Annotated in this window: 50 protein-coding genes, 1 tRNA gene and 2 pseudogenes (1 of these 53 cut by a window edge); 31 read left to right on the plus strand and 22 right to left on the minus strand. The window is 51.2% G+C overall.

Features of this window, described 5'->3' with window-relative positions:
- The 4 genes from uof to ybfF form a co-directional block, all read right to left on the minus strand.
- On the minus strand, positions 1-35 hold the beginning of the coding sequence (gene uof / locus WC5_RS0122345) for a fur leader peptide (RefSeq protein WP_001406816.1). The gene continues 52 nt to the left of window position 1, outside the view; only the first 35 of its 87 coding nucleotides appear in the window; its start codon is at positions 33-35; the stop codon falls past the left edge of the window.
- A gap of 209 nt (positions 36-244) precedes the next feature.
- Positions 245-775 carry a flavodoxin FldA gene (gene fldA, locus WC5_RS08810; RefSeq protein ID WP_001018618.1) on the minus strand — a complete coding sequence of 177 codons (531 nt, stop codon included), beginning with the start codon at positions 773-775 and terminating at the stop codon, positions 245-247.
- 139 nt (positions 776-914) lie between these two features.
- Entirely contained in the window at positions 915-1,208 is a 294-nt protein-coding gene (gene ybfE / locus WC5_RS08805; protein WP_024165168.1) for a LexA regulated protein, read from the minus strand.
- Positions 1,209-1,347: 139 nt separating this feature from the next.
- A complete protein-coding gene (gene ybfF, locus WC5_RS08800; RefSeq protein WP_000773259.1) occupies positions 1,348-2,112 on the minus strand; it encodes an esterase in 765 nt (254 codons plus the stop codon).
- A gap of 184 nt (positions 2,113-2,296) precedes the next feature.
- Between ybfF and seqA the strand changes: the two genes are divergently transcribed.
- Both seqA and pgm read left to right on the plus strand, forming a co-directional pair.
- Positions 2,297-2,842 (plus strand): replication initiation negative regulator SeqA, encoded by a 546-nt coding sequence (seqA, locus tag WC5_RS08795; RefSeq protein ID WP_001515978.1) that lies wholly within the window; start codon positions 2,297-2,299, stop codon positions 2,840-2,842.
- Positions 2,843-2,870: 28 nt separating this feature from the next.
- Positions 2,871-4,511: a phosphoglucomutase (alpha-D-glucose-1,6-bisphosphate-dependent) gene (gene pgm, locus WC5_RS08790; RefSeq protein ID WP_010352927.1), complete on the plus strand. Its 1,641-nt coding sequence runs from the start codon at positions 2,871-2,873 to the stop codon at positions 4,509-4,511.
- A gap of 222 nt (positions 4,512-4,733) precedes the next feature.
- Here the strand turns inward: pgm and potE are convergent, their stop codons facing one another.
- From potE to kdpF, 10 genes and pseudogenes are all read right to left on the minus strand, one after another.
- Entirely contained in the window at positions 4,734-6,053 is a 1,320-nt protein-coding gene (gene potE, locus WC5_RS08785) for a putrescine-ornithine antiporter (protein ID WP_000075810.1), read from the minus strand.
- Positions 6,050-8,248: an ornithine decarboxylase SpeF gene (speF, locus tag WC5_RS08780; protein ID WP_001292417.1), complete on the minus strand. Its 2,199-nt coding sequence runs from the start codon at positions 8,246-8,248 to the stop codon at positions 6,050-6,052. Before speF ends, potE begins: the two co-directional genes overlap by 4 nt.
- Positions 8,249-8,551: 303 nt before the next feature.
- Positions 8,552-8,656, minus strand: a complete 105-nt coding sequence (speFL, locus tag WC5_RS25320; protein ID WP_107164369.1) for a leader peptide SpeFL — start codon at positions 8,654-8,656, stop codon at positions 8,552-8,554.
- Positions 8,623-8,742 (minus strand): annotated as a pseudogene (locus tag WC5_RS26170) (TonB-dependent receptor). Before WC5_RS26170 ends, speFL begins: the two are co-directional and overlap by 34 nt.
- Before the next feature lie 187 nt (positions 8,743-8,929).
- The gene (gene kdpE / locus WC5_RS08775) at positions 8,930-9,607 is read right to left on the minus strand and encodes a two-component system response regulator KdpE (protein WP_000186091.1); all 678 of its coding nucleotides are present in this window, start codon (positions 9,605-9,607) and stop codon (positions 8,930-8,932) included.
- Positions 9,604-12,288: a two-component system sensor histidine kinase KdpD gene (gene kdpD, locus WC5_RS08770; RefSeq protein ID WP_010352923.1), complete on the minus strand. Its 2,685-nt coding sequence runs from the start codon at positions 12,286-12,288 to the stop codon at positions 9,604-9,606. The genes kdpE and kdpD overlap by 4 nt, the downstream gene beginning before the upstream one ends.
- The gene (kdpC, locus tag WC5_RS08765) at positions 12,281-12,853 is read right to left on the minus strand and encodes a K(+)-transporting ATPase subunit C (protein WP_010352921.1); all 573 of its coding nucleotides are present in this window, start codon (positions 12,851-12,853) and stop codon (positions 12,281-12,283) included. Before kdpC ends, kdpD begins: the two co-directional genes overlap by 8 nt.
- 8 nt (positions 12,854-12,861) lie before the next feature.
- Positions 12,862-14,910, minus strand: a complete 2,049-nt coding sequence (kdpB, locus tag WC5_RS08760) for a potassium-transporting ATPase subunit KdpB (RefSeq protein ID WP_016231631.1) — start codon at positions 14,908-14,910, stop codon at positions 12,862-12,864.
- Positions 14,911-14,932: 22 nt separating this feature from the next.
- Positions 14,933-16,606, minus strand: a complete 1,674-nt coding sequence (gene kdpA, locus WC5_RS08755; RefSeq protein WP_000741174.1) for a potassium-transporting ATPase subunit KdpA — start codon at positions 16,604-16,606, stop codon at positions 14,933-14,935.
- The gene (gene kdpF, locus WC5_RS0122360) at positions 16,606-16,695 is read right to left on the minus strand and encodes a K(+)-transporting ATPase subunit F (protein WP_001272653.1); all 90 of its coding nucleotides are present in this window, start codon (positions 16,693-16,695) and stop codon (positions 16,606-16,608) included. Before kdpF ends, kdpA begins: the two co-directional genes overlap by 1 nt.
- Before the next feature lie 312 nt (positions 16,696-17,007).
- Here kdpF and WC5_RS08750 point away from each other — a divergent pair, with 312 nt between their 5' ends.
- The 3 genes from WC5_RS08750 to phrB all read left to right on the plus strand — a co-directional run bounded on the left by WC5_RS08750 (position 17,008) and on the right by phrB (position 19,237).
- Positions 17,008-17,214, plus strand: coding sequence for a YbfA family protein (locus tag WC5_RS08750; protein ID WP_000424926.1), 207 nt, complete (start codon positions 17,008-17,010; stop codon positions 17,212-17,214).
- A 101-nt stretch (positions 17,215-17,315) separates the two neighbouring features.
- The gene (locus tag WC5_RS08745; RefSeq protein ID WP_001075791.1) at positions 17,316-17,825 is read left to right on the plus strand and encodes a YbgA family protein; all 510 of its coding nucleotides are present in this window, start codon (positions 17,316-17,318) and stop codon (positions 17,823-17,825) included.
- The gene (gene phrB, locus WC5_RS08740; RefSeq protein ID WP_000207135.1) at positions 17,822-19,237 is read left to right on the plus strand and encodes a deoxyribodipyrimidine photo-lyase; all 1,416 of its coding nucleotides are present in this window, start codon (positions 17,822-17,824) and stop codon (positions 19,235-19,237) included. The genes WC5_RS08745 and phrB overlap by 4 nt, the downstream gene beginning before the upstream one ends.
- Before the next feature lie 48 nt (positions 19,238-19,285).
- On the opposite strand, the gene dtpD is transcribed toward phrB, so the two are convergent.
- Positions 19,286-20,767 (minus strand): dipeptide permease DtpD, encoded by a 1,482-nt coding sequence (dtpD, locus tag WC5_RS08735; RefSeq protein ID WP_001032671.1) that lies wholly within the window; start codon positions 20,765-20,767, stop codon positions 19,286-19,288.
- Positions 20,768-21,037: 270 nt separating this feature from the next.
- Here dtpD and ybgI point away from each other — a divergent pair, with 270 nt between their 5' ends.
- Genes ybgI through nei form a run of 5 tightly spaced genes read left to right on the plus strand, consistent with a single transcriptional unit; the run spans position 21,038 to position 24,937 of the window.
- Positions 21,038-21,781, plus strand: coding sequence for a radiation resistance protein YbgI (ybgI, locus tag WC5_RS08730; RefSeq protein WP_000798868.1), 744 nt, complete (start codon positions 21,038-21,040; stop codon positions 21,779-21,781).
- Positions 21,782-21,803: 22 nt separating this feature from the next.
- Positions 21,804-22,460, plus strand: coding sequence for a 5-oxoprolinase subunit PxpB (gene pxpB, locus WC5_RS08725; protein ID WP_016231632.1), 657 nt, complete (start codon positions 21,804-21,806; stop codon positions 22,458-22,460).
- Positions 22,454-23,386: a 5-oxoprolinase subunit PxpC gene (pxpC, locus tag WC5_RS08720; RefSeq protein WP_016231633.1), complete on the plus strand. Its 933-nt coding sequence runs from the start codon at positions 22,454-22,456 to the stop codon at positions 23,384-23,386. The genes pxpB and pxpC overlap by 7 nt, the downstream gene beginning before the upstream one ends.
- Entirely contained in the window at positions 23,376-24,110 is a 735-nt protein-coding gene (gene pxpA / locus WC5_RS08715) for a 5-oxoprolinase subunit PxpA (protein WP_016231634.1), read from the plus strand. Before pxpC ends, pxpA begins: the two co-directional genes overlap by 11 nt.
- A gap of 35 nt (positions 24,111-24,145) precedes the next feature.
- On the plus strand, positions 24,146-24,937 hold the full coding sequence (gene nei / locus WC5_RS08710) for an endonuclease VIII (RefSeq protein ID WP_001113993.1): 792 nt from the start codon (positions 24,146-24,148) through the stop codon (positions 24,935-24,937).
- Here the strand turns inward: nei and WC5_RS08705 are convergent.
- The 7 genes from WC5_RS08705 to WC5_RS25330 all read right to left on the minus strand — a co-directional run bounded on the left by WC5_RS08705 (position 24,934) and on the right by WC5_RS25330 (position 32,993).
- Positions 24,934-25,980 (minus strand): AbrB family transcriptional regulator, encoded by a 1,047-nt coding sequence (locus tag WC5_RS08705; RefSeq protein WP_001144721.1) that lies wholly within the window; start codon positions 25,978-25,980, stop codon positions 24,934-24,936. The genes nei and WC5_RS08705 overlap by 4 nt on opposite strands.
- 151 nt (positions 25,981-26,131) lie before the next feature.
- Positions 26,132-27,193, minus strand: coding sequence for a fimbrial protein (locus WC5_RS08700; protein WP_000102196.1), 1,062 nt, complete (start codon positions 27,191-27,193; stop codon positions 26,132-26,134).
- Positions 27,190-27,921 (minus strand): fimbrial biogenesis chaperone, encoded by a 732-nt coding sequence (locus tag WC5_RS08695; protein WP_016231635.1) that lies wholly within the window; start codon positions 27,919-27,921, stop codon positions 27,190-27,192. Before WC5_RS08695 ends, WC5_RS08700 begins: the two co-directional genes overlap by 4 nt.
- 14 nt (positions 27,922-27,935) lie before the next feature.
- Positions 27,936-30,395 carry a fimbria/pilus outer membrane usher protein gene (locus WC5_RS08690; RefSeq protein WP_181245244.1) on the minus strand — a complete coding sequence of 820 codons (2,460 nt, stop codon included), beginning with the start codon at positions 30,393-30,395 and terminating at the stop codon, positions 27,936-27,938.
- 50 nt (positions 30,396-30,445) lie between these two features.
- Positions 30,446-31,012 carry a fimbrial protein gene (locus tag WC5_RS08685; protein WP_000472428.1) on the minus strand — a complete coding sequence of 189 codons (567 nt, stop codon included), beginning with the start codon at positions 31,010-31,012 and terminating at the stop codon, positions 30,446-30,448.
- Between the two features lie 384 nt (positions 31,013-31,396).
- Positions 31,397-32,680, minus strand: coding sequence for a citrate synthase (locus WC5_RS08680; RefSeq protein ID WP_000785827.1), 1,284 nt, complete (start codon positions 32,678-32,680; stop codon positions 31,397-31,399).
- 205 nt (positions 32,681-32,885) lie between these two features.
- Entirely contained in the window at positions 32,886-32,993 is a 108-nt protein-coding gene (locus WC5_RS25330; RefSeq protein WP_122983127.1) for a hypothetical protein, read from the minus strand.
- Between the two features lie 380 nt (positions 32,994-33,373).
- Here WC5_RS25330 and sdhC point away from each other — a divergent pair, with 380 nt between their 5' ends.
- The 21 genes and pseudogenes from sdhC to WC5_RS08580 all read left to right on the plus strand — a co-directional run bounded on the left by sdhC (position 33,374) and on the right by WC5_RS08580 (position 54,606).
- Positions 33,374-33,778, plus strand: a complete 405-nt coding sequence (sdhC, locus tag WC5_RS08675) for a succinate dehydrogenase cytochrome b556 subunit (RefSeq protein ID WP_000263351.1) — start codon at positions 33,374-33,376, stop codon at positions 33,776-33,778.
- Positions 33,772-34,119: a succinate dehydrogenase membrane anchor subunit gene (gene sdhD, locus WC5_RS08670; RefSeq protein WP_000254365.1), complete on the plus strand. Its 348-nt coding sequence runs from the start codon at positions 33,772-33,774 to the stop codon at positions 34,117-34,119. The genes sdhC and sdhD overlap by 7 nt, the downstream gene beginning before the upstream one ends.
- Positions 34,119-35,885 carry a succinate dehydrogenase flavoprotein subunit gene (gene sdhA, locus WC5_RS08665; protein ID WP_000775532.1) on the plus strand — a complete coding sequence of 589 codons (1,767 nt, stop codon included), beginning with the start codon at positions 34,119-34,121 and terminating at the stop codon, positions 35,883-35,885. Before sdhD ends, sdhA begins: the two co-directional genes overlap by 1 nt.
- 15 nt (positions 35,886-35,900) lie before the next feature.
- Positions 35,901-36,617 carry a succinate dehydrogenase iron-sulfur subunit SdhB gene (sdhB, locus tag WC5_RS08660; RefSeq protein ID WP_001235265.1) on the plus strand — a complete coding sequence of 239 codons (717 nt, stop codon included), beginning with the start codon at positions 35,901-35,903 and terminating at the stop codon, positions 36,615-36,617.
- Between the two features lie 258 nt (positions 36,618-36,875).
- Positions 36,876-39,677, plus strand: coding sequence for a 2-oxoglutarate dehydrogenase E1 component (sucA, locus tag WC5_RS08655; protein ID WP_001181469.1), 2,802 nt, complete (start codon positions 36,876-36,878; stop codon positions 39,675-39,677).
- A 14-nt stretch (positions 39,678-39,691) separates the two neighbouring features.
- Positions 39,692-40,906: a 2-oxoglutarate dehydrogenase complex dihydrolipoyllysine-residue succinyltransferase gene (gene odhB, locus WC5_RS08650; protein WP_000099844.1), complete on the plus strand. Its 1,215-nt coding sequence runs from the start codon at positions 39,692-39,694 to the stop codon at positions 40,904-40,906.
- 184 nt (positions 40,907-41,090) lie between these two features.
- On the plus strand, positions 41,091-42,257 hold the full coding sequence (gene sucC / locus WC5_RS08645) for an ADP-forming succinate--CoA ligase subunit beta (RefSeq protein WP_001048608.1): 1,167 nt from the start codon (positions 41,091-41,093) through the stop codon (positions 42,255-42,257).
- Complete coding sequence (gene sucD / locus WC5_RS08640; RefSeq protein ID WP_000025458.1) at positions 42,257-43,126, plus strand: succinate--CoA ligase subunit alpha; 870 nt, start codon at positions 42,257-42,259, stop codon at positions 43,124-43,126. The genes sucC and sucD overlap by 1 nt, the downstream gene beginning before the upstream one ends.
- A 219-nt stretch (positions 43,127-43,345) precedes the next feature.
- Positions 43,346-43,950 (plus strand): annotated as a pseudogene (locus WC5_RS0122375) (tetratricopeptide repeat protein); the annotation flags it as partial.
- Positions 43,951-45,431: 1,481 nt separating this feature from the next.
- Positions 45,432-47,000: a cytochrome ubiquinol oxidase subunit I gene (gene cydA / locus WC5_RS08635; RefSeq protein WP_010345240.1), complete on the plus strand. Its 1,569-nt coding sequence runs from the start codon at positions 45,432-45,434 to the stop codon at positions 46,998-47,000.
- Positions 47,001-47,015: 15 nt separating this feature from the next.
- Positions 47,016-48,155: a cytochrome d ubiquinol oxidase subunit II gene (gene cydB, locus WC5_RS08630; protein WP_000568269.1), complete on the plus strand. Its 1,140-nt coding sequence runs from the start codon at positions 47,016-47,018 to the stop codon at positions 48,153-48,155.
- 14 nt (positions 48,156-48,169) lie between these two features.
- A complete protein-coding gene (cydX, locus tag WC5_RS08625) occupies positions 48,170-48,283 on the plus strand; it encodes a cytochrome bd-I oxidase subunit CydX (protein WP_000270283.1) in 114 nt (37 codons plus the stop codon).
- A complete protein-coding gene (ybgE, locus tag WC5_RS08620) occupies positions 48,283-48,576 on the plus strand; it encodes a cyd operon protein YbgE (RefSeq protein WP_000034606.1) in 294 nt (97 codons plus the stop codon). The genes cydX and ybgE overlap by 1 nt, the downstream gene beginning before the upstream one ends.
- Positions 48,577-48,725: 149 nt before the next feature.
- Positions 48,726-49,130 carry a tol-pal system-associated acyl-CoA thioesterase gene (gene ybgC / locus WC5_RS08615; RefSeq protein WP_001098384.1) on the plus strand — a complete coding sequence of 135 codons (405 nt, stop codon included), beginning with the start codon at positions 48,726-48,728 and terminating at the stop codon, positions 49,128-49,130.
- Positions 49,127-49,819 (plus strand): Tol-Pal system protein TolQ, encoded by a 693-nt coding sequence (gene tolQ, locus WC5_RS08610; RefSeq protein ID WP_000131314.1) that lies wholly within the window; start codon positions 49,127-49,129, stop codon positions 49,817-49,819. Before ybgC ends, tolQ begins: the two co-directional genes overlap by 4 nt.
- A 3-nt stretch (positions 49,820-49,822) precedes the next feature.
- A complete protein-coding gene (gene tolR, locus WC5_RS08605; protein ID WP_000124988.1) occupies positions 49,823-50,251 on the plus strand; it encodes a colicin uptake protein TolR in 429 nt (142 codons plus the stop codon).
- 64 nt (positions 50,252-50,315) lie between these two features.
- Positions 50,316-51,584: a cell envelope integrity protein TolA gene (tolA, locus tag WC5_RS08600; RefSeq protein ID WP_000030697.1), complete on the plus strand. Its 1,269-nt coding sequence runs from the start codon at positions 50,316-50,318 to the stop codon at positions 51,582-51,584.
- 132 nt (positions 51,585-51,716) lie between these two features.
- Positions 51,717-53,009, plus strand: coding sequence for a Tol-Pal system beta propeller repeat protein TolB (gene tolB, locus WC5_RS08595; RefSeq protein ID WP_010352214.1), 1,293 nt, complete (start codon positions 51,717-51,719; stop codon positions 53,007-53,009).
- 34 nt (positions 53,010-53,043) lie between these two features.
- Complete coding sequence (gene pal / locus WC5_RS08590; RefSeq protein WP_010352216.1) at positions 53,044-53,565, plus strand: peptidoglycan-associated lipoprotein Pal; 522 nt, start codon at positions 53,044-53,046, stop codon at positions 53,563-53,565.
- A 9-nt stretch (positions 53,566-53,574) separates the two neighbouring features.
- Positions 53,575-54,366: a cell division protein CpoB gene (cpoB, locus tag WC5_RS08585; RefSeq protein WP_000097569.1), complete on the plus strand. Its 792-nt coding sequence runs from the start codon at positions 53,575-53,577 to the stop codon at positions 54,364-54,366.
- A 164-nt stretch (positions 54,367-54,530) separates the two neighbouring features.
- Positions 54,531-54,606 (plus strand) — tRNA-Lys (locus WC5_RS08580).
- Positions 54,607-54,608: the final 2 nt, after the last annotated feature.

The following is a 54,608-nucleotide window of genomic DNA, read 5'->3' on the forward strand; positions in this document are numbered from 1 at the left end:
GTGACAGAATTTGCTCTTGAGATAATGCGTATCATTATAGAATTGCCACGCCTAAATGAAAACCACAAGTCCCTGGCAAATATTGTTAATAAAAACGTGGCTTAGCTTACATTTACATCGGCAAGGCCACTTCAATACTGGAACATTGTACAGGTACTACGGCAAAAGTTACAAATTTGTAGCAATTATTTTGATTGGCGTTATCTATTAATACGGCGTAGACATTAGCCTACACCGCATCACATCAGGCATTGAGAATTTCGTCGAGATGCAACTCTTCAGAAATCTGTTTAACCCATTTTTCTACACGTTCAGCGGTCAGTTCCGGCTGACGGTCTTCGTCAATAGCCAGGCCGACAAAATGGTCGTCATCTGCCAGACCTTTTGACGCTTCGAAATGGTAGCCCGCAGTTGGCCAGTGACCCACGATAGTCGCGCCGCGCGGTTCGATGATGTCACGGATAGTGCCTAATGCATCACAGAAATATTCGGCGTAATCTTCCTGGTCGCCACAGCCAAACAGGGCAACCAGTTTACCATTGAAATCAATCTCTTCGAGAGTCGGGAAGAAGTCGTCCCAGTCACACTGCGCTTCGCCGTAATACCAGGTTGGGATACCCAGCAGCAGAATGTCATAAGCTTCCAGATCTTCTTTGCTGCTTTTTGCAATGTCATGGACATCGGCAACGTCTTTACCAAGCTGTTTTTGAATCATTTTTGCGATATTTTCGGTATTACCGGTGTCGCTGCCGAAAAAGATGCCAGTGATAGCCATGAGTGAAATAACCTCTTGAAACTTATTGAAATGGGGGTGGCAAATTGCCCACGGATAAAGGCAATCATAGCAGAACAGGCAGTCTTGCGGAATCAGCAAACGGGCAGGACTGCACACTGTGCTACATGAAAGTGGAAATTTAAACGATGCCCTGACTACGCAGTGCCGCCAACTGCTGCATCAAAATCTCTTCGATCAGTTCGCTACGGCTCATATTGCGCGACTCTGCCAGCTCATTCAGCGCCTCGACAGCTTCCGCGTTCAGCTTCAATTCGACACGCTTAAGACCACGTACTTTGTCGCGTTTTAGCTGGTTGCGTTTATTAATACGCAGCTGTTCATCGCGCGAAAGCGGATTGGTTTTCGGTCGTCCCGGTCGACGCTCGTGCGCGAACAGATCTAATGTCGTACGGTCCGTTTGTTCTTTGGCCATGATCTTGGTGACTTCGGGGGAAACAATCAGCCGGGCGTCTGCCCGGATGGATAGCGCGCCATAATACATCAGCGCGATGAGTCACGCCAACGCCCACGCGCGGAAAGCGACGCAGACGCTGGGTTTTTAATCAGTTGCGTTAATCATTGAGATAGCGACGGATGGCGCGCAGTACCGCATCAGGTTTTTCTGCGTGTACCCAGTGACCCGCACCCGCAATCACATGCGCCCGAGCCTGCGGGAATTGCGCCAGTAAATCATCACGATATTGTTCAGTGACATACGGTGAATTACCGCCGGGGATAAACAGGGCAGGGTGATCCCATGCCGGAATTTTCGTCCAGCCAACAATATGCGGATACTGATCCCACAACACTGGCACGTTAAAACGCCATTCACCATCAACGTAAGATTTCAGCAGAAACTGAATCACTCCTTCTTCATTCAGATGCTGGCGCATCACCGCTGCTGCCTGCTGTCGCGTTTGCGCGTTGGATTTACTGACGGCGTTGATGGCTGCGAAAATCTCATCATGACGACGAACGTGATAATCGACGGGGGCAATATCGATAGCCACCAGTTTATCAATGCGATCGGGTGCCAGTGCGGTTAGCGCCATAACGGCTTTACCGCCCATCGAGTGACCGATAAACGTCGCTTTTTCGATCTGCTGTGCATCCAGCGTATCCAACAGGTCTTGCGCCATTGCTGGATAATTCATCACAGGATCGCGCGGTGAAAGTCCGTGGTTACGCATATCTACCTGGATGATATCGTGGTCGCTCACCAGGTCGCGCGCCAGCACGCCGAGGTTGTCGAGACTACCAAACAAACCGTGGACGAGGACGATGGGAGAATTATTATGCTGGTTTTGTGCAGATTGCGCGCGGATATTCAATTTCATGGCAAAGTTCTTTTTTTCGCGAAGTCGGGTTAGGGTATTATGTTGACCATTGTGCCACAGGGCTGCAACAAATAAGGTTTAATCCGAGTTTTTCTGCAAGCCAGGCTTGACGCTATCCGCTGCCGGGATTTATTCATATACTCCTGGCGACTTGTATTCAGCTAAGACACCGCACTGGATTAAGATGAAAACGATTGAAGTTGATGATGAACTCTACAGCTATATTGCCAGCCACACTAAGCATATCGGCGAGAGCGCATCCGACATTTTACGGCGCATGTTGAAATTTTCCGCCGCATCACAGCCTGCTGCTCCGGTGACGAAAGAGGTTCGCATTGCGTCGCCTGCTATCGTCGAAGCGAAGCCGATCAAAACGATTAAAGACAAAGTACGCGCAATGCGTGAACTTCTGCTTTCCGATGAATACGCAGAGCAGAAGCGCGCGGTCAACCGCTTTATGCTGCTGTTGTCTACACTATATTCTCTTGACGCCCAGGCGTTTGCCGAGGCAACGGAATCGTTGCACGGTCGCACGCGCGTTTACTTTGCGGCAGATGAACAAACGCTGCTGAAAAATGGTAATCAGACCAAGCCGAAACATGTGCCAGGCACGCCGTATTGGGTGATCACCAACACTAACACTGGCCGTAAATGCAGCATGATTGAACATATCATGCAGTCGATGCAATTCCCGGCGGAATTGATTGAGAAGGTTTGCGGGACAATTTAAAACAACGTTGCAGATAAAGGACAAAGCAATGGCAATCCACAATCGTGCAGGTCAACCTGCACAACAGAGTGATTTGATTAACGTCGCCCAACTGACGGCGCAATATTATGTACTGAAACCAGAAGCAGGGAATGCGGAGCACGCGGTGAAATTCGGTACTTCCGGTCACCGTGGCAGTGCAGCGCGCCACAGCTTTAACGAGCCGCACATTCTGGCGATCGCTCAGGCAATTGCTGAAGAACGTGCGAAAAACGGCATCACTGGCCCTTGCTATGTGGGTAAAGATACTCACGCCCTGTCCGAACCTGCGTTCATTTCCGTACTGGAAGTGCTGGCAGCGAACGGTGTAGACGTTATTGTGCAGGAAAACAATGGCTTCACCCCGACGCCTGCCGTTTCCAATGCCATTCTGGTTCACAACAAAAAAGGTGGCTCGCTGGCAGATGGTATCGTGATTACGCCGTCCCATAACCCGCCGGAAGATGGTGGTATCAAATACAACCCGCCAAATGGTGGCCCGGCTGATACCAACGTCACCAAAGTGGTGGAAGACAGAGCCAACGCACTGCTGGCCGATGGCCTGAAAGGCGTGAAGCGTATCTCCCTCGACGAAGCGATGGCATCCGGTCATGTGAAAGAGCAGGATCTGGTGCAGCCGTTTGTGGAAGGTCTGGCTGATATCGTTGATATGGCGGCGATTCAGAAAGCTGGCCTGACGCTGGGTGTTGATCCGCTGGGCGGTTCTGGTATCGAATACTGGAAGCGCATTGGCGAATATTACAACCTCAACCTGACCATCGTTAACGATCAGGTCGATCAAACCTTCCGCTTTATGCACCTCGATAAAGACGGCGCGATCCGTATGGACTGCTCCTCTGAGTGTGCGATGGCGGGCCTGCTGGCACTGCGTGATAAGTTCGACCTGGCGTTTGCTAACGACCCGGATTATGACCGTCACGGCATCGTCACTCCGGCTGGTTTGATGAATCCGAACCATTACCTGGCAGTGGCGATCAACTACCTGTTCCAGCATCGTCCGCAGTGGGGCAAAGATGTTGCCGTGGGTAAAACGCTGGTTTCTTCTGCGATGATCGACCGCGTGGTCAACGATTTGGGTCGCAAGCTGGTGGAAGTACCGGTAGGCTTCAAATGGTTTGTTGATGGTCTGTTCGACGGCAGCTTCGGCTTTGGCGGCGAAGAGAGCGCAGGGGCTTCCTTCCTGCGTTTCGACGGCACGCCGTGGTCAACCGATAAAGACGGTATCATCATGTGTCTGCTGGCTGCGGAAATTACCGCAGTCACCGGTAAGAACCCGCAGGAACACTACAACGAACTGGCGAAACGCTTTGGTGCGCCGAGCTACAACCGTTTGCAGGCAGCTGCGACTTCCGCGCAAAAAGCGGCGCTGTCTAAGCTGTCTCCGGAAATGGTGAGCGCCAGCACCCTGGCAGGTGACCCGATCACCGCGCGTCTGACCGCAGCGCCTGGCAACGGTGCTTCTATTGGCGGTCTGAAAGTGATGACTGACAACGGATGGTTCGCCGCGCGCCCGTCAGGCACGGAAGACGCATACAAGATCTACTGCGAAAGCTTCCTTGGTGAAGAACATCGCAAGCAGATCGAGAAAGAAGCAGTTGAGATTGTTAGCGAAGTTCTGAAAAACGCGTAAACACATTAAATAAGAAAAAGGGCGGTCGGAAGATCGCCCTTTTTACTTATGACTGCCTGATGCGCTACGCTTATCAGGCCTGCAAGGATAGTGCAATATATTGAATTTGCGCGATTTTGTGGGCTGGGTAAGGCGCTTGCGCCGCCTCCGGCATGAACAACGAGCACTTTGTTAATAATCCCAAAGGGCGATCATTCGATCGCCCTTTTTTACTTCGCTTTATTAACCGTGTTTATTTTTCAGTTCAAAGCGGGGTGATACCAGACCATACAGTGTCCAGCCGAGGAAGGTCACGATGGAGCCATACAGCATGGCCTCTTCCCCAGACGAGTACAGTGCATAGAAGCTGTACATTGCACCAATAAAGGCAACAAAGTTAGCCACTTTCGCTTTAGCAGCCGGAACATTAGCTGCTTTCTGAATGATCACCAGTGCCGCCATCGACAGAATATACGGGATGATATTGGTCACCACGGCCAGGTTAACCAACACGTTGAACTGGCTGTTCAGCGACGGGCTAATGGTCATCAGCGATAACCCACTCTGGATAATCACAATGGTCAACATTCCCTGAACCGGTGCATCCACTTTGGTTACACGAGAGAAAATTTTCGGGAAGTACCCTTCATCGGCAGAAGATTTAAACACCTGGGCAATGGTGAACTGCCAGCCGAGCAATGAACCGCAGCAGGACATCACCATCAACGCCATAATCACTTTACCGACTTCCGGTGTGAACATCTGCGCGAAGGCCAGACCAAACGGTGCCGTTGAATTTGCCAGCTCCATATTTGGCACAATTCCGGCAATCACGTTAGTAGAGACGATATAAATTACTGCCGCACCCAATGTACCGCCAAGAACAGCAATTGGCACGTTACGTTCCGGGTTTTCTACCACTTCAGCGTTCGCACAGGCCGATTCCAGACCGAGAAAAGCCCACAATGTCATGGCAATGGAAGAACCAACCGCGCTAAAGAAGGGCGCATGATGCGGGTTCCAGGAGTCAGCGTAAAGCGTCGGGCTGAACCAGAACCAGCCGATAATGCACAGGCCAATTACCGGAATAATGACACCCCACACGGTAATGCTACTGATCTGCCCGGTAATGCGTGCACCACCAAAGTTAGCCACGGTACATACCCACAGCACAGCAATAGTGGCAAGACCAATCTGAACAGGCGAAAGGGTTGTGTCAAACAACTCAGTACCGTAGCCAACGGCAGAAATAGCGATGGCGACATTGGCAATCAGCAGTGACACACCGTAGGTATAGTTCGCCATGAAGTTACCGGATTTACCGAAGGCATATTCGGCATAACCCCCCATACCACCTGATTTACGGCTATACATACCGCATTTTGCAAAGGCCCAGGCCAGCGCCATTGATCCTACAGCCGTCACTAGCCAGGAGATAATCGAGATCGTCCCGACTTCGGCTAGTTTGGTCGGCAGCATAATGATGCCGGAACCCATCATGTTGACCATCGTCAGTATGGTTAACTGCACGACGCCCATTTTATTCGCTTTAGCCTGACTCATAATTTTTCTCCCTTCAGCAGGGCGCTTTGTGCTTTGCTTGATTTGATGACATAGCACCAGACCTGTTTGCGACCGTCATGTTCTTCGATATAGACACCCTGTAATTCCGGCGCAAAACCTGGCAGCAGGTTAATGCCTTCTTCCAGGGCAATGAAGTAACGCAGAACTGCACCGCCCCAGACTTCACCCGGAACAACACACAGCACGCCCGGAGGATAAGGCAGGGCACCTTCGGCTGCGATACGCCCTTCTGCATCCGGCAGACGAACCAGTTCCACCTCACCGCGTAAGTAGGCGTAGTTAGCTTCTTGTGGGTTCATGCTGACGCGAGGGAAGTGTTCCTTACGGAACATCTCTTTTTGCAGTTGTTTCACGTTATGACGGGCATACAGGTCGTGCATTTCTTGGCACAACTGACGCAGGGTATAACCGGCGTAACGGGCTTCATGCTGTTTGTAAATGGAAGGCAGTACGTCCGCCAGAGGCGCATCATCTTCCAGCAGTTTTTCGAAACGTACTAGCAGGGCGACAAGCTGCTGTAGTTTGGCCATATCTTCTGCCGGAGTCAGCAGGAATAAAATGGAGTTAAGGTCGCATTTTTCTGGAACGACACCATTTTCACGCAGGAAGTTAGCGAGAATGGTTGCAGGAACACCGAATGCCTCATATTCGCCGTTACGTGCATCAATGCCTGGGGTAGTCAGTAGCAGCTTGCACGGATCGACAAAATATTGGTTTTCTGCGTAGCCTTCAAAAGAGTGCCAGTGTTCTCCTGGTACAAACTGGAAGAAACGCAGGTCATTGGCAATTTCAGCGGTGGGATATGACTGCCATGGCTTGCCATCCACCAGTTCAGGAACGAACGGACGAATATGCTGACAGTTTTCAAGGATCAGTTTGCGGGCATCAATGCCATTCGCCACGCAGTCCATCCACATATTGCGACCGCTTACGCCTTCATGCATTTTAGCGTTGACGTCCAGTGCCGCGAACAGCGGATAGAACGGACTTGTGGAGGCATGCATCATAAAGGCATTGTTCATGCGTTTATGCGGTACATAACGCGGTTGTCCTTTGATATGGCGGTCTTTTTTATGAATTTGTGAAGTCTGGGAAAAACCCGCCTGCTGTTTATGGACTGACTGCGTAACCAGAATGCCCGGATCGTTTTCATTAAGCTCCAGCAGCAGCGGCGAACAGTCAGCCATCATCGGGATAAACTGCTCGTAGCCGACCCATGCGGAGTCAAACAGAATGTAGTCACACAGATGACCAATTTTATCCACTACCTGACGGGCGTTATAAATTGTACCGTCGTAGGTGCCTAACTGAATAACCGCGAGGCGGAACGGACGCGCCTCTTTTGCCCGCTGCGGTGCGACTTCTGCAATCAGTTCGCGCAGGTAATTTTCTTCGAAGCAGTGCGCATCAATGCCACCGATAAAGCCATACGGGTTGCGTGCTGTTTCCAGATAAACCGGTGTTGCACCAGCTTGTAGCAACGCCCCGTGGTGATTAGATTTATGGTTATTGCGGTCAAACAGCACCAGATCGCCCGGTGTCAGCAGTGCGTTTAATACCACTTTGTTTGAAGAGGAGGTGCCGTTTAAAACGAAGTAGGTTTTATCGGCATTAAACACTTTTGCTGCGTGTTGTTGTGCGATACACGGTGCGCCTTCATGAATCAGCAGGTCACCCATTGCCACGTCGGCGTTGCACAAGTCAGAACGGAAAAGAGTTTCACCAAAATACTCTACAAACTGGTTACCTGCCGGATGGCGACGGAAAAATTCGCCGCCCTGATGACCGGGGCAATCAAATGCGCTGTTACCCTGATTGACATAATCGACCAGTGCGCGGAAGAAAGGTGGGCGTAACTGGGTTTCATAATGGCTGGCAGCGGTTTCTAACTGGCGACCGTAAAACGTTTTCCGCGCTTCGCAATGTTCGAAGACACCCGAAATACGTGACAGGTATTTTGCTGGCACATGATCTTCATTTTCCGTGGCAATAAATACAGGAATGCCATAGCCAGTAGCGTCTATTTCATCGAGTTTTCCACGTTCAACATCATCGACCGATAAAACAATGGCAGCAACGTTAATATAATTACTTTCGTCAATGTTCACGCATACACGATGAGTGGAAAAGTAATTCTGGCAAGAACGACTAACGGCAATTTTTAATTCTGACATTTTTCATCTCTTTATTTCAGGTAATAGCAGGTCCTCAATTTCTCAAAAGAGAAATTGATAACGCCGGAAAAAAGCAAAACATCACCCCTGATAAATAAATCAGTAGTTTGCTTTTTGTAGATGCAATAACCCGACCAGCCCGGTAACTGGCAATACTCTACCTGTCCAGATTGCGACGTAGCGATCTGAATTAATAAGGGTATAAAAGGGTTAGCAATGTATGAGCACCAGAGATACAGGTATTAACCTGTGATGCTTAAAGACAGGGAGACCTGTATTTTGAGGTGCCCTTTAGTCAGAAGACTAGCGGGCATTAAAGAAATGAAAGTCAAAGCTATTGCGATGGGAAAACTTCATAATATGAGTTGTTCGCCTTATATGGGGCATTGCACGGTTATTATTTTCCATTTTCCTTTACCTTTTTCTGTATCAGTTGAAGGTAAAATTATTCTATCCAGGAAATGTCTCTAATCTATGAAGAAGATCAAAAAAATGGTCAAACTAAAAGTTGTTAATCATAAAGTATGGATGGTGCAAAACAGAATATTGCTTTGTTTTTTTGATTTTGTAATTTAATTGTTTGTGTTTTGTTAGCGCATTAATCCTGCTGAATAATAATGTTTCAGCAGGGCTAATTTTAAAATAATAATTCTTTTAAAAGTGCAAAAAATGAATAAATATTCAAAGCATAAACCGATACCCAATACCGGTTTCAGTAATGAAATGGCGGGGGCGGGCGGGATCCTGTTCCAGTTTTTGTCGCAGATGTCCCATATAAATACGCAAATAATGACTGTGTTCGACCGCGTTTGGCCCCCACACCTGGTTAAGGAGTTGGCGCTGGGTGAGCACTTTTCCCGCATTATTGAGCAACACTGCCAGCAGGCGAAACTCAATCGGGGTGAGATGCACCTCTTCCTCACCGCGATGGATCACACGAGCCGCTAAATCGACGGTAACATCAGAAAACTTCACTACCGGATCGGGTGCGGCGGTAGCTGAGTGGCGGCGTAAAGCGACGCGCAGACGCGCCTGCAATTCGCCAATGCCAAACGGTTTACTCAGGTAATCATCAGCTCCGGCATCCAGCGCGGCGATTTTGTCGCTCTCTTCACTACGTGCGGAAAGCACAATCACCGGCACTACGCTCCACTGGCGCAGGTCGCGGATAAACTCAATTCCATCGCCATCGGGCAGACCGAGATCGAGAATAATCAAATCCGGCTTGCGGGTTGCCGCTTCCAGCAAGCCGCGTTGCAGCGTTTCGGCCTCAAAGACACGCATACCGTCGCCCTCCAGCGCCGTGCGCAGAAAGCGACGAATAGCCTGTTCATCTTCAACAATCAGAACGTTTGTCACATATCCTCATGAAATTCTTCAAGTTCAGGGGCAGTTTGCTGGGGAAGTGTAACACGAAAACAGGCACCACCTTCCGGTCGGTTGAACGCGGTAATGGTGCCTCCGTGTACATCCACAATCGCCCGACAAATTGCCAACCCAAGCCCGACACCCGGCACCGCCGACTCTTTATTCCCGCGAGCAAACTTATCAAATATCGTCTGCTCCTGGCCTGGCGGAAGACCGGGGCCGTTGTCCCAGACATCCAGTTGTAGATTTTCGCCCTCAACGTGGGCATCGATACCAATTTCAGCCTGCGCACCCGCATATTTCACCGCGTTCTCCAGCAGATTAATCAGCACCCGTTCAAAGAGTGGCCCGTCAACGTGGATTAAGGTCAGCGGTTCTGGCAGAGAAAGATTGATGGGAGACGATAAACCCGGTTCCAGCATTTGCAGCGCGCTGCCGACCACTTCTTCCAGCGTTAACCACTCTTTCTTCAAATTAAAGCCGCCGGACTGAATTCGCGCCATATCCAGTAGATTATTCACCAGTCGGGTAGTGTTCAGCACATGCTGACGAATCTCGCTGGCCTGGCGGGCGTGGGGCGATCCTTCGCTTGCCAGATCGAGCGTTAATATTTCTGCCTGACCGAACAGCACCGTGAGCGGAGTGCGTAAATCATGCGAAAGCGCCGCCAGCAGGGCGTTGCGGATCTGTTCACGTTCGCTTGCCATCCGCGCCTGTTCTTCGCTGGCGGTCAGCGTCAGGCGCTCAAACGCATTGGCGACTAACAGCGTAAACGTCTCCAGCAGGCGCTGCTGTTCCGGGATCATCAACTGACGCAGATTCCCCGGTTCCACCACCACCAGTCCGTAGGTTTTCTCGCCGCTTTTTAACGGCAAAATCTGGTACGGTACACCGGGTAACGTGTCGGTGCCCGCACCCGCAGGCAGGCCTTTATCAAAACTCCACTGCGCGATAGCATCGTCCCACGGCGTCATTCCTTGCGGATGTGTTAACGGCTGCAATTTACCGTTGTCATCGGGTAACAGCACCTGACTGCGGGCATGAAACGTGGAGGCAATAAATTGTTCGCTGGTGGCGGCGATGTCCTGCGGACTGCGGCCCACTGCCAGAGCTTTCGACATTTCATATAAGTGCCGTGTGCGTTGCTCGCGGTAACGGGCTACCCGCGCCTGATAACGCACACCCGCAGTAAGGTTCCCGATCACCAGTCCGACGGTTAACATCACCGCGAAGGTCAGCAGATATTGCACATCAGAGACGGCGAGCGTGCCGCGTGGGGCGATAAAAAAGAGATCGAAACTCACCACATTAATGACGGTGGCGACCACTGAAGGCCAGCGGCCATAAAACAGCGCCACCACCACCACGCCAAGCAGATACAGCATCACCAGGTTGGCGGCATCAAACGCCATCAGCCACTGCATGGCAATTAAGGTGATAACGGCGCATAACGCGGCGGCAACCACGCATCCCTGAATCTGTACCCGCCACTTGTCTTTAAAAGAGCGGCTATCCGGCGCGTTATTAAGTGTGCGGGCAGGCGGTTCATCAAGCGCGACCAGCACCTGATCGAGATCGGGGGCGATGCGCGCCAGCCGATCAGCAAACGTTTCCCGACGCCACCAGCGGCGCGAGGCCGGACGACCGAGAATAATCTTGCCGAGATTATGTTCACGGGCATAACGTACTACCGCTTTTTCTTCTGCCGGATCAGAAAGTGTTGCCGTCTCTGCGCCCAGCTCCTGCGCCAGACGTAAGGCGCTGAGAATTGCCCGACGTTTTTTCTCGGGTAAGCGGTGCAGGGCAGGGGTTTCAACATACACCGCGTGCCAGACGCTCCCCAGCCGTGACGCCAGCCGCGCCGCTGCGCGGACCAGTTTTTCGCTGCCCGTGTTATGCCCGATGCATAAAAGGATCGCGTCGCGCGTGTGCCACACTTTCTCTGCGCCAGGATGCCCCCGCCAGGCGCGCATTTGCTCATCAACGCGATCGGCAGTGCGGCGCAGTGCCAGTTCGCGCAGGGCGATCAGATTGCCTTTGCGGAAAAAATGTTCAATGGCGCGCTCCGCCTGCCCGGCAATGTAGACTTTGCCTTCTTTCAGCCGCTGGCGCAGATCGTCCGGGGGCAAGTCCACCAGCACCACGTCGTCGGCGGCATCGAAAAAAGGATCGGGCACGGTTTCCCGTACCTGAATTCCGGTGACGCCGCTGACCACATCATTCAGACTTTCCAGATGCTGAACGTTGACGGTTGTGAAAACATCAATGCCAGCTTCCAGCAGTTCTTCGATATCCTGCCAGCGTTTAGGATGACGAGAACCTGGCGCATTACTGTGCGCCAGTTCGTCCATTAAGATCAGCGCCGGACGGCGGGCGAGGGCGGCATCGAGATCAAACTCGCTGATATGCCGCCCACGGTACGCCTGGCGTTTCAGCGGCAGAACAGCCAGACCTTCCAGCATGGCGGCGGTATCTTTCCGCCCGTGGGTTTCTACCACGCCAACCACAATATCCAGCCCTTGCGCCCGCAGTCGCTGGGCTTCTGCCAGCATCGCCCAGGTCTTCCCGACGCCTGCGCAGGCACCGAAGAAAACTTTCAGCTTTCCCCGATGCGGCGCGGCAGTTTGTTCCAGCAGACGGTCGGGATCGGGACGTAAGGGTTCGTTATTCATCAAGCTTATCCAGCGCCAGATTGAGTTCGACAATATTGACGACCGGCTGGCCGATATATTTCACCAGCGGTTGTTGGCTGTATTTTGCGATCAGCTGCGTGAGCTGTTCAACGCTGAGATTACGCGCTTTCGCGACGCGTGGGATCTGCCAGGCCGCCGCTTGCGGGGTAATGTTATTGTCCAGCCCGCTTGCCGACGCCGTCACCAGTTCAACCGGAACGTTCGTGCTGGCATCCGGGTTAGCGGCCCGTAATGCAGCAACGCGTGCGGCTATTAGTTTATCCAGCTCCGGGTTACTGACCGCCAGATTGCTCCCGCCAGAAGCCTGTGAATTATAGGGCATTTCTGCCGTTGCCGACGGGCGACCATGAAAATAACCGTTGCCGGTAAAATTCTGCCCGATTAATGCCGAACCGCGCACCGTATCACCTTCACGGATCAACGAACCATTGGCTTGCCAGGGAAACCACCATTGCCCCAGCGCGGTGGTCAGTAGCGGATAAACACCGCCAGTGATCAATAACAGAAAGAGAAATGTCGATAATGCCGGACGTAATCCACTCATGGTAACCCTCACACCAGACCGCAAACGGTCAGTAGTAAATCAATCACTTTGATACCGATAAACGGCACTAGTAGCCCACCCAGACCGTAAATCCATAAGTTACGGCGCAACATGGCAGAAGCGGTAAGCGGTTTATAACTCACGCCTTTTAACGCCAGAGGAATTAAAAAGACGATAATCAAGGCGTTGAAAATCACCGCACTGAGAATGGCGGAGTCGGGCGAATGCAGGCGCATGATGTTCAGTGCATTTAACTGCGGATACGTTGCCGCGAACGCCGCCGGAATAATGGCGAAGTATTTCGCTACATCGTTGGCAATGCTGAAGGTGGTGAGCGAGCCACGGGTCATCAGCATCTGTTTGCCAATGTGCACCACCTCGATCAACTTGGTCGGGTTGGAGTCGAGATCCACCATATTGCCCGCTTCTTTCGCCGCCTGAGTGCCGGAGTTCATCGCCACCGCGACATCTGCCTGCGCGAGCGCCGGAGCATCGTTGGTGCCGTCGCCTGTCATCGCCACTAAACGGCCTTCCGCCTGATACTGACGAATCAACGCCAGTTTGGCCTCTGGTGTCGCTTCGGCGAGGAAATCATCGACGCCCGCTTCCGCAGCAATCGCGGCGGCAGTCAGACGGTTATCTCCGGTAATCATCACCGTTTTAATGCCCATTTGGCGCAGTTGTGCGAAACGCTCTTTGATACCGCCTTTGACGATATCTTTCAGCGCAATAACGCCCAGCACGCGGGAACCTTCTACTACTACCAGCGGCGTGGCACCCTGACGCGCAACGTTATCAACTTTTTGATCGACATCGGCAGGGAAGTGACCACCGTTAGCCTCAACATGGCGGCGAATGGCATCGACAGAACCTTTACGGATCATGCGGTTGTCGATGTTGATCCCGCTCATCCGGCTTTGTGCAGTAAATGGCACAAAGGTGGCATGGAGCGACTGCACATCGCGCTCGCGCAGGTTAAAACGCTGCTTGGCGAGGATCACAATACTGCGGCCTTCCGGCGTTTCGTCGGCCAGCGAAGCCAGTTGTGCGGCATCGGCCAGCGTTTTTTCCTCTACGCCCTGCGCGGGGATAAACTCCGACGCCTGACGGTTACCTAGCGTGATGGTGCCGGTTTTATCCAGCAGCAGAACGTCAACGTCGCCCGCCGCTTCAACGGCACGTCCGCTGGTGGCGATCACATTGGCGCCCAGCATTCGGCTCATCCCGGCGACGCCGATCGCTGAAAGCAGGCCGCCGATGGTGGTTGGGATCAGACAGACCAGCAGCGCCACCAGTACCGTTACGCTGACCGCGTTACCGCCCCAGGCAGAAAATGGCCATAGCGTTGCGGTTGCCAGTAAAAAGACGATGGTCAGGGCAATCAGCAGGATGGTCAGGGCAATCTCGTTCGGCGTTTTGCGTCGCTGTGCGCCTTCCACCATCGCGATCATCCGATCCAGAAATGTCTCGCCGGGGTTAACGCTGCACTCGATCACCAGCCAGTCAGAAAGAATTCGCGTGCCACCAGTGACGGAGGCAAAATCGCCGCCGGATTCACGGATCACCGGTGCTGATTCCCCGGTGATGGCGCTCTCATCGACCGACGCGCCACCTTCAATGACTTCACCATCGCAGGGGATGATATCGCCTGCCTCTACCAGCACGATGTCGCCTTTACGCAGTTGATCGGCAGGAATTTTGTCCGCCGCAGCGCCATATTTCGGCTCACGCAGCTTACGGGCAAAGGCGGTTTTTTTGACCCCTTTCAGACTGTTGGCCTGCGCTTTACTGCGGCCTTCTGCCAGCGCCTCGGCGAAATTAGCGAACAGCACAGTGATCCACAGCCAGCCACTAATTGCCGCACTAAACAGCGCATTGCCAGGCATCGCACCGCTTGCCATCGCGATGCTAATAGCGGTGGTCAGCAGACTGCCGATCCAGACGATAAACATCACCGGATTGCGCCATTGCGCCTGCGGGCTTAATTTTTTAACCGCTTCTTTCAGCGCCTGAACGACAAGTGTTGGTTCGAATAGCGCCAGTTGTTTACGACTCATATTCAGTGCTCACTCAATATCATCAAGAGAGATACTCCGCCACCGGACCAAGCGCCAGGGCAGGGATAAAGGTCAGTGCGCCAACCAGCAACACGGTGCCGATTAACAGGCCAACAAACAGCGGGCCGTGCGTTGGCAATGTGCCGGAGCTGGTGGGTTGGCTCTTTTTACTCACCAGCGAACCAGCAATCGCCATCACCGGGATAATCACCCCGAAGCGACCGACAAACATGCAGAACGCCAGTAAACAGTTCCAGAACGGTGAGTTGGCGCTTAATCCGGCAAAGGCGCTGCCGTTGTTGTTGGCGGCGGACGACACGGCATACAGCACTTCGCTAAAACCATGCGGGCCAGGGTTGAGCATGGCGCTACGTCCGGCGTCGGTCATCATCGCCAGCGCCGCGCCCATCAGCACCAGCGTCGGGGTGACCAGAATCGCCAGCGCGGTCAGTTTCATCTCGCGCACGTCGATTTTTTTACCCAGATATTCCGGTGTGCGACCAATCATCAGCCCGGCAATAAACACCGCCAGCAGGACGAACAGCATCATGCCGTAAAGGCCAGAACCAACGCCGCCGAATACCACTTCACCAATTTGCATCAACCACATCGGCACCATGCCGCCAGGGGCGGTAAACGAATCATGCATCGCAATCACCGCACCGCAGGAAGCCGCCGTGGTCACAACCGCAAACAGGCTACTGACCAGCACGCCAAAACGGCTCTCTTTACCTTCCATATTGATGTTACTGTCTGCGCCGAGCGCCAGCAGATGCGGATTACCCTGAACTTCTGCCCACATCACCACGCCTACGCAGATGACAAAAATCACCGACATCGCCCACAACAACATGCGTCCCTGGCGGCGATCGCCCGCCACTTCGCCAAAGGCAAAGCACAGTGCTGTTGGGATCAAGAAGATCGCCAGCATTTGCACGAAGTTGGTCAGTGCGGTCGGGTTTTCAAACGGATGCGACGAGTTGGCATTAAAGAAGCCACCGCCATTAGTGCCGAGCATCTTAATCGCTTCCTGAGAAGCCACCGGCCCCATCGGTAACAGTTGTTGTGCTCCTTCAATGGTCGTCACCGCCTGATAGGGCAGAAAGTTTTGCAGCGCACCTTGTTGAATAAAAAACAGCGCAATCAGCAACGCCACAGGGGCTAACACCCATAACGTGATGCGTAGCAGATCGACCCAGGCATTACCGAGCGTGCTCATGCTCTGGCGGGTAAACGCGCGGATAAGGGCAAAAATCACCGCAATCCCGCTGGCGGCAGAAAGAAAGTTTTGTACCGTTAAGCCCGCCATTTGGCTGAAATAGCTTAACGTGGTTTCACCGCTGTAAGATTGCCAGTTGGTATTAGTCACAAAGCTGACGGCAGTATTCAGCGCCAGATCCCACGACAGCCCCGGCAGCTGCTGCGGATTAAGCGGCAGATAATGCTGACCGAGCAACATAAAATACAGTAGCGCCAGCCCCAGCATATTCAGACAGAGAATGGCAGAGAGATATTGCTTCCAGTTCATCTCGCGACCAGAGACGCCAAGTGCGCGAAAGAGTACGCGCTCAACGCCCGCCGTACCGGGAAGAGGAATATCATTAATCAGCCGCGCCAGCCCGCTGCCTAAAGGGCGCGCCAGCACCATCAGTACCAGTAAAAACGTGGCGATCAGTAACAACCCTTGCGCAGCCATCAAAACGCCTCCGCATTGATCAGGGCATAAACCAGATACCCCAGTAATAAAAACACCAGCAACACGCCGGTTATCACGCCTGCACTCACAGTGCACCTCCAGTGGCCTAAAAGTGATACCGGAAGGGTAGAATTCTGGCTGCAAAGATTTCGCAAAAATCTGCGGGCGGGGTGTAAAAAAAGTATAAAAATGGCAAAGACCGCAATTTAACTAATGGTTAGTATTGATTTAACCTTTATGTAACTTAATTACAGGGTGAATGTAAATAAACCATCAATAAGCAAAAATAAGTGGTCGGATGAGTAGTAAAATTACACAAAAGGCGGTACTATTTTCATCAGATAAACAAATTCATTTTCCGGTGCTATTCACCGGGTAGATACAAAAGGGGGGAGAAAAGTATGGAACTCTACAGAGAATATCCTGCATGGCTTATCTTTTTACGCCGTACTTATGCGGTTGCAGCGGGCGTTCTGGCGCTGCCTTTCATGCTTTTCTGGAAAGACCGAGCCCGCTTTTACAGCTACCTACATCGCGTCTGGTCGAAAACCAGCGAGAAACCGGTGTGGATGGATCAGGCCGAAAAGGCGACCGGTGATTTTTATTGATTGCTAAGTTCTGAATACATTGAAAACCGCCAGCGGAAACGCTGGCGGTTTTTTTGTTTTCGCCGTCTACACTTACTCCTGTAAACCGTTCAGGAGCAGTAATGAATCAACAACTTTTTGATGAAAGCACCCTAATCCGTATCTCCGCGCTTCACGAGTTATACCGTCTTAAAGAGCGAGGCTTAACGCGCGGTATGCTCAACGATTATCACAGCCGCTATAAACTCGTATTTCTGGCGCATTCTCAGCCGGAGTACCGCAAACTTGGCCCGTTCGTGGCAGATATTCATCAGTGGCAAAATCTGGACGATTTTTACAATGAATACCGCCAGCGCGTAATCGTTTTGCTATCTCACCCCGCCAACCCGCGCGATCACACCAACGTTTTGATGCACGTTCAGGGGTATTTTCGTCCGCATCTTGATTCCACAGAACGTCAGCAACTGGCGGCGCTTATCGACAGTTATCGATGTGGCGAGCAACCGCTTCTTGCGCCGCTGATGCGTATCAAACACTATATGGCGCTTTATCCTAATGCCTGGCTTTCAGGGCAACGTTATTTCGAACTTTGGCCGCGTGTTATTAACTTGCGCCATGCAGGAGTTTTATGACCACCCATCTGGTCTGGTTTCGCCAGGATTTACGTCTGCACGATAATCTCGCGCTGGCTGCCGCCTGCCGCAATTCGTCTGCACGCGTGCTGGCGTTGTATATCGCTACACCACGCCAGTGGGCGGCGCATAGCATGTCGCCGCGTCAGGCTGAATTTATCAATGCTCAACTGAACGGGCTACAGATCGCGCTGGCAGAAAAAGGCATTCCTTTATTGTTCCGTGAAGTGGATGACTTTGCCGACAGCGTTGAAATGGTTAAACAGGTGTGCGTGGAAAACCGCGTTACCCATTTGTTTTATAACTATCAGTATGAAGTGAATGAGCGAGCGCGGGATGCTCTGGTTGAGAAAACGCTTTGTAACGTGGTGTGTGAAGGATTTGATGACAGCGTGATCCTGCCACCTGGCGCGGTGATGACCGGCAATCACGAGATGTACAAAGTATTTACGCCATTTAAAAATGCCTGGCTGAAACGGCTGCGGGAAGGGATGCCGGAGTGCGTCGCTGCACCAACAGTCCGTAGTTGCGGAGCGATAGATCCCGCGTCATCCATTACGCTGAATTACCCTCGTCAGTCTTTCGATACTGCGCATTTCCCGGTGGAAGAAAAAGCGGCGATTGCGCAATTACGCCATTTTTGCCAGAACGGTGCCGGGGAGTATGAGCAACAGCGTGATTTCCCGGCGGTAGAAGGCACCAGCCGTTTGTCCGCAAGCCTCGCAACGGGAGGATTATCGCCTCGCCAGTGTTTGCATCGCCTGCTGGCGGAACAACCGCAGGCGCTGGACGGTGGAGCGGGTAGCGTCTGGCTTAATGAGTTGATATGGCGCGAGTTTTACCGGCACCTGATAACGTATTACCCCTCGCTGTGTAAACATCGTCCGTTTATTGCCTGGACCGACCGCGTGCAGTGGCAGCGCAATCCCGCACATTTAAAGGCCTGGCAGGAAGGCAAAACCGGATACCCGATTGTCGATGCCGCCATGCGTCAGCTTAACAGTACTGGCTGGATGCATAACCGTCTGCGGATGATCACTGCCAGTTTTCTGGTGAAAGATTTGTTGATCGACTGGCGCGAAGGCGAGCGATATTTCATGTCGCAACTGATTGATGGTGATTTGGCAGCCAATAACGGTGGCTGGCAGTGGGCGGCTTCTACGGGTACTGATGCCGCGCCGTATTTTCGTATATTCAACCCGACAACCCAGGGCGAGAAATTTGACCGCGAGGGCGAGTTTATCCGCCAGTGGTTACCGGAGCTGCGCGATGTGCCGGGAAAATCGGTGCATGAGCCGTGGAAATGGGCACAGAAAGTGGGTGTAAAGCTGGATTATCCAGAGCCGATTGTCGATCACAAAGAAGCGAGAGTACGAACGCTGGCAGTGTATGAGGCGGCGAGGAAAGGGTGATCTGTAAAGTTCCTGGCCCGGTGGATTTTCACCATCGGGCCAAAAACATTAAGACTCCAGCGCCAGCGCGCGATTTCTGAACTTCAGCGTCTGGTACAGCCAAATCATCAGCACCAACCCCACACAAGCCAGTGCGCCCCAGGTGATTTGATCAAACACTTCAATATACGCGTTGATGGAGTAGTTGATCGCTCCGGAAGCATCAAACGAAGCTTGCGATGTCTGATCGGCAATGACGCCCGCCAGATAGTTAGCAATCGCGCCGGAAAGCAGCATATAAATGCCGGTTAATACGCCGGTCACGCCGGGGATTTCAATACGCGTAATTTGTGACATGGCTACCGGATCGATAAACAGTTCGGCAAAGCCCATCACCGCCAGCCCCAGAACCATCAGCGGTAGGGAAGAGTGACCATACATCGCAGACCAGCGGGCGCTTAAGGTCAGAATGCAGAATCCGGCGCTCATCAGACCGAGGCCAAGAGCAAATTTTCCCCAAATGCGCACGGTACGATTACCCGCCACGCTCTCTTTCACGACCCAGGCAAGGAACACCCCGCACAGCATGACCGCGAAGGCATTAATCGACTGAAACATAGCGGTCGGAACGGTATAACCGAAAATATCGCGGTTAACGAAACGGTCGATATAAAGGCTAATCGAACTGCCGCCCTGTTGTGCGAAGGCCCAGAACAACATACTGAAGAAGGTAAGGGTAACAATCAGCCCCAGTTCTTTACGCTGTTTCTGGTTTTCTGCTTTGCGATAAATTTTTGCCAGCACCGCCAGTCCAATCACCGTGGCAACAACTAAGGCGTATACCGACCATTCTTTCCAGAACAATACAGTAATCAGCGCAGGTGTTGCGACCAGCAGAACCAGCAGCCATCCCCAGTTCGGCAGGAGAAAGTTTTTCGCACACAGCACCTCCTTATTAACGCCCCGGGTATGAGCGAAGTGACGATTGCCGCATAAGAAAATGACCAGCCCGGCGATCATCCCGACCGCAGCCAGGCCAAAGCCCATTGCCCAGCTGTATTCTTCCTGGGCGTAACCACAGGCGATTGGGGCGATAATAGAACCCACGTTACCTGCCGCATACATCAGCGAGAAACCGCCATCACGACGCGGATCGGTTGGCTCATAGAGTTCGCCAAGCAGGCAACTGACGTTGGATTTAAACAGGCCATAGCCGCAGACGATAATCGCCAGCGATAAATAGAGGAATGTCGGATGGATCTCGCTGGCGCCCAACACCAGATGTCCGACCGCCATCAACAACGCTCCCAACATTACCGCCATACGGTTGCCGAGCACTTTATCGGCCAGGAAGCCGCCAAGAATTGGCGTGACATATACCAGTGAACAGTAGGCACTGAATAACGCGTAAGCGTGGGTATCGTTGTACTTCAGCTGATTGGTGAGATAGAGAATCAGCAGGGCGCGCATTCCGTAGAAGCTAAAATATTCCCAGATTTGTAGCGCGACAACGTAGTAGATAGCGCGCGGCTGTGATGCGTGTTTATTCATGATAATTCCACAGTTGGATGCGACGCCACGTAATAAAAGCGCGGTGTGCGTGTGTTTCCTTAAAGTTAAAACCTTGATACAGATCTGATTATTTATGCAATATGCTGTCTGTTTGCATAAATATACATGAACTGTAGTGTGATGAGATAAACAATTTGCGCCTTTTGGCCGCCTGTTTGTTTCTTAATATGTCAAAAGATTGGCTATCGACGAACAGGCGAGGTAACGCTATGTTAACGGTGTAGCTATCAGAATACGGAAGGCGCGAAGATGAAAAACACCGAACTGGAACAACTGATTAACGAGAAACTGAACAGCGCGGCGATAAGTGATTACGCGCCGAATGGTTTGCAGGTGGAAGGCAAAGAGACGGTGCAAAAAATTGTTACCGGTGTCACCGCCAGCCAGGCTTTGCTCGATGAGGCAGTGCGTCTGGGCGCGGATGCGGTCATTGTGCATCATGGCTACTTCTGGAAAGGTGAATCCCCGGTAATTCGCGGCATGAAGCGTAACCGTTTAAAAACATTGCTGGCGAATGATATCAACCTGTATGGCTGGCATCTGCCGCTGGACGCGCATCCGGAGCTTGGCAATAACGCACAACTGGCGGCGTTACTGGGGATCACGGTCATGGGCGAAATTGAGCCGTTGGTGCCGTGGGGCGAACTGACCATGCCTGTGCCGGGGCTGGAACTGGCTTCCTGGATTGAAGCGCGTCTGGGACGCAAGCCGTTATGGTGTGGCGATACCGGACCTGAGGTGGTGAAACGCGTCGCCTGGTGCACGGGCGGCGGACAAAGTTTTATCGATAGCGCCGCGCGTTTTGGCGTGGATGCATTTATTACTGGCGAAGTTTCTGAACAGACCATTCATTCGGCGCGCGAGCAGGGATTGCATTTTTATGCCGCAGGTCACCATGCCACCGAACGCGGCGGTATTCGCGCGTTGAGCGAGTGGTTGAATGAAAATACCGATCTTGAAGTGACTTTTATTGATATTCCTAATCCTGCATAACGAATAATCAGAGGGATCGAAAGTGCAACGAGCGCGTTGTTATCTGATAGGTGAAACGGCGGTAGTGCTGGAACTGGAACCGCCGGTGACGCTGGCTAGCCAGAAACGGATTTGGCGTCTGGCGCAGCGTCTGGTTGATATGCCGAATGTGGTGGAAGCCATTCCTGGCATGAACAATATTACGGTGATTTTGCGTAATCCTGAGTCGCTGGCGCTGGATGCTATAGAGCGTTTGCAACGCTGGTGGGAGGAGAGTGAGGCGCTGGAACCGGAGTCACGCCATATCGAAATCCCGGTGGTTTACGGTGGAGCAGGCGGGCCGGATTTGTCGGTAGTCGCGGCACATTGTGGGTTGAGTGAAAAACAGGTCGTTGAATTGCACTCCTCCGTGGAATACGTGGTCTGGTTTTTAGGTTTTCAACCGGGCTTCCCGTATCTCGGTAGTTTGCCGGAACAACTACACACGCCGCGACGCGCGGAACCGCGTTTGCTCGTTCCGGCAGGTTCTGTCGGGATCGGTGGGGCGCAGACTGGTGTTTATCCGCTGGCAACGCCGGGGGGGTGGCAATTAATAGGCCATACCTCGCTCAGTTTATTTGACCCGACGCGAGACGAACCCATCTTATTACGTCCGGGAGACAGCGTGCGCTTTGTGCCGCAGAGGGAGGGAGTATGTTAAAAATTATTCGTGCGGGCATGTATACCACCGTGCAGGATGGTGGTCGTCACGGTTTTCGCCAGTCGGGTATCAGCCACTGCGGCGCACTGGATATGCCTGCGCTGCGTATTGCTAATCTGCTGGTGGGTAACGATGCCAACGCTCCCGCACTGGAAATCACGCTCGGTCAGTTAACGGTTGAATTTGAACGCGACGGCTGGTTTGCCCTGACTGGTGCAGGTTGCGAAGCGCGGCTGGATGATAACGCTGTCTGGACCGGCTGGCGCTTGCCGATGAAAGCAGGCCAGCGTTTAACCCTTAAACGGCCGCAACATGGCGTTCGTAGCTATCTGGCGGTCGCAGGCGGTATTGATGTTCCGCCAGTTATGGGGTCATGCAGTACCGATCTCAAAGTGGGGATAGGCGGGCTGGAAGGGCGTTTACTGAAGGATGGTGACCGACTCCCGATTGGCAAAGCAAAGCGGGATTTTATGGAAGCGCAGGGCGTTAAACAGCTTCTGTGGGGAAACCGCATTCGCGCCTTGCCGGGGCCGGAATATCATGAGTTCGATCGCGCCTCGCAGGATGCATTCTGGCGTTCGCCCTGGCAACTTAGCCCGCAAAGTAACCGGATGGGCTATCGCTTACAGGGGCAAATCTTAAAACGCACCACCGATCGCGAGCTGTTATCTCACGGTTTGCTGCCGGGTGTGGTGCAAGTGCCGCATAACGGTCAGCCGATTGTGCTGATGAACGACGCGCAAACCACCGGCGGTTACCCGCGTATTGCCTGTATTATTGAAGCCGACATGTACCATCTGGCGCAAATCCCACTCGGACAGCCCATTCATTTTGTCCAGTGTTCGCTGGAAGAGGCACTGAAAGCGCGCCAGGAGCAGCAACGTTATTTCGAACAATTAGCGTGGCGGCTGCACAATGAAAATTGACCTGAACGCCGATCTGGGCGAAGGCTGCGCCAGCGACGCTGAACTGTTAACGCTGGTTTCCTCAGCCAATATTGCCTGTGGATTTCATGCAGGCGACGCGCAAACCATGCAGGCAAGCGTTCGTGAAGCAATAAAAAATGGTGTCGCAATTGGCGCTCACCCGAGCTTTCCCGACAGGGAAAACTTTGGACGTAGCGCCATGCAGCTGCCGCCGGAAACGGTTTACGCCCAGACGTTGTATCAAATTGGCGCGCTGGCAGTGATTGTCCGTGCAGAAGGTGGCGTGATGCGCCACGTCAAACCGCACGGCATGTTGTATAACCAGGCGGCGAAAGACGCACAACTGGCAGACGCTATCGCCAGAGCGGTTTACGCTTGCGATCCGGCATTGATTCTCGTTGGACTGGCGGGAAGCGAGCTGATCCGTGCAGGCAAGCGTAATGGCCTGACAACGCGCGAGGAAGTGTTTGCCGATCGCGGCTATCAGGCTGACGGCTCGCTGGTGCCGCGAAGCCAGTCAGGCGCGTTGATTGAAAACGAAGAACAGGCGCTGGCGCAAACGTTGGAGATGGTGCAACACGGCAGAGTCAAAAGTATCACCGGCGAATGGGCAACGGTCACGGCGCAAACGGTCTGTCTGCATGGCGACGGCGAGTACGCACTGGCGTTCGCCCACCGGCTACGATCCGCATTTGCCGAAAAGGGGATTGTTGTCGCAGCATAATCCCGTTGAACAAAGAACGAAAAAAGGATATCACCATGCCTGAAGGCCCGGAGATCCGCCGCGCAGCGGATAACCTGGAGGCGGCGATCAAAGGCAAACCTCTAACTGATGTCTGGTTTGCCTTCCCGCAGTTAAAACCTTATCAATCACGACTTATCGGTCAACACGTTACCCATGTGGAAACGCGTGGTAAGGCGTTGTTAACTCATTTTTCCAACGACTTAACGCTCTATAGTCATAATCAGCTTTACGGCGTCTGGCGCGTGGTCGATACCGGCGAAGAGCCGCAGACCACGCGAGTATTGCGGGTAAAACTGCAAACGGCTGACAAAACCATTCTGCTTTATAGCGCCTCGGATATTGAGATGTTGACGCCGGAACAACTGACTACACATCCGTTTTTACAACGCGTTGGCCCCGATGTGCTGGATCCGAATCTGACGCCGGAGGTAGTGAAAGAACGGTTATTGTCGCCGCGCTTTCGTAACCGGCAGTTTGCCGGATTACTGCTCGATCAGGCGTTTCTGGCAGGGCTTGGCAATTATTTGCGGGTGGAGATCCTCTGGCAGGTCGGATTGACCGGAAGTCATAAAGCGAAAGAGCTCAACGAGGCGCAACTGGATGCACTCGCGCACGCGCTACTGGATATTCCGCGTCTTTCTTACGCTACGCGGGGGCAGGTGGATGAGAATAAACATCATGGCGCGCTGTTTCGCTTTAAGGTTTTTCATCGTGATGGCGAACCGTGCGAACGCTGTGGCGGCATCATTGAGAAAACCACGTTGTCATCGCGCCCGTTTTACTGGTGCCCTGGCTGCCAGCATTAGGCAGAACGTTTCGGCGCATAGGTTGAAATAAACCGTGCAATGGCTGGCCCCGTCAGCAAAATACTGAACAAGCGTAGGGTTTGCATCGCCATAATGAGCGCCATATCGGCATTGCTCCCTGCGGCGATGACCGCCACCGTATCAAGTCCGCCAGGGCTGGTGGCGAGGTAGGCGGTCATAAAATCAATATGCATAAACCGGGTCAGCCCCCACGCCATACCCGCACAAATAGCCAGTAGAGCAAAAATCGACAGTAGGATTTGCGGTAGCGGGCGTAGTGCTCGCAGTAAGATTTGCTTATCGAAGCCCAGACCAATTCGCCAACCAATCGCCATATAAGCTATCGCCAGCAGCCATTCTGGTAACTCAATTGTGATGAACTCGCCAGACTGGAGTACCGCGCCCGCCAGCATCGGGATGAGCATCGTGCCGGAAGGAAGACGTAGCAGGCATCCCGCCGTACCGGCAACGACCGCGAGCAAAATCGTAAGCAGGAGATTAATGCTCACTGGCGGGAACCAGACGATTTGCTGGTTAACCGCTTCAGCGTTATCGCCCAGCATCATCCGCGTAACCAGAACTGCCGCACCTGCGACAAACAGTACTCGCAAATATTGCATAAACGCCACCAGACGGATATCTGCGCCGTAATCCTGCGCCATAGCGACCATTGCCGCTGCGCCGCCAGGAGAAGAACCCCAGGCGCCGGTATTACCCGGTAGCGAGCTATAGCGCACCAATAACCAGCCCACGATGGCGCTGGAAAGCAGCGTCACCAGTAAAATGGCTAACACAATTGGCCAGTTAACGGCCAGAGTAGTGAGGATCGAGCCAGTGAGGTTTTGCGCAATCATGCAGCCAAGAATGGCCTGCGCAGCAAGAAAAGCGGAGCGAGGGAGTTGCAGAGTCATTCCGCGCATACTGAAGATGATCCCGGCGATCATCGGCCCAAGTAATAGTGCCGCCGGGAGATGTACCGCGAGGAAACCAATAGAAAGGAGAAGTGATAACACACATAACATTCCCCACTGCAAGACTGGCATCCTTCGCTCCATCATTATTTTCTATTTGGTGTATCGATACAGCATAAAGAAAGCCGGGCCTGGAAAAAATAACGGTAATCAAGGAAAAGGGGAAAATAAGCAATTATCTGAAAGAGATGCCCTTTCTGGCTGCAAAGGGCATCATGGTAACTCAGTTATAGTTAATCTTAAAAAGCACTACTGTATCGAAGGGACCAGCCTCGATGGGGGTGCCTGGTATGGATGACAATTCGGCGGTAAAGTTTTTTTCATAAACTAACATGTCGCTGGTGAAATCGGCATATTCGCTGTATTTGTTGAAAGTATAGGGCGAGGCGTTTTCATCCAGTAAACGTAGTTTAAGGCCATTACCAATCAACAATGCTTTATCTTCTTCAACCAACGTTTCTTCGGTATAAAACGAGGAACTGACTTTAAATCCGTCGGTGCACTGGTCATTTTGTGATTTCGTCGTCTTAATACTAAAACTTTTCGACATCGTGTGACGGCGAATATCCAGTACGTTAAATTTACCAAAATCAATCACCTGTGTTTCAGGCGAAATAGAAAAGTTAACGCTGCAATCCAGTACACGGATGTTTTCCAGACCGGTAATGTGATATTTCAGGTTTTGGGCGGAAGGATCTTCATTAACACTGCCAGCGCCATCAAATTGCACCACAATATAGTCGCTCAGCGTACTTTGATAATCATGCGGCGGCATTTCACGAACTTTAACATAGAGCCGCATACGCGCGAGAAATGTACGCGACATATGAATATTGCTGGGATCGCCGGAACAAATCTTATTTTGCCACCCCATGGCAATGATCTGCTCTGGTGTGTAGATATCAATTTTCTTGCTGTCGATACACTGGTTGGTGTCGATTCGACTTTTCCCGAGACTGGCATCGTAATCGACGCCGTTATATGTTACGCCAAGTTGATAATAGCGATCCTGCATTCCGGGGTAGGGGTTTACCCAGGCATAAACATGCTCGCTTTCAAAGTTGCCGTTAGTATTGTTATCACAATAGACGGGAATTTTAATATCGTCAGATTCCCAGATTTTATCGCCAGGTTTAGCATTGCCTGGCACAGCAAAGGGTTGAATAGCTTCTGATTTTTCTACAGATCCGCCAGATGCGCCAAAATAGCAGTTCAGCGCCAGCGCAGACTTCAACGGCAGAAATAACAGACAGATGATGAGCAACAATCCCTTGTCAGTACTCATTTCTTCGCCTCCACCGCCTGTAAACGACATTGTCCGTTACAGTTCAGAGTATTCATCCGTAATGCGCCGTAATCATCCATGTAACCCAGGTAAAAATGATTACCGTTATAGCTTCCAGTATTCGTTGTGACGGTGCTAAAAGGGGCAATCATCAGCGATTTAAAACCGGGGAGCACACCTTTATCATTTTGCCCAAGATAGGCAATCGTCAGGTAATAGGCGGTAGGGTTTTTCAGGGTAAGTTGGTTGCCCTGCTGGCTAACCTGTAACTGTAGCTCTACGTGTTCACCTGTTTTCTTGCACAATGCCGCAGGTCGCCAGAACAACTTGATACGGCTTTGGATCGCGACCTGAAGTATCGCATGGTCGCTGCTTTTATCCGGTGCTGGCGGAATTTCGCGCATGTTATAGTAGAACAGCGTTTCACGATCGCCGGATAACTGTGTGGTTGACGCTTGCTTTACAATCCGCACCTGCGATGTTGCTTTTGGTTCCAGGCGCTGTATTGGTGGCAGAGCGACCAGAAGATCGTCGCTTTTCTCCCCTTTATCATTTTCTATCCAGGAATAAGCAAGGTAAGGCAGTTTGTCACTCTGGTTTTCTATGCGCAGGCTGGTGGCTTTGTCGTTGGCGTTAAACACAACTCGTGTGCGATCGGGTTGCACGGCAGCGTGGCTACCCAGGCTGACGGCTAACAGAATCAGGGGCAATCCTTTAATAAATGTCATTCTCTTTTCCTTAATTAATGACAAGGTAAAATCAGGCGTTTGGTCGTATCTTCCAGACGTTCTGGCAGATTAATAATGCAACTTTGTTTGTCACCCCAGAGCACTGTAAATTGCTGGTTTTCAGCTACTCCACCAAGCCAGGCATGGCCTTCCTCGCTAACCATACCTACACTGATTCCGCTGCCATTCTGCTGAATATCGGCACCGAGAGGGGGATAGTGACCGCTGACGTCGCGAATAATAATGTTAACGTCTTTACCAGAACGGGAAGCCAGCGATTTGTAACCAATAGCGCCTTCAATCCACGTTTCTTTGATGACGTTTTCAGCAACAGTCACGCCGTCAGGTAAATCATTCATGTTGACTGCCACGGTGGAAGGTTGGTAACTGGAAATTAGCGGCACTACCGCAATACCAAAATGGTTGGTGTAGTCGAGGTTACCCTGAACCGGAATATTTGCCACGCCGTCGGTGCTGACCATCAGCCGTGGCTCGTTGGTTGAACTGCGGCGATGGAAGGCTGCGCCATATTGAGTGGCGGTAAAGGAACCACTCCAGCTACTGCTGACGGAGCTGTAATCATTGGCGGCATAAGTGCCAGACAAATCCCATTCACCGGCTGAACTCAGGTGTTGATAGTTGCCGCTCACCTGTGCGCCATTATCAGGGCGATCGGATTGTGCTCCGGCAGACATGCCCCAGCTATTACGTTCATCCAGCGTATCGTTCCACGACATGCGGTGTGTAGTGCTGTTACTACTGTTTTGCATGTCATAGCCGACTCGACCACCGTTACCGACAGGTAATGAAATCGACAGGTAAATCTGGTTGTCGCGATCTTTGTCTTCGTAGTGGGTTGTGTTGAATGACGTCGAAATTGATATATCTTTCCACTCACCGATATCAATATTAAAACCTGCCGTTATGTTGGCAGTCGTGGAGGTATTTGCGTTCCACCAGGTCTGATGTAACAGGTTGGCGTACAGGTTGAGGTTCAGAGGGGTTATCGGTTGGCCTACTGATAAGCTGATCGTCTGTTTTTCGTCTTGTGCATCGTTGTCGTTGTATTTGTGATCCAGATAGTTGGCGTAGCTGTGAAAATGACGATCGGAGAAGCGATAAGCAGCGAGTGAAATCGTACTATTTGTGGCGTCCACTTGTTTGCTGTAATTGAAACGGTAGCTTAAGCCTCGCTCGTCCTGCTGGGTATCAAATTGGCTACTGGCCCAGGTGACATCAAATGACAATGCTCCCAGCCAGAGCATATTTTGCCCGATGCCTATTGCGCCAGAATGATAGTCATTTCCGGAGAGTAGCAAACCGCCATATAACGAGGTATTCGAGAGCATCCCCCAGGACATTTCATTGCTAAAAAAGGTTTCATTTTCAGTTTGATGAGACATTGAGGTTCGCGGCTGACCAACAGCAAGTTTATAGCGAACCTGACCCTGGCGCGTCAGGAAGGGCGTCGAGGCGGCCGAAACCTGAAAGTTGTTCACACGTCCATCGTCTTCCGTCACTTTGACATCCAGCGTACCCTGGACAGACTGATTGATGTCATCAATGATAAACGGGCCTGGCGGGACTTTTTTCTGGTAAATAACTCGCCCCGAATGACTTACGGTGACGGTGGCGTTGGTTTGCGCGATACCGCTGATTTGTGGGGCGTAACCGCGCAGTTCCCAGGGCAACATCCGGTCATCGCTGGTCAGTGCCGCACCGGTATAAGAAAAACCGTCGAAAATATTGGAACTGAAATCAGTTTCGCCCAGGGTTAATTTCGAACCTAATTGCGGTAGTGGGCGAAAAAGATAAGTACGTGATATTCCGCCGCTCTGGTCATGGGCATTGTCGCTTTCGGAACGGCTCAACTGGTAATCGCTGCGTAAGCGCCATGCACCCATGTTAATACCGGCAGTACCATAAGCGTTCAGGTTGGTGTTGCTGCTACTGCCTTGTGGACGGTAGTTGCTGGCAAACAGGTTGTAATCCATCAGAAAGCCGGCTACACCTTCTTTCCATGTTGATGGCGGCATCCAGTTTTCTGAGTGCCATGCCAGCCACGCTTGCGGAATGGTGATATTGAGTTGCTGATTGGCTTGATCGAAATTGAAGCGTATTTCTGGATGCGAGCTAAAATCAACACACTGATTTCTCTGTATTAATGATTGACGGAAGTCTGGTTTTAAACCGAATTTATCCACCAGTGATTCATCAATGCACGGAATGGTTTTATCACCGCTTTTTTGCCAGCTAATTTTTTGCCCGTTACTGATTTGGTTATTATTAACGGCAATGCTAACAAAATATTCACCGGGGGCAATCACCCCTTTGTCTTTTAATAATGAAATATCAATGCTATCACGCATCGATTTGTCGAGGACGCTCAGGTTAAATTCGACCGCCAGCGCGGACGGCATTACCATCGTCAGGCAGGAAATAAAAGAGAGTCGATAAATATTCACGGTGTCCATACCTGATAAATATTTGCAGAAAGGCGGCTACGTCGCCGCCATAATTATGCTTATTTATAATCCAGAACGTAGGTCGCGTTAGCGGTTACGGCACCAGCCGTGACATTGACTGCATTATCAATTTGTTCCATCCAGGCAAAGAAGTTCAGCGTTTGTTCTGTTGAGCTTGAATCCAGGTCGAGGTCTGGCGCAGCTGTACCCAATACGATGTTTGTGTCATTTTTGTCCATCAGTCTTACGCCGACACCTGTTGCTTCGCCAGCACTGGTATTACTCAACAGAGGTGTTGCCCCGGTCGTTTTAGCCGAACCGTCGAAGGTTACGGCAACTTTGGATATCGGCGAACCGCTACCATTATCAGAACTTGGCAGGTCACAGTTTATTAAGCGAATGTCGACGGCCACTTTATTGCTGTGATGATCCCGGTTTATGTGGGTCGTCGTGACTTGTCCAAGGTCAATATTTTTATCAACATCATCTGGATGAATGTCACAAGGAGCTTCAATAATTTCACCTTTAAAGTGAATCTCACCAGAGCCTTCGTCTGCAGCATAAACAGGAGCAGTGAACAACAGAGATACGGCCAATGTGGCCAATGTTTTTTGTCCTTTAAACATAACAGAATCCTTTAAGGAAATAGAAAAATAGTATAGCTCTGCCAGATTATCTGATTTTGCGTGTGGAGTGTTTTTAGTTTTACTTAAAAATAGATTTAGTATTACTAAATACGAAAGTAATTAATTTGTGATGTGAATTGATTTGGCTATTAAAAATAGAAGTGAGAAATGGATATGCATAATATTCAGAAGGTTATAAACAGGACGGAGAGGACAATTATTCCTAAAAAGATATTATATTGATTGCTATGTAAGCTGCTTGTTTTTTGTTCCTTGCCCGTTTTTTAATTTTATTTTTACAATTTTTCGTGTTTTATCCAACAAAAAATAACCCGCCATATAAAAAGGGCGGGTTAGATGAATTTACTGCTCAGTCATCAACGATTAACGTTTGATATCGCTTTTAAAGTCACGTTTTTCATAGCCAGTATACAGCTGACGCGGACGGGCAATTTTCATTCCATCACTGTGCATTTCGCTCCAGTGGGCGATCCAGCCAACCGTACGTGCCATAGCGAAGATCACGGTGAACATGGAAGACGGAATACCCATCGCTTTCAGGATGATACCGGAGTAGAAGTCGACATTCGGGTACAGTTTCTTCTCGATAAAGTACGGGTCGTTCAGCGCGATGTTTTCCAGCTCCATTGCCACTTCCAGCAGGTCATCTTTGGTGCCCAGCTCTTTCAGGACTTCATGGCAGGTTTCACGCATTACGGTGGCGCGCGGGTCGTAATTTTTGTACACGCGGTGACCGAAGCCCATCAGGCGGAAAGAATCATTTTTGTCTTTCGCACGACGAACAAATTCCGGAATGTGCTTAACGGAGCTGATTTCTTCCAGCATTTTCAGCGCAGCTTCGTTAGCACCACCGTGAGCTGGCCCCCACAGCGAAGCAATACCTGCTGCGATACAAGCAAACGGGTTTGCATCCGAAGAGCCAGCGGTACGCACGGTAGAGGTAGAAGCATTCTGCTCGTGGTCAGCGTGCAGGATCAGAATACGATCCATTGCACGTTCCAGAATTGGATTGACTTCATACGGTTCGCACGGCGTGGAGAACATCATGTGCAGGAAGTTGCCAGCGTAAGAAAGGTCATTGCGCGGGTAAACAAATGGCTGACCGATGGAGTATTTGTAACACATCGCAGCCATGGTCGGCATTTTCGACAGCAGACGGAACGCGGCGATTTCACGATGACGTGGGTTATTGACGTCAAGTGAGTCGTGATAAAACGCTGCCAGCGCGCCGGTAATACCGCACATGACCGCCATCGGATGAGAGTCGCGACGGAAGGCGTGGAACAGACGGGTAATCTGTTCGTGGATCATCGTATGACGGGTAACGGTAGTTTTAAACTCGTCATACTGTTCCTGGGTCGGTTTTTCACCATTCAGCAGAATGTAACAGACTTCCAGGTAGTTAGAATCGGTCGCCAGCTGATCGATCGGGAAACCTCGATGCAGCAAAATACCTTCATCACCATCAATAAAAGTAATTTTAGATTCGCAGGATGCGGTTGAAGTGAAGCCTGGGTCAAAGGTGAAGACACCTTTTGAACCGAGAGTACGGATATCAATAACATCTTGACCCAGCGTGCCTTTCAGCACATCCAGTTCAACAGCTGTATCCCCGTTGAGGGTGAGTTTTGCTTTTGTATCAGCCATTTAAGGTCTCCTTAGCGCCTTATTGCGTAAGACTGCCGGAACTTAAATTTGCCTTCGCACATCAACCTGGCTTTACCCGTTTGTTATTTGGCTCGCCGCTCTGTGAAAGAGGGGAAAACCTGGGTACAGAGCTCTGGGCGCTTGCAGGTAAAGGATTCATTGATGACGAATAAACGGCGAATCAAGCACTTAGCAATCCGAATTATTAAACCTGTCTATCACTAATAACTGTCCTGGATGGATTGGTCAATACTTCCACACTGTTACATAAGTTAATCTTAGGTGAAATAGTGACCCCATAACTTTTACGCATTATATGCTTTTCCTGATGATGTTTGTAACAACTTTGTTGAATGATTGTCAAATGAGATGGTTAAAAATTAAATAAATGTTGTTATCGTGACTCAGATCACTGTTCTGGATAAAACCCGACAAAGCATATGTAGGTTAATTGTAATGATTTTGTGAACAGCCTATACTGCCGCCAGGTCTCCGGAACACCCTGCAATCCCGAGCCACCCAGCGTTGTAACGTGTCGTTTTCGCATCTGGAAGCAGTGTTTTGCATGACGCGCAGTTATAGAAAGGACGCTGTCTGACCCGCAAGCAGACCGGAGGAAGGAAATCCCGACGTCTCCAGGTAACAGAAAGTTATCCTCTGTACCCGTAGTCCCCAGGGAATAATAAGAACAGCATGTGGGCGTTATTCATGATAAGAAATGTGAAAAAACAAAGACCTGTTAATCTGGACCTACAGACCATCCGGTTCCCCGTCACGGCGATAGCGTCCATTCTCCATCGCGTTTCCGGTGTGATCACCTTTGTTGCAGTGGGCATCCTGCTGTGGCTTCTGGGTACCAGCCTCTCTTCCCCTGAAGGTTTCGAGCAAGCTTCCGCCATTATGGGCAGCTTCTTCGTCAAATTTATCATGTGGGGCATCCTTACCGCTCTGGCGTATCACGTCATCGTAGGTATTCGCCACATGATGATGGATTTTGGCTATCTGGAAGAAACATTCGAAGCGGGTAAACGCTCCGCCAAAATCTCCTTTGTCATTACTGTCGTGCTTTCAATTCTTGCAGGAGTCCTCGTATGGTAAGCAACGCCTCCGCATTAGGACGCAATGGCGTACATGATTTCATCCTCGTTCGCGCTACTGCTATCGTCCTGACGCTCTACATCATTTATATGGTCGGTTTTTTCGCTACCAGTGGCGAACTGACATATGAAGTCTGGATCGGTTTCTTTGCCTCTGCGTTCACTAAAGTGTTCACCCTGCTGGCGCTGTTTTCCATCTTGATCCATGCCTGGATCGGCATGTGGCAGGTGTTGACCGACTACGTTAAACCTCTGGCTTTGCGCCTGATGCTGCAACTGGTGATTGTCGTTGCACTGGTGGTTTACGTGATTTATGGATTCGTTGTGGTGTGGGGTGTGTAATGAAATTGCCAGTCAGAGAATTTGATGCAGTTGTGATTGGTGCTGGTGGCGCAGGTATGCGCGCGGCGCTGCAAATTTCCCAGAGCGGCCAGACCTGTGCGCTGCTCTCTAAAGTCTTCCCGACCCGTTCCCATACCGTTTCTGCGCAAGGCGGCATTACCGTTGCGCTGGGTAATACCCATGAAGATAACTGGGAATGGCATATGTACGACACCGTAAAAGGGTCGGACTATATCGGTGACCAGGACGCGATTGAATATATGTGTAAAACCGGGCCGGAAGCGATTCTGGAACTGGAACACATGGGTCTGCCGTTTTCGCGTCTTGATGATGGTCGTATCTATCAACGTCCGTTTGGCGGCCAGTCGAAAAACTTCGGCGGTGAGCAGGCGGCACGTACAGCGGCAGCGGCTGACCGTACCGGTCACGCACTGTTGCACACCCTTTATCAGCAGAACCTGAAAAACCACACCACTATTTTCTCCGAATGGTATGCGCTGGATCTGGTGAAAAACCAGGATGGCGCGGTGGTGGGTTGTACTGCACTGTGCATCGAAACCGGTGAAGTGGTTTACTTCAAAGCTCGCGCTACCGTGCTGGCAACCGGCGGGGCAGGGCGTATTTATCAGTCCACCACTAACGCCCACATTAACACCGGCGACGGCGTCGGCATGGCTATCCGTGCAGGCGTACCGGTGCAGGATATGGAAATGTGGCAGTTCCACCCGACGGGTATTGCCGGTGCGGGCGTACTGGTCACCGAAGGTTGCCGTGGTGAAGGCGGTTACCTGCTGAACAAACATGGCGAACGCTTTATGGAGCGTTATGCGCCGAATGCTAAAGACCTGGCGGGTCGTGATGTGGTGGCGCGCTCCATCATGATCGAAATCCGTGAAGGTCGTGGCTGTGATGGCCCGTGGGGACCACACGCAAAACTGAAACTCGACCACCTGGGTAAAGAAGTTCTCGAATCCCGCTTGCCGGGTATCCTGGAACTCTCCCGTACCTTCGCTCACGTTGATCCGGTTAAAGAACCGATTCCGGTTATCCCAACCTGTCACTATATGATGGGCGGTATACCGACCAAAGTGACCGGTCAGGCGCTGACGGTGAACGAGAAGGGCGAAGATGTGGTGATCCCTGGCCTGTTTGCGGTGGGGGAAATTGCTTGCGTATCGGTACACGGTGCTAACCGCCTTGGCGGCAACTCGCTGCTGGATCTGGTGGTATTTGGTCGCGCGGCAGGTCTGCATCTGCAAGAGTCTATCGCCGAGCAGGGCGCACTGCGCGATGCCAGCGAGTCTGATGTTGAAGTTTCTCTGGAGCGCCTGAACCGCTGGAATAATAACCGTAACGGTGAAGATCCGGTGGCGATTCGTAAAGCACTGCAAGAATGTATGCAGCATAACTTCTCGGTATTCCGTGAAGGTGATGCGATGGCGAAAGGGCTTGAGCAGTTGAAAGTGATCCGCGAGCGTCTGAAAAATGCCCGTCTGGATGACACTTCCAGCGAGTTCAACACCCAGCGCGTTGAATGCCTGGAACTGGATAACCTGATGGAAACGGCGTATGCAACGGCTGTTTCTGCCAACTTCCGTACTGAAAGCCGTGGCGCGCATAGCCGCTTCGACTTCCCGGATCGTGATGATGAAAACTGGCTGTGCCACTCCCTGTATCTGCCAGAGTCGGAATCCATGACGCGACGTAGCGTCAACATGGAACCGAAACTGCGCCCGGCATTCCCGCCGAAGATTCGTACTTACTAATGCGGAGACAGGAAAATGAGACTCGAGTTTTCAATTTATCGCTATAACCCGGATGTTGATGATGCTCCGCGTATGCAGGATTACACCCTGGAAGCGGAAGAAGGTCGCGACATGATGCTGCTGGATGCGCTTATTCAGCTGAAAGAGAAAGATCCCAGCCTGTCGTTCCGTCGCTCCTGCCGTGAAGGTGTGTGTGGTTCCGACGGTCTGAACATGAATGGCAAGAATGGTCTGGCCTGTATTACCCCGATTTCGGCACTCAACCAGCCGGGCAAGAAGATTGTAATTCGTCCGTTGCCAGGTTTACCGGTTGTCCGCGATTTGGTGGTAGACATGGGACAATTCTATGCGCAATATGAGAAAATTAAGCCTTACTTGTTGAATAATGGACAAAATCTACCAGCTCGTGAGCATTTACAAATGCCAGAGCAACGTGAAAAACTCGACGGGCTGTATGAATGTATTCTCTGCGCATGTTGTTCAACCTCTTGTCCGTCTTTCTGGTGGAATCCCGATAAGTTTATCGGTCCTGCAGGCTTGTTAGCGGCGTATCGTTTCCTGATTGATAGCCGTGATACCGAGACTGACAGTCGCCTTGACGGTTTGAGTGATGCATTCAGTGTATTCCGCTGTCACAGCATCATGAACTGCGTCAGTGTATGTCCGAAAGGGCTGAATCCGACGCGTGCCATCGGCCATATCAAGTCGATGTTGTTGCAACGTAATGCATAAATACCAGGCCTGATAAGACGCGCAAGCGTCGCATCAGGCAACCAGTGCCGGATGTGGCGTAAACGCCTTATCCGGCCTGGAAAAGAAATGCAGGAAATCTTTAAAAACTGCCCCTGACACTAAGACAGTTTTTAAAGGTTCCTTAGCGGACGCAGAAAACACGACAAGTCCGCAACAAGTGAACCCCGGCACGCACATCACTGTGCGTGGTAGTATCCACGGCGAAGTAAGCATAAAAAAGATGCTTAAGGGATCACGATGCAGAACAGCGCTTTGAAAGCCTGGTTGGACTCTTCTTACCTCTCTGGCGCAAACCAGAGCTGGATAGAACAGCTCTATGAAGACTTCTTAACCGATCCTGACTCGGTTGACGCTAACTGGCGTTCGACGTTCCAGCAGTTACCTGGTACGGGAGTCAAACCGGATCAATTCCATTCTCAAACGCGTGAATATTTCCGCCGCCTGGCGAAAGACGCTTCACGTTACTCTTCAACGATCTCCGACCCTGACACCAATGTGAAGCAGGTTAAAGTCCTGCAGCTCATTAACGCATACCGCTTCCGTGGTCACCAACATGCGAATCTCGATCCGCTGGGACTGTGGCAGCAAGATAAAGTGGCCGATCTGGATCCGTCTTTCCACGATCTGACCGAAGCAGACTTCCAGGAGACCTTCAACGTCGGTTCATTTGCCAGCGGCAAAGAGACCATGAAACTCGGCGAGCTGCTGGAAGCCCTCAAGCAAACCTACTGCGGCCCGATTGGTGCCGAGTATATGCACATTACCAGCACCGAAGAAAAACGCTGGATCCAACAGCGTATCGAGTCTGGTCGCGCGACGTTCAATAGCGAAGAGAAAAAACGCTTCTTAAGCGAACTGACCGCCGCTGAAGGCCTTGAACGTTACCTTGGCGCAAAATTCCCTGGCGCAAAACGCTTCTCGCTGGAAGGCGGCGACGCGTTAATCCCGATGCTTAAAGAGATGATCCGCCACGCGGGCAACAGCGGCACCCGTGAAGTGGTTCTCGGGATGGCGCACCGTGGTCGTCTGAACGTGCTGGTGAACGTGCTGGGTAAAAAACCGCAAGACTTGTTCGACGAGTTTGCCGGTAAACATAAAGAACACCTCGGCACGGGTGACGTGAAATACCACATGGGCTTCTCGTCTGACTTCCAGACCGATGGCGGCCTGGTGCACCTGGCACTGGCATTTAACCCGTCTCACCTTGAGATTGTAAGCCCGGTAGTTATCGGTTCTGTTCGTGCCCGTCTGGACAGACTTGATGAGCCGAGCAGCAATAAAGTCCTGCCAATCACCATCCACGGTGACGCCGCAGTGACCGGGCAGGGCGTGGTTCAGGAAACCCTGAACATGTCGAAAGCGCGTGGTTATGAAGTTGGTGGTACGGTACGTATCGTTATCAACAACCAGGTTGGCTTCACCACCTCTAACCCGCTGGATGCCCGTTCGACGCCGTACTGTACTGATATCGGCAAGATGGTTCAGGCACCGATTTTCCACGTTAACGCGGACGATCCGGAAGCCGTTGCCTTTGTGACCCGTCTGGCGCTCGATTTCCGTAACACCTTTAAACGTGATGTCTTCATCGACCTGGTATGCTACCGCCGTCATGGCCATAACGAAGCCGACGAGCCGAGTGCAACTCAGCCGCTGATGTATCAGAAAATCAAAAAACATCCAACGCCGCGCAAAATCTACGCTGACAAGCTGGAGCAGGAAAAAGTGGCGACGCTGGAAGATGCCACCGAGATGGTTAACCTGTACCGCGATGCGCTGGATGCTGGCGATTGCGTGGTGGCAGAGTGGCGTCCGATGAACATGCACTCCTTCACCTGGTCGCCGTACCTCAACCACGAATGGGACGAAGAGTACCCGAACAAAGTTGAGATGAAGCGCCTGCAGGAGCTGGCTAAACGCATCAGCACGGTGCCAGAAGCCATTGAAATGCAGTCTCGCGTTGCCAAGATTTATGGCGATCGCCAGGCGATGGCTGCTGGTGAGAAACTGTTCGACTGGGGCGGTGCGGAAAACCTCGCTTACGCCACGCTGGTTGATGAAGGCATTCCGGTTCGCCTGTCGGGTGAAGACTCCGGTCGCGGTACGTTCTTCCACCGTCACGCGGTGATCCATAACCAGTCTAACGGTTCCACTTACACGCCGCTGCAACATATCCATAACGGCCAGGGCGCGTTCCGCGTCTGGGACTCCGTACTATCTGAAGAAGCTGTGCTGGCGTTTGAATACGGTTATGCCACCGCAGAACCACGCACCCTGACCATCTGGGAAGCACAGTTCGGTGACTTCGCCAACGGTGCACAGGTGGTTATCGACCAGTTCATCTCCTCTGGCGAACAGAAATGGGGCCGGATGTGTGGCCTGGTGATGCTGCTGCCGCATGGTTATGAAGGGCAGGGGCCGGAGCACTCCTCCGCGCGTCTGGAACGTTATCTGCAACTTTGCGCTGAGCAAAACATGCAGGTTTGCGTACCGTCTACCCCGGCACAGGTTTACCACATGCTGCGTCGTCAGGCGCTGCGCGGGATGCGTCGTCCGCTGGTCGTGATGTCGCCGAAATCGCTGCTGCGTCATCCGCTGGCGGTCTCCAGCCTCGAAGAACTGGCGAACGGCACCTTCCTGCCTGCCATCGGTGAAATCGACGAGCTTGATCCGAAGGGCGTGAAGCGCGTAGTGATGTGTTCTGGTAAGGTTTATTACGATCTGCTGGAACAACGCCGTAAGAATAATCAAAAAGATGTCGCCATCGTGCGTATCGAGCAACTCTACCCGTTCCCGCATAAAGCGATGCAGGAAGTGTTGCAGCAGTTTGCTCACGTCAAGGATTTTGTCTGGTGCCAGGAAGAACCGCTCAACCAGGGCGCATGGTACTGCAGCCAGCATCATTTCCGTGAAGTGATTCCGTTTGGGGCTTCTCTGCGTTATGCAGGCCGCCCGGCCTCCGCCTCTCCGGCGGTAGGGTATATGTCCGTTCACCAGAAACAGCAACAAGATCTGGTTAATGACGCGCTGAACGTCGAATAAATAAAGGATACACAATGAGTAGCGTAGATATTCTGGTCCCTGACCTGCCTGAATCCGTAGCCGATGCCACCGTCGCAACCTGGCATAAAAAACCCGGCGACGCAGTCGTACGTGATGAAGTGCTGGTAGAAATCGAAACTGACAAAGTGGTACTGGAAGTACCGGCATCAGCAGACGGCATTCTGGATGCGGTTCTGGAAGATGAAGGTACAACGGTAACGTCTCGTCAGATCCTCGGTCGCCTGCGTGAAGGCAACAGCGCCGGTAAAGAAACCAGCGCCAAATCTGAAGAGAAAGCGTCCACTCCGGCGCAACGCCAGCAGGCGTCTCTGGAAGAGCAAAACAATGACGCGTTAAGCCCGGCGATCCGTCGCCTGCTGGCTGAACATAACCTCGAATCTAGCGCGATTAAAGGCACTGGTGTCGGTGGTCGTCTGACCCGTGAAGATGTGGAAAAACATCTGGCGAAAGCCCCGGCGAAAGAATCTGCACCAGCAGCTGCTCCGGCGGCACAACCGGCACTGGCTGCACGTAGCGAAAAACGTGTCCCGATGACTCGCCTGCGTAAGCGTGTGGCAGAGCGTCTGCTGGAAGCGAAAAACTCCACCGCCATGCTGACCACGTTCAACGAAGTCAACATGAAGCCGATTATGGATCTGCGTAAGCAGTACGGTGAAGCATTTGAAAAACGTCACGGCATCCGTCTGGGCTTTATGTCCTTCTACGTGAAAGCTGTGGTTGAAGCCCTGAAACGTTACCCGGAAGTGAATGCTTCTATCGATGGCGATGATGTGGTTTACCACAACTATTTCGACGTCAGCATGGCGGTTTCTACGCCGCGCGGTCTGGTGACGCCGGTTCTGCGTGATGTCGATACTCTCGGCATGGCAGATATCGAGAAGAAAATCAAAGAGCTGGCTGTTAAAGGCCGTGACGGTAAGCTGACGGTTGAAGATCTGACCGGTGGTAACTTCACCATCACCAACGGTGGTGTGTTCGGTTCCCTGATGTCTACACCTATCATCAACCCGCCGCAGAGCGCAATTCTGGGTATGCACGCTATCAAAGATCGTCCGATGGCGGTGAATGGTCAGGTTGAGATCCTGCCGATGATGTACCTGGCGCTGTCCTACGATCACCGTCTGATCGATGGTCGCGAATCCGTGGGCTTCCTGGTAACGATCAAAGAGTTGCTGGAAGATCCGACGCGTCTGCTGCTGGACGTGTAGTAGTTTAAGCCTCACCTGCACTGTAGACCGGATAAGGGGTTATCGCCTTCTCCGGCAATTGAAGCCTGATGGGACGCTGGCGCGTCTTATCAGGCTTACGGGTGACCGACAATGCCCGGAAACGATACGTCATATTCGGTCTACGGTTTAAAAGATAACGATTACTAAAGGATGGACAGAACACATGAACTTACATGAATATCAGGCAAAACAACTTTTTGCCCGCTATGGCTTACCGGCGCCAGTGGGTTATGCCTGTACTACTCCGCGCGAAGCAGAAGAAGCCGCTTCAAAAATCGGTGCGGGTCCGTGGGTAGTGAAATGTCAGGTTCACGCTGGTGGCCGTGGTAAAGCGGGCGGTGTGAAAGTTGTAAACAGCAAAGAAGACATCCGTGCTTTTGCAGAGAACTGGCTGGGCAAGCGTCTGGTAACGTATCAAACAGATGCCAATGGCCAACCGGTTAACCAGATTCTGGTTGAAGCGGCGACCGATATCGCTAAAGAGCTGTATCTCGGCGCCGTTGTTGACCGTAGTTCCCGCCGTGTGGTCTTTATGGCCTCCACCGAAGGCGGCGTGGAAATCGAAAAAGTGGCGGAAGAAACCCCGCACCTGATCCACAAAGTTGCGCTTGATCCGCTGACTGGCCCGATGCCGTATCAGGGACGTGAGCTGGCGTTCAAACTGGGTCTGGAAGGTAAACTGGTTCAGCAGTTCACCAAAATCTTCATGGGCCTGGCGACCATTTTCCTGGAGCGCGACCTGGCGCTGATCGAAATCAACCCGCTGGTTATTACTAAACAGGGCGATCTTGTCTGCCTCGATGGCAAACTGGGCGCTGATGGCAACGCACTGTTCCGCCAGCCTGATCTGCGCGAAATGCGCGACCAGTCGCAGGAAGATCCGCGTGAAGCACAAGCTGCACAGTGGGAACTGAACTACGTTGCGCTGGACGGTAACATCGGTTGTATGGTTAACGGTGCAGGTCTGGCGATGGGTACGATGGACATCGTTAAACTGCACGGCGGCGAACCGGCTAACTTCCTTGACGTTGGCGGTGGCGCTACCAAAGAGCGCGTGACCGAAGCGTTCAAAATCATCCTCTCTGACGACAAAGTGAAAGCCGTTCTGGTTAACATCTTCGGCGGTATCGTTCGTTGCGACCTGATCGCTGACGGTATCATCGGCGCGGTAGCGGAAGTGGGTGTTAACGTACCGGTCGTGGTACGTCTGGAAGGTAACAACGCCGAACTCGGCGCGAAGAAACTGGCTGACAGTGGCCTGAATATTATTGCAGCAAAAGGTCTGACGGATGCAGCTCAGCAGGTTGTTGCCGCAGTGGAGGGGAAATAATGTCCATTTTAATTGATAAAAACACCAAGGTTATCTGCCAGGGCTTTACCGGTAGCCAGGGGACTTTCCACTCTGAACAGGCCATTGCATACGGCACGAAAATGGTTGGCGGCGTAACTCCAGGTAAAGGCGGCACCACCCACCTCGGCCTGCCGGTGTTCAACACCGTGCGTGAAGCTGTTGCTGCTACTGGTGCTACTGCTTCTGTTATCTATGTACCAGCGCCGTTCTGCAAAGACTCCATTCTGGAAGCCATCGATGCAGGCATTAAACTGATTATCACCATCACTGAAGGTATCCCGACGCTGGATATGCTGACTGTGAAAGTGAAGCTGGATGAAGCAGGCGTTCGTATGATCGGCCCGAACTGCCCGGGCGTTATCACCCCGGGTGAATGCAAAATCGGTATCCAGCCGGGTCACATTCACAAACCGGGTAAAGTGGGTATCGTTTCCCGTTCCGGTACACTGACCTATGAAGCGGTTAAACAGACCACGGATTACGGTTTCGGTCAGTCGACCTGTGTGGGTATCGGCGGCGACCCGATCCCAGGTTCTAACTTTATCGACATTCTCGAAATGTTCGAAAAAGACCCGCAGACCGAAGCGATCGTGATGATCGGTGAGATCGGCGGTAGCGCAGAAGAAGAAGCGGCTGCGTACATCAAAGAGCACGTCACCAAGCCAGTTGTGGGTTACATTGCCGGTGTGACTGCGCCGAAAGGCAAACGTATGGGTCATGCTGGCGCCATCATTGCCGGTGGTAAAGGGACTGCGGATGAGAAGTTCGCTGCCCTGGAAGCCGCAGGCGTGAAAACCGTTCGCAGCCTGGCTGATATCGGTGAAGCACTGAAAACTGTTCTGAAATAAATATCTGTAATAAGAAATAGCCCTCGCCGCTTCCCTCTACAGGAATGGCGAAGGGCTGTCGGTTTCGACATGGTTGGCCATCTTATGATGGCCTTTTTTGTTTTTATTCGGGCGCTAATCTGAAAAGCTTTCCCGCTGCTTTTTTTCCCATCCCTTGCGCAATAATGCCCGGCGAAATATCTCTTCTCCATGCAGTAAAAGGATTTATACATGAAGAAAATTGTTCTGCCGAGCTCCCTGGTGCGTAGTTATAGTGTCCCTGCTGGAGAACGAGGGAACATCTGGACCGTGTTTAAACTCAATCCAGACGGCGAGTTTGAAGATATCAACTCTGTTACCAGCGCCAATTTTAATGACACCACATTAGGCGTCAGGGATTTAGCCACTGTGATAATGCCTGCGACGGGCTCTTCAACTCCGGCTTCGCCCGCGATGCAAAACAGTGGAGATACTCAACTGGTAAGAAAATATAATCATGAAGGTGAGCTGTTTACAAAACCGGTCAACTTGAGCAAGCCATTCAACTCTTCCAACAGGCAACAGAATTAGATGGCAATTACGGACAGGCATTTAGTAACCTGGGTCTGGCTTATCAGAAAAATGACAACATAGCGGAAGCGATTTGGGCAAATCGTAAAGCGATCTCGTTAGCCAGTGGAGCCAATGCGGCGACAACGCGCGCTAACTCCTATTATAACATTGCCAAAATTTATGAAACTGCAGGACAGAACGCTGATGCATTGCAGCATTATCAACTCGCTTATGCGGAAAAAAATAAGCCCTCTTATGAAGAGGCTATCGCACGTGTAAAAGCAAAAATGTAAATCAGCTGTATTTTGAGGGCAACTGATGATACCCGCTGTTTACGAACATTTTATTTGCCGGTTACACAGTTTCCTGATTTGACCTGCGTGAGAGGCGCAGGTCATTAATCATTTCAAACGTGAACTACGGTCGAAAATATTATTTCAGTATGAATTAATATATATATTTTTTTTGGGGGGTTTATAAGTAGCTGGTGCTTCTTTACAATGCGATTGTATAAAAAACTTTTTTAATATAATTAGTTATATCACTTGATGTACTACTGAATTATCAACTATTACTTTAAGGTTCAGTAGTCGTAAAGCCGTATCTCCAGATAATTAAATTTCTGATATCTTACAATATCATCATATTCAAATGGTTAAATTAAGAATATTACACAGCCAAAACAGGCAGATTGAAGCAATCTGTTAGATGTTGCAGAACAACCTTGATTCCAACGGCGAAATTATGTTTACCCACCAGGTTGCTGTTCATATGGAGCTGAATACCACTCAGTTCATGCTTGATGAGTCGATATCGCTAATATCCATAGATAGAGGAGAGTACAATCGCATCAACGCCAATCACATGTGTTGCTTTCTTCATGGGGAATCCTTTGTAAGGCAGAGAGTTAATATTTTTTAGACAAGGTAGCGTGTACCCGAGAATACCCAGTGTTTTCTAACGCCTGGCTATAATTCCGTTTTGTTGTTTCGTATCCCCGTTATAACAATTTCTCTTGATTTTCAATCGTTGAGGGAATCATTGAATACAGATCGGGAAATATCAATGCCATATATAAATTCTTTTGAAAATTCTTGTTCTATCTGACTATACCGAAGGTATCTATTTCTTTTTGTGATTATTACCAGAGAAACAATAAGTAACGGATTTACAGTTCGGCGCTCATAAAGACAACAATCAATTAACTATGATAAAAAATTGTTATGTGAAATAGCAACCAATTGGCTACTCTAATCAATTAGGATTATAAAAAATTGATAAGGTGACTTTGTTAAATAAAATACTGGTTTTTTATCTATGTCTTTTTGTTGTGATAATTATGTTACATTGTTAATTTACAATAAATTAACAACAAGGCTGTTAGTGATTCATAATTCACACATAATTAACACATCTGATTGATTTTGATATAAATCAATTTTTAATTCTTGAAAAAAATCTGCAAAACACGATAAATTGTCGTAGATCAAATTGGTGAGATGGTGACAATTTCGCTATAAATTGATCACTGTCGAAAAATGCAATTTTGCTCAATAAAAACCTGTTTATTGTAAGGATTTTGCGGCGTAATATAATTACGGGATCAATTTGGTTTATTCATTAACATATTTGTAACTTTTTTATCATTGTCTTTCCTCTTTTGATGAAATGGCAACGATAGGGGCGAGCAAATAATTTTGTATTGGGGCATGCGTGTGACCCTTTCTAACGGGGTTCACTCTCGGAGTCTTCATGCGATGAGCAAGGAGTCATGATGTTAGATATAGTCGAACTGTCGCGCTTACAGTTTGCCTTGACCGCGATGTACCACTTCCTTTTTGTGCCGCTGACGCTCGGTATGGCGTTCCTGCTGGCCATTATGGAAACGGTCTACGTCCTTTCCGGCAAACAGATTTATAAAGATATGACCAAGTTCTGGGGCAAGTTGTTTGGTATCAACTTTGCTCTGGGTGTGGCAACCGGTCTGACCATGGAGTTCCAGTTCGGGACTAACTGGTCTTACTATTCCCACTATGTGGGGGATATCTTCGGTGCGCCGCTGGCAATCGAAGGTCTGATGGCCTTCTTCCTCGAATCCACCTTTGTAGGTCTGTTCTTCTTCGGTTGGGATCGTCTGGGTAAAGTTCAGCATATGTGTGTCACCTGGCTGGTGGCGCTCGGTTCAAACCTGTCCGCTCTGTGGATTCTGGTTGCGAACGGCTGGATGCAAAACCCAATCGCGTCCGATTTCAATTTCGAAACTATGCGTATGGAGATGGTGAGCTTCTCCGAGCTGGTGCTTAACCCGGTTGCTCAGGTGAAATTCGTTCACACTGTAGCGTCTGGTTATGTGACTGGCGCGATGTTCATCCTCGGTATCAGCGCATGGTATATGCTGAAAGGTCGTGACTTCGCCTTCGCAAAACGCTCCTTTGCTATCGCTGCCAGCTTCGGTATGGCTGCCGTCCTGTCTGTTATTGTTCTGGGTGATGAATCTGGTTACGAAATGGGCGATGTGCAGAAAACCAAACTGGCTGCTATTGAAGCCGAGTGGGAAACTCAACCTGCGCCTGCCGCCTTTACTCTGTTTGGTATTCCTGATCAGGAAGAGCAGACGAACAAATTTGCGATCCAGATCCCTTACGCGCTGGGTATTATCGCAACGCGTTCCGTGGATACACCGGTTATCGGCCTGAAAGAACTGATGGTGCAGCACGAAGAACGTATTCGTAACGGGATGAAAGCGTACTCTCTGCTCGAACAACTGCGTTCTGGTTCCACCGATCAGGCTGTACGTGACCAGTTCAATAGCATGAAGAAAGACCTCGGTTACGGTCTGCTGCTGAAACGCTATACGCCAAACGTGGCAGATGCGACTGAAGCGCAGATTCAACAGGCAACCAAAGACTCCATTCCACGTGTAGCGCCGCTGTACTTCGCGTTCCGTATCATGGTGGCGTGTGGCTTCCTACTGCTGGCAATTATCGCGCTCTCCTTCTGGAGTGTAATCCGCAACCGCATTGGTGAGAAAAAGTGGCTGCTGCGCGCCGCGCTGTACGGTATTCCGCTGCCGTGGATTGCTGTAGAAGCGGGCTGGTTCGTTGCTGAATACGGTCGTCAACCGTGGGCTATCGGTGAAGTGTTGCCTACCGCAGTAGCGAACTCGTCACTGACTGCAGGCGATCTCATCTTCTCGATGGTGCTGATTTGCGGCCTGTATACCCTGTTCCTGGTGGCAGAATTGTTCTTAATGTTCAAATTTGCACGCCTTGGCCCAAGCAGCCTGAAAACCGGTCGCTATCACTTTGAGCAGTCTTCCACGACTACTCAGCCGGCACGCTAAGACAGGAGTCGTCAAATGATCGATTATGAAGTATTGCGTTTTATCTGGTGGCTGCTGGTTGGCGTTCTGCTGATTGGTTTTGCAGTCACTGACGGTTTCGACATGGGGGTGGGGATGCTCACCCGTTTCCTCGGTCGTAACGACACCGAGCGTCGAATTATGATTAACTCTATCGCGCCACATTGGGACGGTAACCAGGTATGGCTAATCACCGCAGGTGGCGCACTGTTCGCTGCCTGGCCGATGGTCTATGCCGCTGCGTTCTCCGGCTTCTATGTCGCGATGATCCTCGTACTGGCGTCTTTGTTCTTCCGTCCGGTCGGTTTTGATTACCGTTCCAAGATTGAAGACACCCGTTGGCGCAACATGTGGGACTGGGGCATCTTCATTGGTAGCTTCGTTCCGCCGCTGGTGATTGGTGTGGCGTTCGGTAACCTGTTGCAGGGCGTACCGTTCAACGTTGATGAATATCTGCGTCTGTACTACACCGGTAACTTCTTCCAGTTGCTTAACCCGTTCGGCCTGCTGGCCGGTGTGGTGAGCGTAGGGATGATCATTACTCAGGGCGCGACCTATCTGCAGATGCGTACCGTGGGCGAACTGCACCTGCGTACCCGTGCAACTGCACAGGTGGCGGCGCTCGTGACACTGGTCTGCTTCGCACTGGCTGGCGTGTGGGTGATGTACGGTATCGACGGTTATGTCGTTAAATCGACAATGGACCATTACGCAGCATCTAACCCGCTGAATAAAGAAGTTGTTCGTGAAGCTGGCGCATGGCTGGTGAACTTCAACAATATGCCGATTCTGTGGGCCATTCCGGCGCTGGGTGTTGTTCTGCCGCTGCTGACCATCCTGACTGCACGTATGGATAAAGCCGCGTGGGCGTTTGTGTTCTCCTCCCTGACGTTGGCCTGCATCATCCTGACTGCCGGTATTGCAATGTTCCCGTTTGTGATGCCGTCCAGCACCATGATGAATGCAAGTCTGACGATGTGGGATGCAACTTCCAGCCAGCTGACGCTTAACGTCATGACCTGGGTTGCGGTGGTTCTGGTTCCGATCATTCTTCTCTACACCACCTGGTGTTACTGGAAAATGTTCGGACGTATCACCAAAGAAGACATTGAACGTAACACCCACTCTCTGTACTAAGTAAGGAGCTAATAATGTGGTATTTCGCATGGATTCTGGGAACGCTTCTTGCCTGTTCATTTGGGGTAATCACCGCGCTGGCGCTTGAGCACGTCGAATCAGGCAAAGCCGGTCAAGAAGACAGCTAATGAGTAAAATTATCGCAACTTTGTATGCGGTAATGGACAAGCGCCCCCAGCGGGCGCTTTCCTTCGTGATGGCGCTTCTGTTAGCAGGATGTATGTTTTGGGACCCATCACGTTTCGCCGCGAAGACCAGTGAACTGGAAATCTGGCATGGTTTATTGCTGATGTGGGCCGTCTGTGCTGGCGTGATTCACGGCGTGGGTTTTCGTCCGCAGAAGGTTCTTTGGCAAGGGATTTTTTGCCCACTGCTTGCCGATATTGTTCTCATTGTCGGGCTGATTTTCTTCTTCTTTTAAATCAGAATTCTCTTTAAAAATTTATGGACCTTCAACAGTCCATAAATTTTTACGCTCCCTTAACTTGCCCTCATTCCCAAACCTCAATCGCACGCGTATAGTAGCAGCGTTTAAAAGTTCTAACTTTTGTTGCATTACCGGGATGTAAAGTGAATACAACGCTGTTTCGATGGCCGGTTCGCGTCTACTATGAAGATACCGATGCCGGTGGTGTGGTGTACCACGCCAGTTACGTCGCTTTTTATGAAAGAGCACGCACAGAGATGCTGCGTCACCATCACTTCAGTCAACAGGCGCTGATGGCTGAACGCGTTGCCTTTGTGGTACGTAAAATGACGGTGGAATATTACGCACCTGCGCGGCTCGACGATATGCTCGAAATACAGACTGAAATAACATCAATGCGTGGCACCTCTTTGGTTTTCACGCAACGTATTGTCAACGCCGAGAATACTTTGCTGAATGAAGCTGAGGTTCTGGTTGTTTGCGTTGACCCACTCAAAATGAAGCCTCGTGCGCTTCCCAAGTCTATTGTCGCGGAGTTTAAGCAGTGACTGACATGAATATCCTTGATTTGTTCCTGAAGGCTAGCCTTCTGGTTAAACTTATCATGTTGATTTTGATTGGTTTCTCAATCGCATCCTGGGCCATTATTATCCAGCGGACCCGTATTCTTAACGCTGCAGCACGCGAAGCTGAAGCGTTTGAAGATAAATTCTGGTCTGGAATCGAACTTTCCCGCCTCTATCAAGAGAGCCAGGGAAAACGGGATAATCTCACCGGTTCGGAACAAATCTTTTACAGCGGGTTCAAAGAATTTGTGCGCCTGCATCGTGCCAATAGCCATGCGCCGGAAGCCGTAGTAGAAGGGGCGTCGCGTGCTATGCGTATCTCGATGAACCGTGAACTTGAAAATCTGGAAACGCACATTCCATTCCTCGGTACGGTAGGTTCCATCAGCCCATATATTGGTCTGTTTGGTACAGTCTGGGGGATCATGCATGCCTTTATCGCTCTTGGCGCAGTGAAGCAGGCAACGTTGCAAATGGTTGCTCCCGGTATCGCAGAAGCGTTGATTGCAACGGCAATTGGTCTTTTCGCTGCTATTCCGGCGGTAATGGCCTACAACCGCCTCAACCAGCGCGTAAACAAACTGGAACTGAATTACGACAACTTTATGGAAGAGTTTACCGCGATTCTGCACCGCCAGGCGTTTACCGTTAGCGAGAGTAACAAGGGGTAAGCCATGGCCAGAGTACGTGGACGAGGTCGTCGCGATCTCAAGTCCGAAATCAACATCGTACCGTTGCTGGACGTGCTTTTGGTGCTGTTGCTGATCTTTATGGCAACAGCGCCAATCATCACCCAGAGCGTAGAAGTCGATCTGCCGGACGCCACTGAATCGCAGGCGGTGAGTAGCAACGATAATCCGCCAGTGATTGTTGAAGTATCTGGTATTGGTCAGTACACCGTGGTGGTTGAGAAGGATCGCCTGGAGCGTTTACCACCAGAGCAGGTGGTGGCGGAAGTATCCAGCCGTTTCAAGGCTAATCCGAAAACGGTCTTTCTGATCGGTGGCGCAAAAGATGTGCCTTACGATGAAATAATTAAAGCACTGAACTTGTTACACAGTGCGGGTGTGAAATCGGTTGGTTTAATGACGCAGCCTATCTAAGCATCTGCGTTTTCCTTGCTTGAAAGAGAGCGGGTAACAGGCGAACAGTTTTTGGGAACCGAGAGTGTCAAAGGCAACCGAACAAAACGACAAGCTCAAGCGGGCGATAATTATTTCAGCAGTGCTGCATGTCATCTTATTTGCGGCGCTGATCTGGAGTTCGTTCGATGAGAATATAGAAGCTTCAGCCGGTGGCGGCGGTGGTTCGTCCATCGATGCCGTAATGGTTGATTCAGGTGCGGTAGTTGAGCAGTACAAGCGTATGCAAAGCCAGGAATCAAGCGCGAAGCGTTCCGATGAGCAGCGCAAGATGAAGGAACAGCAGGCAGCTGAAGAACTGCGTGAGAAACAAGCGGCTGAACAGGAACGCCTGAAGCAACTTGAGAAAGAGCGGTTAGCTGCTCAGGAACAGAAGAATCAGGCTGAAGAAGCCGCTAAACAGGCCGAGTTAAAGCAGAAGCAAGCGGAAGAGGCGGCAGCGAAAGCGGCAGCAGATGCTAAAGCGAAGGCTGAAGCGGATGCCAAAGCAGCCGCAGAAGCAGCGAAGAAAGCGGCTGCAGACGCGAAGAAAAAAGCGGAAGCAGAAGCTGCCAAAGCCGCCGCTGAAGCACAGAAAAAAGCCGAGGCAGCAGCTGCGGCGCTGAAGAAGAAAGCGGAAGCGGCAGAAGCAGCCGCAGCAGAAGCGAGAAAAAAAGCGGCAGCCGAAGCTGCTGAAAAAGCGAAGGCCGAAGCTGAGAAGAAAGCAGCGGCAGAAAAAGCGGCTGCTGATAAGAAAGCGGCAGCAGAGAAAGCCGCAGCCGAGAAAAAAGCAGCAGCAGAAAAAGCGGCTGCTGAAAAGGCTGCAGCTGAGAAGAAAGCAGCGGCAGAAAAAGCCGCCGCAGACAAAAAAGCCGCAGCGGCAAAAGCAGCAGCTGAAAAAGCCGCTGCAGCAAAAGCTGCCGCAGAGGCAGATGATATTTTCGGTGAGCTAAGCTCTGGTAAGAATGCACCGAAAACCGGCGGTGGGGCGAAAGGGAACAATGCTTCGCCTGCCGGGAGTGGTAATACTAAAAACAATGGCGCATCAGGCGCAGATATCAATAACTATGCCGGGCAGATTAAATCTGCTATCGAAAGTAAGTTCTATGACGCATCGTCCTATGCAGGCAAAACCTGTACGCTGCGCATAAAACTGGCGCCAGATGGTATGTTACTGGATATCAAACCTGAAGGTGGCGATCCCGCACTTTGTCAGGCTGCGTTGGCAGCAGCTAAACTTGCGAAGATCCCGAAACCACCAAGCCAGGCAGTATATGAAGTGTTCAAAAACGCACCATTGGACTTCAAGCCGTAATCGCGATGTTGACCGTCACGGCGGTTAACATCAAACATCGGTTGTCGCTGGGTTCTGGTAGTTTTGTGTATTTGAGTTTGTTAACATTCTGCTAAATTATCGTGGGCTATCTGTCCAGATAAGGGAGATATGATGAAGCAGGCATTACGAGTAGCATTTGGTTTTCTCATACTGTGGGCATCAGTTCTGCACGCTGAAGTCCGCATTGTGATCGACAGCGGTGTAGATTCCGGTCGTCCCATTGGTGTAGTTCCTTTCCAGTGGGCAGGGCCTGGCGCGGCACCCGAAGATATTGGTGGCATCGTTGCTGCTGACTTGCGTAACAGCGGCAAATTTAATCCGTTAGATCGCGCTCGTCTGCCACAGCAGCCGGGTAGTGCGCAGGAAGTTCAACCTGCTGCATGGTCTGCGCTGGGCATTGATGCTGTCGTTGTAGGTCAGGTCACTCCAAATCCTGACGGCTCTTACAATGTTGCTTATCAGCTGGTTGATACCGGCGGTGCGCCGGGTACTGTACTTGCTCAGAACTCATATAAAGTTAACAAGCAATGGCTGCGTTACGCTGGTCATACCGCCAGTGATGAAGTGTTTGAAAAACTGACTGGCATTAAAGGTGCGTTCCGTACCCGTATTGCCTACGTTGTTCAGACCAACGGCGGTCAGTTCCCGTATGAACTGCGCGTATCTGACTATGACGGTTACAACCAGTTTGTGGTTCATCGCTCACCGCAGCCGCTGATGTCTCCGGCGTGGTCACCAGATGGTTCTAAACTGGCATATGTCACCTTCGAAAGCGGTCGTTCCGCGCTGGTTATTCAGACGCTGGCAAATGGCGCTGTACGTCAGGTGGCTTCATTCCCGCGTCATAACGGTGCGCCTGCATTCTCGCCAGACGGCAGCAAGCTGGCATTCGCTCTGTCGAAAACTGGTAGCCTGAACCTGTACGTAATGGATTTGGCTTCTGGTCAGATTCGTCAGGTGACTGACGGTCGCAGCAACAACACCGAACCGACCTGGTTCCCGGACAGCCAGAACCTGGCATTTACTTCTGACCAGGCCGGTCGTCCGCAGGTTTATAAAGTGAATATCAACGGCGGTGCGCCACAACGTATTACCTGGGAAGGTTCGCAGAACCAGGATGCGGATGTCAGCAGCGACGGTAAGTTTATGGTAATGGTCAGCTCCAATGGTGGGCAGCAGCACATTGCCAAACAAGATCTGGTAACGGGAGGCGTACAAGTACTGTCGTCAACGTTCCTGGATGAAACGCCAAGTCTGGCACCTAACGGCACTATGGTAATCTACAGCTCTTCTCAGGGGATGGGATCCGTGCTGAATTTGGTTTCTACAGATGGGCGTTTCAAAGCGCGTCTTCCGGCAACTGATGGACAGGTCAAATTCCCTGCCTGGTCGCCGTATCTGTGATAATAATTAATTGAATAGTAAAGGAATCATTGAAATGCAACTGAACAAAGTGCTGAAAGGGCTGATGATTGCTCTGCCTGTTATGGCAATTGCGGCATGTTCTTCCAACAAGAACGCCAGCAATGACGGCAGCGAAGGCATGCTGGGTGCCGGCACTGGTATGGATGCGAACGGCAGCAACGGCAATATGTCTTCCGAAGAGCAGGCTCGTCTGCAAATGCAACAGCTGCAGCAGAACAACATCGTTTACTTCGATCTGGACAAGTACGATATCCGTTCTGACTTCGCTCAAATGCTGGATGCACACGCAAACTTCCTGCGTAGCAACCCGTCTTACAAAGTCACCGTAGAAGGTCACGCGGACGAACGTGGTACTCCGGAATACAACATCTCCCTGGGTGAACGTCGTGCGAACGCCGTTAAGATGTACCTGCAGGGTAAAGGCGTTTCTGCAGACCAGATCTCCATCGTTTCTTACGGTAAAGAAAAACCTGCAGTACTGGGTCATGACGAAGCGGCATACTCCAAAAACCGTCGTGCGGTACTGGTTTACTAAGAGAATTGCATGAGCAGTAACTTCAGACATCAACTATTGAGTCTGTCGTTACTGGTTGGTATAGCGGCCCCTTGGGCCGCTTTTGCTCAGGCACCAATCAGTAGTGTCGGCTCAGGCTCGGTCGAAGACCGCGTCACTCAACTTGAGCGTATTTCTAATGCTCACAGCCAGCTTTTAACCCAACTCCAGCAACAACTCTCTGATAATCAGTCCGATATTGACTCCCTGCGTGGTCAGATTCAGGAAAATCAGTATCAACTGAATCAGGTCGTGGAGCGGCAAAAGCAGATCCTGTTGCAGATCGATAGCCTCAGCAGCGGTGGCGCAGCGGCGCAATCAACCAGCGGCGATCAAAGCGGTGCTGCGGCATCAACGACGCCAACAGCTGATGCAGGTACTGCGAATGCTGGCGCGCCGGTGAAAAGCGGCGATGCAAACACTGATTACAATGCAGCTATTGCGCTGGTACAGGATAAATCCCGCCAGGATGACGCGATGGTGGCATTTCAGAATTTCATCAAAAATTACCCTGATTCAACTTACCTGCCAAACGCCAATTATTGGCTGGGTCAGTTAAACTACAACAAGGGTAAGAAAGATGATGCGGCGTACTATTTTGCTTCGGTGGTGAAAAACTATCCGAAGTCACCGAAGGCTGCGGATGCGATGTTTAAAGTCGGCGTCATCATGCAGGATAAAGGTGACACCGCGAAAGCGAAAGCCGTGTACCAGCAGGTTATCAGTAAATACCCTGGTACTGATGGCGCTAAACAGGCGCAAAAACGTCTGAACGCGATGTAATGCATAACACACGACCAGAAGTCGCATTATTTCTGGTCGTGTCGTGCGAATCATAAGCAGTTGAGTGATCTACATCGAAATTTTTGTTGCGCTCAAATCTGAAATCAGTAATATATGCCGCCGTTGCCACGGGATATCAAACAAACCGAAAGCAACGCAAAAGTGGGTCGTTAGCTCAGTTGGTAGAGCAGTTGACTTTTAATCAATTGGTCGCAGGTTCGAATCCTGCACGACCCACCACT

Source organism: Escherichia sp. KTE114 (assembly GCF_000407765.1).
In the GTDB taxonomy this organism is placed as follows: Bacteria; Pseudomonadota; Gammaproteobacteria; order Enterobacterales; family Enterobacteriaceae; genus Escherichia; species Escherichia ruysiae.

Coding starts and splice junctions, on each gene's coding strand:
- sdhB (WP_001235265.1), top strand. CDS start 35,901: ATGAGACTCGAGTTTTCAATTTATCGCTATAACCCGGATGTTGATGAT.
- speF (WP_001292417.1), bottom strand. CDS start 8,248: ATGTCAGAATTAAAAATTGCCGTTAGTCGTTCTTGCCAGAATTACTTT.
- kdpB (WP_016231631.1), bottom strand. CDS start 14,910: ATGAGTCGTAAACAACTGGCGCTATTCGAACCAACACTTGTCGTTCAG.
- ybgI (WP_000798868.1), top strand. CDS start 21,038: ATGAAAAACACCGAACTGGAACAACTGATTAACGAGAAACTGAACAGC.
- cydB (WP_000568269.1), top strand. CDS start 47,016: ATGATCGATTATGAAGTATTGCGTTTTATCTGGTGGCTGCTGGTTGGC.
- ybfE (WP_024165168.1), bottom strand. CDS start 1,208: ATGGCCAAAGAACAAACGGACCGTACGACATTAGATCTGTTCGCGCAC.
- WC5_RS08685 (WP_000472428.1), bottom strand. CDS start 31,012: ATGTTTAAAGGACAAAAAACATTGGCCACATTGGCCGTATCTCTGTTG.
- pxpC (WP_016231633.1), top strand. CDS start 22,454: ATGTTAAAAATTATTCGTGCGGGCATGTATACCACCGTGCAGGATGGT.
- fldA (WP_001018618.1), bottom strand. CDS start 775: ATGGCTATCACTGGCATCTTTTTCGGCAGCGACACCGGTAATACCGAA.
- dtpD (WP_001032671.1), bottom strand. CDS start 20,767: ATGAATAAACACGCATCACAGCCGCGCGCTATCTACTACGTTGTCGCG.
- nei (WP_001113993.1), top strand. CDS start 24,146: ATGCCTGAAGGCCCGGAGATCCGCCGCGCAGCGGATAACCTGGAGGCG.
- WC5_RS08680 (WP_000785827.1), bottom strand. CDS start 32,680: ATGGCTGATACAAAAGCAAAACTCACCCTCAACGGGGATACAGCTGTT.
- WC5_RS08695 (WP_016231635.1), bottom strand. CDS start 27,921: ATGACATTTATTAAAGGATTGCCCCTGATTCTGTTAGCCGTCAGCCTG.
- tolR (WP_000124988.1), top strand. CDS start 49,823: ATGGCCAGAGTACGTGGACGAGGTCGTCGCGATCTCAAGTCCGAAATC.
- pxpA (WP_016231634.1), top strand. CDS start 23,376: ATGAAAATTGACCTGAACGCCGATCTGGGCGAAGGCTGCGCCAGCGAC.
- seqA (WP_001515978.1), top strand. CDS start 2,297: ATGAAAACGATTGAAGTTGATGATGAACTCTACAGCTATATTGCCAGC.
- sucD (WP_000025458.1), top strand. CDS start 42,257: ATGTCCATTTTAATTGATAAAAACACCAAGGTTATCTGCCAGGGCTTT.
- WC5_RS08700 (WP_000102196.1), bottom strand. CDS start 27,193: ATGAGTACTGACAAGGGATTGTTGCTCATCATCTGTCTGTTATTTCTG.
- pgm (WP_010352927.1), top strand. CDS start 2,871: ATGGCAATCCACAATCGTGCAGGTCAACCTGCACAACAGAGTGATTTG.
- ybfF (WP_000773259.1), bottom strand. CDS start 2,112: ATGAAATTGAATATCCGCGCGCAATCTGCACAAAACCAGCATAATAAT.
- WC5_RS08745 (WP_001075791.1), top strand. CDS start 17,316: ATGAATCAACAACTTTTTGATGAAAGCACCCTAATCCGTATCTCCGCG.
- kdpC (WP_010352921.1), bottom strand. CDS start 12,853: ATGAGTGGATTACGTCCGGCATTATCGACATTTCTCTTTCTGTTATTG.
- cydA (WP_010345240.1), top strand. CDS start 45,432: ATGTTAGATATAGTCGAACTGTCGCGCTTACAGTTTGCCTTGACCGCG.
- sdhA (WP_000775532.1), top strand. CDS start 34,119: ATGAAATTGCCAGTCAGAGAATTTGATGCAGTTGTGATTGGTGCTGGT.
- sucA (WP_001181469.1), top strand. CDS start 36,876: ATGCAGAACAGCGCTTTGAAAGCCTGGTTGGACTCTTCTTACCTCTCT.
- phrB (WP_000207135.1), top strand. CDS start 17,822: ATGACCACCCATCTGGTCTGGTTTCGCCAGGATTTACGTCTGCACGAT.
- kdpD (WP_010352923.1), bottom strand. CDS start 12,288: ATGAATAACGAACCCTTACGTCCCGATCCCGACCGTCTGCTGGAACAA.
- WC5_RS08690 (WP_181245244.1), bottom strand. CDS start 30,395: ATGGACACCGTGAATATTTATCGACTCTCTTTTATTTCCTGCCTGACG.
- kdpA (WP_000741174.1), bottom strand. CDS start 16,606: ATGGCTGCGCAAGGGTTGTTACTGATCGCCACGTTTTTACTGGTACTG.
- speFL (WP_107164369.1), bottom strand. CDS start 8,656: ATGGAAAATAATAACCGTGCAATGCCCCATATAAGGCGAACAACTCAT.
- sdhD (WP_000254365.1), top strand. CDS start 33,772: ATGGTAAGCAACGCCTCCGCATTAGGACGCAATGGCGTACATGATTTC.
- tolB (WP_010352214.1), top strand. CDS start 51,717: ATGAAGCAGGCATTACGAGTAGCATTTGGTTTTCTCATACTGTGGGCA.
- odhB (WP_000099844.1), top strand. CDS start 39,692: ATGAGTAGCGTAGATATTCTGGTCCCTGACCTGCCTGAATCCGTAGCC.
- sdhC (WP_000263351.1), top strand. CDS start 33,374: ATGTGGGCGTTATTCATGATAAGAAATGTGAAAAAACAAAGACCTGTT.
- WC5_RS08750 (WP_000424926.1), top strand. CDS start 17,008: ATGGAACTCTACAGAGAATATCCTGCATGGCTTATCTTTTTACGCCGT.
- WC5_RS25330 (WP_122983127.1), bottom strand. CDS start 32,993: ATGCGTAAAAGTTATGGGGTCACTATTTCACCTAAGATTAACTTATGT.
- cpoB (WP_000097569.1), top strand. CDS start 53,575: ATGAGCAGTAACTTCAGACATCAACTATTGAGTCTGTCGTTACTGGTT.
- sucC (WP_001048608.1), top strand. CDS start 41,091: ATGAACTTACATGAATATCAGGCAAAACAACTTTTTGCCCGCTATGGC.
- WC5_RS08705 (WP_001144721.1), bottom strand. CDS start 25,980: ATGCCAGTCTTGCAGTGGGGAATGTTATGTGTGTTATCACTTCTCCTT.
- pal (WP_010352216.1), top strand. CDS start 53,044: ATGCAACTGAACAAAGTGCTGAAAGGGCTGATGATTGCTCTGCCTGTT.
- cydX (WP_000270283.1), top strand. CDS start 48,170: ATGTGGTATTTCGCATGGATTCTGGGAACGCTTCTTGCCTGTTCATTT.
- potE (WP_000075810.1), bottom strand. CDS start 6,053: ATGAGTCAGGCTAAAGCGAATAAAATGGGCGTCGTGCAGTTAACCATA.
- ybgE (WP_000034606.1), top strand. CDS start 48,283: ATGAGTAAAATTATCGCAACTTTGTATGCGGTAATGGACAAGCGCCCC.